Raw genomic sequence first — 56,179 nt, forward strand, 5'->3', positions numbered from 1 at the left:
TCGCCCAGTCGCGCCACTGCTTGCCATAGACGGGCCCCAGATCGCCCGCCTCGTCGGCCCATTCGTCCCAGATGCTGACCTTACGCTCCTGCAACCAGCGGACATTGGTGTCCCCGCGCAGGAACCACAGCAGCTCGACGATGATCGAGCGCAGATGGAGCTTCTTGGTGGTCAGGACGGGAAAGCCCCTGGCCAGATCGAACCGCATCTGGTGTCCGAAAACCGAAAGGGTGCCCGTGCCGGTCCGGTCCATCTGCCGGACGCCCTGGGTCAGCACCCGGTCCATGAGGTCGAGATATTGCCGCATGGTCCCGGCCTAGCGCCACAGGGCCCCGCCGCCAAGCCGCACCGGATCGGAGCGGGACGAAGATGCCCGGACGCGCGCCGCGAGGCAGACCGACCCATGCCGCTCGTTCCCACCCGTCCGCGTCGAATTCAAACCCTTGAGGATGCGTTTCAACTGTTCGCCGGCCTGGCTGTCGGTCGGCAGGAGGCGATCGGAGTCGCCTTTTTATGTCCGCAACGAACCATATTGGGATTGCGTCATGCCTGGGGCCGGGAAGACCGGGTGACGATGCCTATCGCGAGGATCACGCGCGACGTCCTGTTGCTGGCGGCGCGGGCGGTGCTGATCGCGCACAACCATCCCGATGGCGATGCCCGCCCCAGCGCCGCCGACCTGGCGATGACCCGCCGTCTGTCCCAGGGGCTGGCCGCACTGGACGTGGCGCTGCTCGATCACCTGATCGTCACCCGCGCCGGGATCGTCAGCCTGCGCGAACAGGGACTGGTGTGACGCCGTCGCGCCAATGAGGACAATCCTCTTGCCCCTCTTCAAGGGAAGAGGGGGGACAAGGAACCGAATGGAACTTCGATCCGTCCTAAAAACCGAACCGTACCCGACCGACGATCCGATCGCCCGAATGCCGCGCATCGGCCAGGGGAAAGGCGGAAGCGGTCCGCTCCGACACGTCGGTGCCGACATAATCCAGGCCCAAGGTCACCGGCCCCGTCACATGCTCGACGCCCAGGCGCCAGTCGCTATAATCGCCACCGGGACGCAGCCGGGCGGCGCGGAAACCGTTGTCGGTGCTGCCCGAGGAATGCCCGACCCCCGCCAGCAGGGTCCAGGGCGTGCCGGGAATCCCCGCCTGCACACCGGCATGGAGATAGAGATTGTCGCCGCCGATCGCATCCTGTGACGGCGCATAGTCCGCGCCCGCCTCGACGTTCACCGGACCCAGCGTATAGGCCGCCGATCCACCCAGCTCGACATAATCGGCGTCGAAGCCCGCCCCGCCGAACAGATGACCGGTCACCCGCCCGCGTACCGTGACCAGGCCCAGCGTCGTACTGGCGCCCAGCATCAGGTCCCCGACCACGCCCGCGCCGCCATGCCGATCCGATTCGCGCAAAGACACGATCCGCCCGCTCGCCTCGAACGGGCCGCTGGTCGCGAAGATATCGGCGGAGGGCGAAACCCGCCCCCCGCTCCAACTCAGGCCGCGACGATTCTCGTCGCTGTTCAACTCCACCCCGATGCTGGGGCGTTGTTGCGCGATGGCGGGCGTTGCGGCCAGCATCGGAGCCACCGTGACGATGGCGGCCCATATGGTCTTCATGTCGATCGTCATCCAGCGCGCGTCTCGGCATGGAGGCGGTCCATCTCGGCGCGCAGCAAGCCATGGTCCTCCTGTGCGACCGCCTGAAGGTGATCGCGGACCGATTCCTGCCGCCTGGCCACTTCCTGCGCAATCGCGGTGCGGTTGGCGCTGCACCAGCCGGGACGGCTGCCCTCGATCACACCATCACGGCTCGCGCTGCGCATCAGGGTCGCGCCGCTATCCGCCCGCGCCTCGCGGTGGACGGTCACGTTCGCGCTCCACTGGCACCGCAGCGTCGAGGGACGCCCGCCGGTGGTCACCGCACCGATCTGCTTGTGGGTCACGCCGACATCGGCGCTGTAACGGACCGCGACCGGCCCCGAATGATGGTCGATCCGCACTCGGTGTTCGAGCGCGCCGTCGGACGCCGCCACCCCACCGAGTAGCAGTCCGGCGATCATAAGCGTGTTCATCATCATCTCCTTCTACGGAGCCCCGACCCATGCTGGCCGGTGGCCTATCGGCACCCTGCGGTTCCGATACCGGATCAATGCATGACAAAGCTGTCAGGTTGCAAATCCGTCACCCTGACGACGACGTTTTGACGGCGTCAGTCGCCCTGCATGCGACAGGGGCGGATCGCGCCGGGTTCCGGCCGGGGTCCGGTCGCCCGGAAGGTCGCCAGATAGCCGCCCGCCGAGGGCATGTTTTCGATCGAGACCTGGGTGAAGCCCACCGCCTCGAACTCGCATTTGAGCAGCGCGGGCGGAGTGCCATGCGCCTTGGTGCGGCGATTGGCATCGACGACCACCACCAGACCGTCGCGCTTCAGCGCCGGGAACAGCCGCCAGAGGAATTCATAGGGCTGTTCGATCTCGTGATACATATGGACCATCATCACGCGGTCGAAGCTGTTGGGCGGCAGCTTGGGATCGGCGGGTTCGCCCAGCCGGACGCTGACATTGTCCAGCCGTTCGCGCGACACGCGCTCGGCCAGCTGGTCGCGCCAGGCGGCGACGATGTCCTCGGCCAGCACGCGGCCGGTCTTGCCGACACGCTGTGCCAGGCGGACGGTGTAATAGCCCTCGCCCGCGCCGATATCGGCCACCGTCATGCCGGGGCGGATCTTCGCCCGGTCCATGACCTGATCCGCCTCGCGCAAGCGATCGCGGGCGTCCTCGCTCGACCAGCGCGACGACACGACATCGGCGACCGGGCGATCCGCCGCCGGGAAGGGGCCGGGCCGTTCCTCCTCGTCCTTGTGCGGAATGAGCGGCTTGGAGCCGTCACACGCCGTCACCGCGCCCCCCAGCGCGATGAGCAGCGCCGCCGCCAGCATGGACCCCCGCTTCGACATCTTACTCGACGTCTTCCACGGCGACGGCTTCACCAGTCACCCGCTGCGACAGCGCCGCCGCCATGAAGGAATCGAGATCGCCGTCGAGCACATCGCCCGGCGCGGTCGAGGTGACCCCTGTCCGAAGATCCTTCACCAGCTGATAGGGCTGAAGCACGTAGGACCGGATCTGGTGGCCCCAGCCGATATCGGTCTTGGTCGCGTTCTGCGCATTGGCCACCGCCTCGCGCTCGGCCAATTCGCGTTCGTACAGGCGGGCGCGAAGCTGGTTATAGGCCTCGGCCTTGTTCTTGTGCTGCGAGCGCTGGTTCTGGCACTGCACGACGATGCCGGTCGGCAAGTGGGTGATGCGCACCGCCGAGTCGGTGGTGTTGATGTGCTGCCCACCCGCACCCGACGCGCGGTAGGTGTCGATGCGCAACTCGCTCTCGTTGATCTCGACCTCGATATTGTCGTCGATCACCGGATAGACCCATACGCTCGAAAAGCTGGTGTGGCGGCGCGCGGCGGAGTCATAGGGGCTGATCCGCACCAGCCGGTGCACGCCCGACTCGGTCTTGGCATAGCCATAGGCGTTCTCGCCCTTGACCAGCAGCGTCGCCGACTTGATCCCGGCCTGTTCACCCGCATGGAAGTCGATCAGTTCGACCTTCATGCCGTGCCGCTCGGCCCAGCGGGTATACATGCGCTGGAGCATCCCGGCCCAGTCCTGGCTCTCGGTGCCGCCCGCGCCCGCGTTGATCTCGATATAGCTGTCATTGGCGTCGGCTTCACCGGCCAGCAGCGCCTTTACCTTGTCGGCCTCGGCCCGCTTGGCGAGTTCGCCCAGGCTGGTGACGGCTTCCGTCTCCAGTTCCTCGTCACCCTCCATCTCCGCCAGTTCGATCAGCTCGACCGTGCCCGAAAGTTCGTTCTCGATGGCGCGGGTGGCGGTGATGGCTTCGTCCAGGCGACGACGCTCGCGCATCACCGCCTGCGCCTGTTTGGGGTCGTTCCACAGCGCCTGGTCCTCGACGCGCGCGTTCAACTCGTCCAGGCGGCGCAGCGCGCGGTCCCAGTCGAGGAAGCGGCGCAGCAGCGCCAGAGCGTCATTGATCGTATCGACATGAGCCTGCGCTTCAGCGCGCATGAATATTCTCCGAATCGGTCGCCTCTCCTGCGCCCAGGGGAACGGGAAAAGGCGAATATGGGAAGCGGGCTAGTAGATTCCGCCTTCCCTTTGCAAGAAATCGCTGTCGCGCGGCGGCGCGGGCGTCGCCGGACCGGTCGGCGTCGCGGGGGCCTGGCTCGCCGCCTCGGCATTCCGGCGGGCGCGGCGGCGCGGCTCGCTCTCGGGCTTGAACGCCTCCCAGATCACGGCGGGCTTGGGATCGTCGCCGGTCGGGAAGGTGCCATAGACCGGCCGCCCGCTCGCCCGGTCGATGCGGACCATGCGAATGCCCGGCGACGCGCGGAAGGGCAGCTTCTCCAACCCCTCATAGGCCTTTTCGGCGAACTGGCGGAAGATCGGCACCGCGATCGTGCCACCCTGGGCATAGCCGCCCAACGAGCGCGGATGGTCATAGCCGATATAGAGCCCGCCGACGAACTGCGGGGTGCCGCCGACGAACCACACATCGGTCGGGCCGTTGTTGGTGCCGGTCTTGCCGAACATCGGGCGGTTCAGGTCGCGCAAGGCCGTCGCGGTGCCGCGCTGGATCACGCCCTCGGTGATATGCACCATCTGATAGGCGGTCATCGCGTCGAGCACCTGGCGCTGGCGCGAGATCGGGCGCGGCATCGGCTTGCCGTCATAGTCCGCCGCGTTGCACCGGTCGCAGGCGCGCCAATTCTCCGGCAGGATCACCTTGCCGTGCCGGTCCTGCACGAAGTCGATCAGCGTGGGATCGCCGCCGCGCCCGTTATTGGCGAGGATGGCATAGGCGTTGACCATCTGCGCCACCGTCGTCTCGCCCGCGCCCAGCGCATAGGCGAGATAGGGCGGAAAATCGCCGATCCCCATCTGCTTGATCGTCGCCACGACATTCTTCATGCCGACGGTCGACGCCGTCCGCACGGTCATCAGGTTGCGCGACTGCTCGATGCCCCAGCGCATGGTGTGCGGCCCGGCGCCCGCCGAATTGCCGAAGTTGCGGAAGCATTTGGTGCCCAGCCCCGCCCCCTGGTCGACGCAGAACGGCCCATCGACGATGATCGAGGCGGGGGTCATGCCATGGTCGAGCGCGGCGGAATAGACGATCGGCTTGATCGTCGAGCCCGGCTGGCGCTGGGCCTGGGTGGCGCGGTTGAACGCCTGGAGCCGCGCGTCGAACCCGCCCTGCATCGCCAGCACGCGGCCGGTCGCCGGTTCCTCGACCACGAACCCGCCAGAGATGCGCGGCACCGAACGCAGGCCGAAGCCGCTGCCTTCCGGCGCGACCGCGACGATATCGCCGACCTTGAGCGCGCTGAACGCGGTCGCGGCGCTGCCCCGGCGCGGCATCTGCGCGCCCGAGCGCGGAAGCGTGCCGGTGCGGCCATTGGCGAAGCCGATCATGGCCTCACCCGAATCCTTGGCGGTGACGATCCCCGCCCGCCAGTCGCGATAGTCGAGCGCGATATTGGTATTGAGCAGCGCCTGCTGCCAATTGTCGCCGCCGATATCCTCGTGCCGGATCGGCCCGGACCAGCCACGCCCGCCCTCGAACCGGACCAGCCCGTCGCGCAACGCCTCGGTCGCCAGATCCTGGAGCCGCGTGTCGAGCGATGTCCGCACCCACAGGCCGCCGTCATAGACGCTATGCGGCCCGCTCTCCGCCTTTTCGCCGTAGAGTTTGATCAACTGGCGGCGGACTTCTTCCACGAAATAGCCGCCGACCTGCGCATATTTGGGGGTGCGGCGCAGCACCGTGCCCAGGGGCTCGACCATGGCCGCCTGATATTGCGCGCGGGTGATGAAATTGTTGCGCAGCATCTCGCGCAGGACATAGGCGCGCCGTTCCAGCGCCCGGTCGGGATGGCGGACCGGATCGTAATTGGACGGCCCCTTGGGCAGCACCGCCAGATAGGCCATCTGACCCAAGGTCAGATCATTCAATTCCTTGTCGAAATAGGCATGCGCCGCCGCCTCTACCCCAAAGGCGTTCCGCCCGAGCGCGATCTGGTTGAGATAGAGTTCGAGGATCTGCGGCTTGGTCAGCGTATCCTCAATCTTATAGGCCAGGATCGCCTCGCGCACCTTGCGCGTCGGGGAATAGGCATTGCCGATCAACAGGTTCTTGGCGACCTGCTGCGTGATGGTCGACCCGCCCCGCGCCCGCCGCCCGGTGCCCCATTTCCTGGCATAGTCGATGACCGCGCCCGCCAGCCCCGGATAATCGACGCCGCCATGCTCGAAGAAACTCTTGTCCTCCGCCGCCAGGAAAGCGCGGATCAGCAGCGGCGGATATTCGTTGAACGACAATTCCACCCGGCGTTCGCGGGCATAGGACTGGATCGGCGCACCATCGATCCCCCGGACATGGGTGGGCAGCGGCGGCTCATAGGCCTTGAGCGCATCGACCGAGGGAAGGTCGCGCATGAACACGAACCAGAACACGCCCGCCCCGATCGCGACCAGCAGCGCCAGCGCGGCGAGCGCCTTCACCCACCAACGGCTCAACAGGCGTCGACGCGGACCTTCGGACGGATCGGTGGGGGGGGAGGAGTCGACGGCCATGGCTTTGCGCGGGCTCGTGTAGCAGGTTCGGCCACGCTTGCCACCCGCTTGCCGTCAGGGGCGGAGCGGTTCGTCGCCCGGCGCGCCCGGCGGGTCATAACGCGCGCCGACATGCGCGACCCCGCGCGCCGCCGCCAGCGCCTCCTGCCGGTGCCGCTCGGCATAGGCGGCCAGCCGCTCCGCATCGCGTGTGCCGTGGCAGGCGGGGCAACTCACCCCCTCGACATAGAGCGGCGAGGCCATGTCCTCGGGCCCGACCGGCATCCGGCAGCCATGGCACAGCCCGTGACTGCCCTGCGCCAGCCCATGCCCGACCGCGACGCGCGCATCGAAGACGAAGCACTCGCCCTGCCAGCGGCTCTCCGCCTCGGGCATCGTCTCCAGATATTTCAATATGCCGCCGTCGAGGTGGAAGACATCCTCCACCCCCTCGGCCTTCAGGAACGCGGTCGCCTTTTCGCAGCGTATGCCGCCGGTGCAGAACATCGCGACCTTCGACTTGGCCGCCATCAGTTCGTCGCGGTTCTCGCGGAACCAGGCGGGGAAGTCGCGGAAACTCTTCGTCCCCGGATCGACCGCACCGTCGAACGTGCCGATCGCCACCTCATAATCGTTGCGCGTGTCGATCAACAGCGTATCCGGGTCGGCGATCAGAGCGTTCCATTCCTCGCCCGAGACATAGGTGCCGACCTCGCGGGTCGGATCGATGCCCTCCACGCCCATCGACACGATCTCGCGCTTCACCCGCACCTTCATCCGGTGGAACGGCATCGCCTCGGCGGTCGAGTCCTTATAGTCGAGATCGGCGCAACCGGGCAGCGTGCGAATATGGTCCAGTACCGCCTCGATCCCGTCATGGCTCCCCGCGATCGTCCCGTTGATCCCCTCGCCCGCGAGAAGGAGCGTCCCACGAATGCCGTTCGCCTCGGCGACGGTGAGAAGCGGTTCGCGGAGCGCGACCGGGTCGGGGAAAGGCGCGAAACGGTAAAGGGCACAGACGCGGATCATCGACATGCCTTTACGCCGATCGGGCGAAGGGGACCAGATGCGTTGCCCTTCCGGCACTCCATGATACTGGGCCGGTCCCAAGAGGATGGTAAAGCAGGAAATGGTCAGATTGTCGCTGCCGTTCGCCCCTTTGCCACCCAGTCGCGTCGAACTGCGATACCGGACGCAAGCCAGAGCGCACCAGCAGCCATAAACCCGGCCACCTCACCGCCTGTAGGGGCTCCCACGAAGAAGCCCATAATCGCTGCAACAACCAGCGCCGTCCCAAGAACATAGAACGGGCGAAAGCCAGCAGCGAAAGCGATTGGCAGACAATGCAGGCCGACGACTAGCGCCATCGATGGCAACAGAAGATCAGGCCGATCTAGGTTCATGACGATGTTGGCGGCAAGGAAAAGGCCGACGCCTTCGCCGATGCTACTCCACATGATGGCTCGTTCTTCCTTTGGCGACGGCTTGATGCCCTCGCCGGGGGTACGGATCACATAGCTTGCGGCGAAACCGATCAGGATGAACACCAAGAAGGGCAGCGCCAGAGCGACCCCGGACAAGTGCCACTGCCAATATAGCGTCAACGAAGCGAAAACCGCTCCGAAGAAGCTCATAATCAACGCGCCCCATGCCCCCACAGACGGCCCCCTTCTCTCTAATAGTCGGCTCACAGTACGTCTGCCGTTTGGAATGGTCGAGAGAGATTAGATCAGGCGCTACACCGCCGCTTGTTCCGGATTGGAAAGGTTCAGTGGAAGGATTGAACTTTGCAGGTCACTCCGCAAGCCGATCGCAGCGCGACTTTCCCGAAATCCGTTCCCGATTGCACCTTCTCGCCCCCCAATGGAGACGCAGAAACGGGAGAGGTCGCCCCCACCCTACCGCGCCGCCATCCGCCGCGCGAAGTGCACCTCCACCGCCTGCAACACCGCCTTGGCGATCCGGTCCTGTCCGTCCTTGCTGTCGAGGAACGCCGCGTCCTGCATGTTGGAGATATAGCCCGTCTCGAACAGGATCGACGGCATGTCTGGGGCCTTCAGCACCATGAGCGAGGCCATGCGGTGGAAGGTCGGCTTGACCGGGATCAGCGGCTGCGCCTCGCGGCCCAGCAGGCGGGCGAAGCTCGCCGAGGCGTTCATCGTCTCGCGCTGGGTCAGGTCGATCAGGATCGAGGACACGTCGCTGTTGCCGCCCAGATCGACGCCCGCGATCACGTCCGCCTTGTTCTCGCGTGCCGCCAGTCGCGCGGCTTCCTTGTCGGAGGCGACGTCGGACAGGGTATAGGCGGTCGCCCCGCGTGCCTCGCCCGCGCCCGCGCTGTCGCAATGGATCGAGATGAACAGATCGGCATGAAGCCGCCGCGCGATGCCGTAACGCTCGCGGTGGAGAATATAGCGGTCGTCCTCGCGGGTCAGCGCGGCGCGGACCCGCCCGCTGGCGACCAGCGTGTCGCGAATCGCCTTGGCGATGGCGAGCGTCAGGTCCTTTTCGCGCAGGCCGGTCTGCGGGTTGATCGCGCCGGGATCGACCCCGCCATGCCCCGCATCGATCACCACCAGCGGGCGATTGTCCGCGCCCCGCACGCGCGGCAGGGGCAGGTTGCGCGACGGGCTCGGCACCGGGACGGTCAGGGTGTAGGCGGGCTTGCGCTGGAAATGGAACGGGAAGAAGTCGAGCCCGCCCGCGAAACTCGCCTGGGTGAAGCCCTTGTTCAGCGGCTTGAGCGTCAGCGACAATTGCCGTCCGTCATCGTCGAACCCGCCGTCGAAGATCACCGCATCCTGCGCCAGTTCGAAGGTCAGGCGGGTGATGCCGGGTGCGATTCGGCGCTGGCTCAGGCTGCGCACCGCGCCGTCGCGGATCGTCGCCGCGCCGGGCGTCGCGCCAGTCACGTCGATCGCCACGCGACGCTGCTCGCCCAGCATGACACTGCGCGCGCGCTTCACCGGCGAATCGAATCGGATGATCACCTGCGCGCCGCGCACGATGATCTTCTGAACCGTGGCGGCCCAGGCGCCGCCAGGCGCGAGGAGCCCGAACAGAAAAGCGAACAGCATCAACACGACCCGGCGTACATGCCGCGCCCGCCTGCCGCTGGTCCAGCGAAAAGCCATCACCTCAAACCCTTTTTGGCGATCCGGGGATCGACATGGCGGGTCTAGGCGACGGCCCCTGTCGAGGGCCTTTCAACTATTGGTTAACCGGCAATTCGGCATTTTTTTGCCGCCAAAATCGGCAGATTTCCGCCTGTTGCGCAAACGTTCCGATGATGCTAGCTATCCGGCGGACCCCGGCCTCGATCACCTCTCCCAAACGATCGGGACGGGGCCATCTCCCAAAGGCTCGGGACGGCGAGAGTTTTTCGCGCCCGGACCAACCAGGTTGACGCTCGCATGACGCATATGATCCACCCCGCAGACCGACCGGCCTTTGCCGGTGGGATCGCGGTGTCGTGGGTCCGCACCGGCCCCGTTGCCGGTGCTGCGGCTGTGGCCGACACGACATCCGTTCTTTCCAGCGGACCGGCGCCCCGCGCCGCCGCCCCTATTTACCGCGCGCGACGGCTGCCACAGGGCCCGACGCGCGCGTGGAGACTTCATAATGACCACGCGTATGCTGATCGACGCACGCCACCGGGAAGAAACCCGCGTGGCCGTCGTCAAGGGTAACCGGATCGAGGAATTCGACTTCGAATCGGCCGAGCGCAAGCAGCTCAAGGGCAATATCTACCTCGCCAAGGTGACCCGGGTCGAACCGTCGTTGCAGGCGGCGTTCGTCGATTACGGCGGCAACCGTCACGGCTTCCTGGCCTTTTCGGAAATCCACCCCGACTATTACCAGATCCCCAAGGAGGATCGCGAGGCCCTGCTCCGCGAAGAGGCCGAGCATGCCGCCGAAGAGGCCGCGCTGCGCGCCGAACTCGACGCCGAGGATGACGAGGATCATGACGGCGAAGGCTATGACGATCATGCCGACGATCATCATGACGACGAGGATGGTGACGCCGCCCCGCGCCCGAAGAAGTCGACCGTCAACGACGACCAGGTCGAGGCTCTGCGCCAGCGTCGCCAGAATCTGCGCCGTCGCTACAAGATCCAGGACGTCATCCATCGCCGCCAGGTGCTGCTGGTCCAGATCGTCAAGGAAGAGCGCGGCAACAAGGGCGCGGCGCTGACCACGTACCTGTCGCTGGCCGGCCGTTACTGCGTACTGATGCCCAACACGTCGCATGGCGGCGGGATCAGCCGGAAGATTTCCAACGCCGCCGATCGCAAGCGGTTGAAGTCGATCATGGCGGACATGGCCTTGCCCTCGACCATGGGCTGCATCGTCCGCACGGCGGGCCTTCAGCGCACCAAGACCGAGATCAAGCGCGACTTCGACTATCTGGCGCGCCTGTGGGACGGGATTCGCGAAAAGACGCTGCATTCGTCGGCGCCCGCGCTGATCTATGGCGACAGCGATCTGATCAAGCGCGCGATCCGCGACATCTATAATCGCGAGATCGAGGAAGTGATCGTCGAGGGCGAGGAAGGCTATCGCCAGGCGAAGGACTTCATGCGGCTGCTCATGCCCGCCCATGCCCGCCGGGTGAAGCAATATGCCGATGCGGTCCCGCTATTCCAGCGCGCGCATGTCGAGGACCAGCTTGCCGCGATGTACAATCCGGTCGTGCAGTTGAAGTCGGGCGGCTATCTGGTCATCAACCCGACCGAGGCTCTGGTGTCGATCGACATCAACTCAGGGAGGTCGACCCGCGAGCATAATATCGAGCAGACGGCGACCGCGACCAATCTGGAAGCCGCGCAGGAAATCGCGCGCCAGTTGCGTCTGCGCGACATGGCGGGTCTGGTCGTCATCGACTTCATCGACATGGACAACAACTCCAATGTCCGGAAGGTCGAGAAGGCAATGAAGGAGGCGCTGAAGAACGATCGCGCCCGCATCCAGGTCGGCCGTATCTCGTCCTTCGGGCTGATGGAAATGAGCCGCCAGCGGCTGCGCACCGGCGTGCTGGAGGCGAGCACCCGCCCCTGCCCGCATTGCGAGGGCACCGGCCTGGTCCGCACCGCCTCGTCGGCGGGCCTGTCGGCGCTGCGCCTGATCGAGGACGAGGCCGCGCGCGGTCGCGGCTCGATCCTGACGCTGCGCGCCAGCCAGGAAGCGGCCATCTATGTCCTCAACCGCAAGCGCGCCGATATCGCCGAGATCGAGGATCGCTATGGCGTGACGGTCGAAATCCTCCCGGACCGCGAGGAAGAGGGGGCGCGCATGACGGTCGAGGCCTCGGGCCCGCCGCCTGCCTATGCGCCCAAGATCGACACGCTCCTGCCCGTCGAGGAGGATGAGGACGATCTGATCGACGAGGTCGAGGAGGAAGAAGAGGAAGAGGTCGAGGAGGAATCGACCGAAGCCGCCGCGCCTCGCGAGCCGCGTGAAGAGAGCGAAGGCGGTGGCCGCAAGCGCCGTCGCCGTCGTCGTGGTCGTCGCAACCGTGGCGGGGCCGAGGACGCCGTGCATGGCGAAGAGGCCGAAAGCGCCGACGACGCCGAGCTCGACGAGACGGACGAAGGCGAGGAAGACGCCGTCGAGCCGGTCGAGGCGAACGAAGCCGAAACCGAGTCGGGCGAACCCCGCGAAGGTGGCCGCCGTCGCCGTGGCCGTCGCGGTCGTCGTGGCGGTCGCCGCCAGGACGGTGGCGCGGTGGAAGCCGGTGAGGCTTCGACCGAGGTGGATGGCGACGATGACGCCGTCGAAGCCCCGCTGTCCATCGAGGAGCCGATCGAGGCGGGCGATGCCGCGCCGGTGACGACGCCGCTGGTCGTGGCCGAGGTCGAGGCGAGCGAGGCTCCCAAGACCCGCCGCCGCCCGCGCGCTCGCAAGGCCGCACCGGTGGTGACCGAGACGGTCGAGACGCCGGTGGAAGCGCCCGTCGAAACGCCGGTGGCCGAGGACGCTGCGCCGGAAGCCCCTGCCAAGCCCAAGCGCGTGCGCAAGAAGGCCGCTCCCAAGGCAGCCGCCGAGCCGGTCGCCGAAGAAGCCGCACCCGTGGTCGAAGCCGAAGCGGAAGCCCCGGCCAAGCCCAAGCGCGTCCGCAAGAAGCCCGCGCCCAAGGCGGCCGCCGAGCCGGTGACCGAGGAAGCGCCCACGGTCGAGGCGGAACCCGCTCCGGCGGCCGAACCGGCGGAGGCAGAAGGCTCCACCAGCGAAGCCCCGCGCCGCGGCTGGTGGCAGCGCACCTTCGGCGCCTGATCGCTTCCCTGATCGACGCGAAACGCCCTCCTTCCCCAGCGGAAGGAGGGCGTTTTTCGTTAGGCCGGATCGACATTGAGATATGCCCTTTTTTCCCCTCGCCCCTCTTCGAGGGGAGAGGATTGCGCAGACTTGGTCTTTGCGAAAGCAAAGGCTTAGTCGGAGCTGGGTGAGGGGTGAGCGCTCTAAGAGCGCGCGAGCCTTTGGCTCGCTCGACCCCTCACCCAAGCTGCGCTAGCCAGCAGGCTGGCAAGCTCCGCTAACCCTCTCCCGTTTCCAGGGGCGAGGGAAGAAGAAATGGCAGGAATGTCGATTAGCTCTGGGATGGGCGGCGGTACTTTCCTTTGTTGAAGGAAAGTCCCGCCTTCGCCCCGCCACCCTTTCGTTCGCCGCGCGTTAAGCCAGCCAATGGCAAGGCCGGTCCATCGCATCCCAGGCTGCAAAGCCGGTTGTGTCCCGAAGCCGACCCGGCGATAGAGGAAGCATGAAGCGACTGATCGCCGCCTTCGCCGCCACGATCCTGCTCTGGGCGCAACCCGCCGCCGCGCAGTCGATCCTTCGCGATGCCGAGACCGAATCACTGTTCGCCGACATGTCCGCGCCGATGATAAAGGCCGCCGGCCTTTCTCCGCGCGATGTGAAGATCGTCCTGATCAACGACGATTCGATCAACGCCTTCGTGGCGGGCGGGCAGATCGTCTATGTCCATTCGGGGCTGCTTCAGGCGGCGGACAATGTGAACGAGGTGCAGGGCGTCGTCGCGCACGAGCTGGGCCATATCGCCGACGGCCATGTGATCCTGAGCGAACAGGCGATGAAGCCTGCGATGAAGATGCAGCTTCTGTCGATGGTGCTGGGCTTGGCCGCGGTCGCGATGGGCGGCGGCGCGGCAGGCATGGGCGTCATGGCGGCGGGGCAGCAGGCCGCGATGGGCCAGGTGCTGGCGTTCAGCCGCAACCAGGAATCGGCGGCGGACGCGGCGGGTGCGCGCTACCTCACCACATCGGGCGTGACCGGCAAGGGGATGCTCAGCTTCTTCAAGAAGTTGCAGAACCAGCAATATCGCTATGGTTACGTCAACATCGATCCCTTCGCGCAGACCCACCCTCTGTCGTCCACCCGTATCCAGGCGCTGACCGACGATCTGAAGGCCTCGCCCGCCTGGAACACGCCGGTCGATCCCAAATTGCAGGAACGCTTCCTGCGGGTGAAGGCCAAGCTGTTCGGCTATATCTCACCGCCCGAGACGACGCTCCAGAAATTCCCCGACACCGACCAGTCGGTCTATGCACATTATGCCCGCGCCTATGCCTATCATAAGGCCGCCTATCCCGACAAAGCCGAGGCGGAAGCCGATGCGCTGATCGCCAAGGATCCCCAAGACCCCTATTTCCAGGAAATCCAGGGGCAGATCCTGCTGGAATCGGGCAAGCCGCAAGAGGCCCTGGCCCCCTTGCGCGCCGCGACCATGGGGTCGGGCCAGAACGCGCTGATCGCCACCACCTTCGGCCATGCGCTGATCGCCACCGAGGACAAGCGCAACCTGCCCGAGGCGGTGAAGGTGCTGAAGGTCGCGGTCCAGCGCGACGAGGACAATCCCTTTGCCTGGGTCCAACTCGGCACCGCCTATGAGCAACTGGGCGACACCCCGCGCGCTGCGCTCGCCACCGCCGAGCGGGCGAGCATGATGGGCGACACCCGCACCGCCATCCAGAGCGCGCGCTATGCGCTCGCCAATCTCACCCCCAACACGTCCGAATGGATTCGGGCCCAGGATATCGCCATGACCTCTGCCGACGCCGCCGCCAGCACCAAGAAGAAGCGTCGCCGATGAGCGTGAAGACTTTGGCCGCCGTCGCGGTCCTGGGCGGCCTGGTCGGCGGCGGCACCGCACTGGCGCTCGCGCCGCTGATCGCGCCTGGCGGCGCATCGGGCGACAGCGTCCGCGCCTATCTGCTCGACCATCCCGAAGTGATCCCGGAGGCGATGCAGCGGCTTCAGGATCGCGAGCAAGGCAAGGCGGTGGCGGCGATCGGCGGTGACCTGACCAAGCCGTTCGGCAATGCCTATACCGGCAATCCGAAGGGCGATGTCACGCTGGTCGAATTTTACGACTATAATTGCGGCTATTGCCGGGCCAGCCTGCCTTTGCTCAAGCAACTGACCCAGGCCGACCCGAAGCTGCGTATCGTCTATCGCGAGTTGCCGATCCTCGCCCCGTCGAGCAAGGCGGCGGCGCGGATGAGCCTGCTCGCCGCATCGCAGGGCAAGTTCGCCGCCTTCCACGATGCCCTTTATGCGGGCGGGCCGGTCAGTGACGCGACCATCGCCGCCGCCGCCGCGAAGGCCGGGGTCGATGCGAGCCGGATGGCGGCGTTCCAGCCCCAGGCGGATGCCGAGATCGCGCGCAATCTGGAAGCCGCGGGGCGGCTGGGCCTGACCGGCACGCCGAGTTGGATCGTCGGCAATCGCATATTGTCGGGCGCGCTGCCGGTCGAAGAGTTGCAAAAGGCCATCGCCGCTGCACGAAACACTTGATAAGGCGGCGGTCTTCCAACGGGGAACTGCCGCATGACCGACCCGATCCTGTCCGTCGAGGGCGTGACCAAGACCTATAAGAGCGGCGTCACCGCGCTCCAGCCGGTCGACCTGACCATCCGGCGCGGCGAGATCTTCGCGCTGCTCGGCCCCAATGGGGCGGGCAAGACGACGCTCATCTCGATCGTCTGCGGGATCGTGACCCCGTCGGCGGGCGCGATCCGGGTCGATGGCCACGACGCTCTGCGCGACTATAAGGGCGCGCGGCGAAAGATCGGGCTGGTGCCGCAGGAACTCTCGGTCGACATGTTCGAGCGGGTCATCGACACCGTGAATTTCAGCCGGGGCCTGTTCGGCCGCGCGCCCAACCCCGCCTATGTCGAGCAGGTGCTGCGCGACCTGTCGTTATGGGACAAGCGCCATGCCAAGCTGATGGAATTGTCCGGCGGCATGAAGCGCCGGGTGCTGGTCGCCAAGGCGCTGTCCCACGAACCCGATTTGCTCTTCCTCGACGAACCGACGGCGGGCGTCGATGTCGAATTGCGCCGCGACATGTGGAAGCTGGTCCACCGCTTGCGGGAGCGCGGCGTCACCATCATCCTGACCACCCATTATATCGAGGAGGCCGAGGAAATGGCCGACCGGGTGGGCGTGATCGCCAAGGGCCAACTCCTCCTGGTCGAGGAGAAGGCGGAGATGATGAAGAAGCTGGGCAAGCGCGAAATGGTGCTGATCCTCGCCGAACCGATGGCGGTGATCCCGGCGGAACTGGCCGAATGGAACCTGGCGCTGGAGGATGAGGGCAAAAGGCTGCGCTACATCTTCGATGCCCGCGCCGAGCATACCGGTATCCCCTCGCTATTGCGCAAGCTGGGCGAGTTGGGGATCGGGTTCCACGATCTGGAAACCTATAAATCCTCGCTGGAGGATATCTTCGTCGATCTGGTCGAGGGGACGCGCGCATGAACCTGCATGGCATATGGGCGATCTATCGCTTCGAAATGGCGCGCTTCCGGCGGACCGTGTGGACCAGCCTGATGGTGCCGGTCATCACCACGACGCTCTATTTCGTGGTGTTCGGCACCGCGATCGGATCGGCGATGAACCAGGTGTCGGGCGTCCCTTACGGCGCGTTCATCGTGCCGGGCCTGATGCTGCTCTCCATTTTCTCGGAGAGCATCCTGAATGCGAGCCTCGGCATCTACATGCCCAAATTCACCGGGACCATGTACGAGATCCTGTCCGCGCCCTTGTCGCCGATCGAGACGGTACTCGGCTATGTCGGTGCGGCGGCGAGCAAGTCGATGGTGATCGGGCTGGTGATCCTGGCCACCGCCTATCTGTTCGTGGACCTCAGCATCCTGCACCCGGTCGCGATGCTCTTCTACCTGCTGCTGGTGGCGGCGACCTTCTCGCTGTTCGGCTTCGCCATCGGCATCTGGGCGCGCGGTTTCGAGCAGTTGCAGGTCATCCCGCTCCTGATCGTCACGCCGCTGACCTTTCTGGGCGGGGCGTTCTATTCGGTCAAAATCCTGCCCGAGCCGTGGCGGACGGTGACGCTGTTCAACCCGGTCGTGTATCTGATCAACGGCTTCCGCTGGACCTTTTTCGGGACATCGGACGTGGCTCCGGGGGTCAGCCTGGGGGTGACGGGGTTGTTCCTGCTGATGTGTCTGGCGTGGATCGGATGGATCTTCCGCACCGGGTGGCGGCTGAAGAACTGACGATCCTCCCCGGCACGGGGAGGTGGCAGGGCGAAGCACTGACGGAGGGGGGCTTCCACACGGGACTAGGCCAACGGCGATCCCCCTCCACCAGCCTGCGGCTGGTCCCCCTCCCCGTTAACGGGGAGGACTTTTGCCTAACGTCCCGCTCACCAACGGCGTCACCACCAGTCCGTTCAGGTCCACGAGCGCGTGAACCAGCATCACCACCCACAAGCTTCCGGTCATCAGGTACAGCCCGGTCATCACCGCCCCCAGCGCCGTCGTCGCGATGATCCCCGTCCAGCCCTGATAGCGGTGCATCGCCCCGAACAGCACCAGCGACGCGGCGAAACCGATCCAAACCTGCCCCGTCACGAGCGCGATCAGCAAGGGCAGATAGAGGCGAAAGAACGCCTCCTCGCTCACCCCCGCCATGACGCTGAGCGCCGCGGTATATTTCAACTCGCGCCGGTCGCGCGGCAACAGCGCGGAGACATCGCCCAGCGGCCGCCGCTTGCGCATCCGCGCCAGCACCGCACCCGCCACCAGCCCGCCGACCGCACCGCCGATCAGCATCGGGCGCATCGCATCGCCGTCGAAGATCGGCGGCATCGCCCCCGCCAGCCCCACGAATTCACCGGGCATCACCACCAACGCATCGATCCGTCCGAGCAGCGCCAGCCCGGCCGGCACCGGCACCAAAAAGGCCAGCGCCGCCCGCGCCAGCCACAACCGGAACCGCATCCGCCGCGAATGGCCGTCGTCGAGCGCCTTGAACCGCCGATATTCGCCCAGATCGCCTTTCTGGAACCACCACACCCCCGCCAGTGCCGCGAGCAGGAGGGCGGCGGCTAGAGCCCGGGACATGCGGCCGATCCACGAGCATTCGGCAGATGGCGGGGCCCCACCCCAACCCCTCCCCTGAAGGGGAGGGGCTCGGTCTGAGTCGAAATCACGGCACCATCCCCCGCCGTCACAAGCGGTGCTGCCCCTTTACCCAGCGGACCGTACCCGAAGAGGCGCGCATCACCACGCTTTCGGTCGTCATGATCCTGGCATGGCGCTTCACTCCCGCCAGCAGCGAGCCGTCGGTCACCCCGGTCGCCGCGAAGATGCAGTCGCCGCGCGCCAGTTCGGTCAGGTCATATTGCTTGTCGAGGTCGGTCACGCCCCATTTATAGGCCCGCGACCGCTCCGCGTCGTTGCGGAACAGCAGCCGCCCCTTGAACTGCCCGCCGACGCAACGCAGCGCGGCGCAGGCCAGCACGCCCTCGGGCGCGCCGCCCGATCCCATATAGACGTCGATCGTCGTCTCCGGATCGGTGGTCGCGATCACCCCCGCCACATCGCCGTCGCCGATCAGCACCACGCCGCAACCCAGCGACCGCAGCTCGGCGATCAGCCCCTCATGCCGGGGCCGGTCGAGCACGCACACCGTGACGTCGCCCGGCTTCACGCCCTTGGCCTCGGCGATGGCGCGGATATTGTCGCTGGGGCTGCGGTCGAGGTCGATCACGCCCGCCGGATAGCCGGGGCCGACCGCGATCTTGTCCATATAGACGTCGGGCGCGTTGAGCAGATGCCCCTTCTCCGCGATCGCCAGCACCGCCAGGCTGTTCGGCCCCGCCTTGGCGCAGATGGTCGTGCCCTCCAGCGGGTCGAGCGCGATGTCGATCTCCGGGCCCTGGCCGGTGCCGACCTTTTCGCCGATGAACAACATCGGCGCCTCGTCGCGCTCGCCCTCTCCGATGACCACGGTGCCGTCCATGTCGAGTTCGTTGAGCGCGGCACGCATTGCCTCGACCGCCGCCGCATCCGCCGCCTTCTCGTCCCCGCGCCCGACCAGCGTCGAGGCCGCGATCGCCGCCGCCTCGGTCACCCGCACCATTTCGAGGACGAGGACTCGGTCGAGGACATGGCTGGCGGTCTGCTGATCGATCTGGCTCATAACTCTCCTGACGCGGACTTGTGCGTTGAACATGTTTTACACGCCTTACCGCGCCGCGTGACGCAGGAATAGCCCGAAAGCGCCGACGCTTGCGGCGGAAAGGCCGACTGCGGCGTTTGACCGATTCATGTTGCATCCCCATGATCGCCCAGCATGCCCGACCCTATGATCGCGCTGGAGAATCTGTCCCGCCGCTATGGCACGGTCGCGGCGGTCGACGACGTATCGCTGACCATCGCGCGGGGATCGTTCGTCGCGCTGGTCGGCGCATCGGGCTCGGGCAAGTCGACGCTGCTCCGCACGATCAACCGGCTGGAGACGCCCGACAGCGGCCGGGTACGTGTCGAGGGTCGCGACGTAACCGCCGAGCCGCCGCACGAATGGCGTCGCCGGATCGGCTACGTCTTTCAACACCATGGCCTGTTCCCGCATATGACGGTGGCGGCCAATGTCGCGATCGGACTGCGGCTGGCCGGGCGCGCGGTCGGCGACCGGGTGGGGGAGGTGCTCGATCTGGTCGAACTGCCCCGCGATCTGGCCGATCGGATGCCCGACGCACTGTCCGGCGGCCAGCGCCAGCGGGTCGCCATCGCCCGCGCACTGGCGACCGAGCCGCCGATCCTGCTGCTCGACGAAGCGCTGGGCGCGCTCGATCCGGTGACGCGCGACGCGGTGGCGGGGCGGCTGGTGGCGCTTCACCAGCGATTGAAGCTGACGACCTTGCTGGTCACCCATGACATGGCGGAGGCATTGCTGACCGCCGACCGGGTGCTGGTGATGGAGCAGGGGCGGATCGTCACCGATACCAGCCCGGCGCAACTGGTCGCGGGGGAAGGCGGCGAGGCCGCGCAGGCGCTGATGGCGGTTCCCCGGCATCAGGCCGAACGGCTGGCGGCGCTGGCCCGATGAACGCCTTTTCCGACGCCCTCTCCCGCGTGCCGCCGCTGCTCGCCCAGCATGTGCTGGTCAGCATGGCGGCGCTGCTGCTGGGGATCCTGATCGCGGTGCCGCTGGCCTTCGCCTGCGCGCGGCGGCCCGGCCTGTCACGAATCGCGCTGGGGCTGGCAAGCCTGGTTCAGACCATTCCCGCGCTGGCGCTGCTCGCGCTCTTCTATCCGGTGCTGCTCAGCCTGTCGGGACTGGTCGGCGGGGGGATGCCGACGCTGGGCTTCCTGCCTTCGCTGCTGGCGCTGACCCTCTATGCGCTGCTGCCGATCCTGCGGAACGGGGTGACGGGGCTGCTCGGCCTGGACCCGGCGGTGTTGCAGGCGGCCGACGCGGTAGGGATGACGCGCGGGCAGAAGCTGCGGCTGGTCGAGGCTCCCCTGGTCGCCCCCATGCTGGCGGCGGGCATCCGTACCGCCGCCGTCTGGACGATCGGAGCCGCCACGCTGTCGACCACGGTGGGGCAACCGTCATTGGGGGATCTGATCTTCGCCGGGCTCCAGACCCAGGCCTGGGCGCTGGTGCTGGCCGGATGCATCGCGGCGGCCGCCCTGGCGCTGGCGGTCGATGCGCTGATCGGGCTGATCGAGCGCGGACTGGCGAGGCGGCAGAAAGCCCTGTGGATCGGTGGGCTGGTCGCGCTGGTGCTGGGCTGCGCGCTGGCGACCCAGCCGCTCTGGCCGCGCGGGGGCGAGCCGCGACGCGAGGTGGTGATCGGGGCCAAGAATTTTTCCGAGCAATATATCCTGGCGCGTCTGATCGGCGACCGGCTGACCCACGCGGGTTATGCGGTCAGCTATCGCGACGGTCTCGGCTCGGCGGTGGCGTTCGAGGCGACGGCGGCGGGCCGGGTCGATGTCTATATCGATTATGCGGGCACGCTGTGGACCACCGCGATGCACCGGCATGATTCGCCGCCGCGCGGGGCGATGCTGGACGCGCTGAAGGACTGGGCGGCGACGCGCGACGTGGCGATGCTGGGGCCGCTGGGATTCGAGAATGCCTATGCCTTTGCGATGAAGGCCCCATCGGCGCAGCGGCTGGGCGTACGGTCGCTGGCCGATCTGGCGAGGGTTGCACCGGGGCTGAAGCTGGGCAGCGACCTGGAGTTTCTCGACCGACCCGAATGGGCCGCGGTGCGCGATGCCTATGGCCTGCGGTTCGCGAGCATGACGCCGTATAGCCCGACCTTCATGTACCGCGCGCTGTCGAGCGGGCGGGCGGGGGTGATCTCGGCCTTTTCCTCGGACGGGCGGATCGCGGCGGATCGGCTAACGGTGCTGAGCGATCCGAAACGGGCCATTCCGGGCTATGACGCGGTGCTGCTGGTGGCGAAGGACCGGGCGGGGGATGCGGGGTTCGTGGCGGCGCTTCGCCCGATGCTGAACCGCATTCCCGTAGAGGCGATGCGTGAGGCGAACTACCGGGTCGATCGCGACGATGCGGCGAAGGAAAGCCCGGAGACGGCGGCGCGGTGGCTGGCCAAACGGGTGGGGTTGTAGTTTTGGTTCACGCGAAGCCGCGAAGTCGCGAAGCAGAAGAGATTTTTGTTCGCGCGGAGGCGCGGAGGACGCGGAGGGGTATCGCGTTTGGCAAACGTCCTATTTTTTCCATAGGCCGGGGGGCAGGATTACGGCTGCCGCCGGGTACGACACCTCTGCGTTCTCCGCGCCTCCGCGCGAACCTCATTCTTCTTCGCGACTTCGCGGCTTCGCGTGAACCTTAAGCCCCTCCCATAAACGGGAGGGGTTTGGGGAGGGCAGGGTGTCTCACCGAGCCTATCGCCCGTGGCTTGCCCTCCCCCATCCCAGTTTCAGGTAAACGATGCCCCGCATCGTTTAGGTCATGCCGGGGGCATGACCGACCTGAAACTCGCCTGCGGGAGGGGCGTGCCAAGGATCAATCCCGCAACAGGTCGTTGATGCTGGTCTTCGACCGGGTCTGCGCATCCACGCGCTTGACGATCACCGCGCAATACAGCCCAGGCTTGCCGTCCACCGACGGGGTCGTGCCGGGCACCACCACCGAATAGGGCGGCACATGGCCCCGGAAGACCTCGCCCGTCTCGCGGTCGATGATCTTGGTCGACGCGCCCAGATAGACACCCATGGACAGCACCGCGCCCTCGCCGACGCGCACGCCCTCGGCGACTTCGGCGCGTGCGCCGATGAACGCGCCGTCCTCGATGATGACGGGCCCCGCCTGCAACGGCTCCAGCACGCCGCCGATGCCCGCGCCGCCCGACAGGTGCACATTCCTGCCGATCTGCGCGCAACTGCCCACGGTCGCCCAGGTGTCGACCATCGTGCCTTCACCGACATAGGCACCGATGTTGACGAAGCTGGGCATCAGGATCGCGCCCTTCGCGACATGCGCGCCGCGCCGCACGACCGATCCGGGGACCGCGCGGAACCCGGCGGCGCGGAAGTCGGCCTCCGACCAGCCGCTGAACTTCGACGGCACCTTGTCGAACCAGTGGCCCGCGCCCGGACCATTGTCGATCAGCACATTGTCGTTCAGGCGGAAGGACAGCAGCACCGCCTTTTTCAGCCACTGGTTGACGGTCCAGCCGCCATTCCCGTCGGGCTCGGCCACGCGCGCCTCGCCCCGGTCGAGCAGCGCCAGCGCGCGATCGACGGCGATGCGCGCCTCGCCCTGCGTCGCGAAGTCCAGTTCGGCCCGGTTCTCCCAGGCGGCGTCGATGGTGGCGGCCAGGTCCTGGCTCATGGTCATTCCTCCAATATGCTGGTCAGCCACGGCGTCAGCGCGTGGACGGTGTAATCGATATGCTCGCGGGCGGCCTCGGGTCCCTGCTCAGACCCGTTGTCGACCCACACGGTCGTCATCCCGATCGCCTTGGCGGGGATCAGGTTGCGCGCCATATCCTCGAAGAAGATGGCGCGGGTGGGATCGATGTCGAACGCCGCGCACAGGCCCGCATAGGCCGAGGGCTGCGGCTTGGGGATCAGGCCCATGGCGTGAATGTCATGCACCGCCTCGAACTGCCCGCCCAGCCCCAGCCGGTCGAGCACCTTGAGCGCATAGGGCTTGTCGCCATTGGTGAAGACCAGCTTGCGCCCCGGCAGCCTGGCGATCGCGGCGGCGAGCGGGGCGTCCGCTTCCAGCACGTCCATCTCGATATCGTGGACATAGTCCAGAAAGGCGGCGGGATCGACGTCATGCTCGGCCATCAACCCGGCCAGCGTGGTGCCATGCGCGTGGAAATAGTCCTTCTGCACGCGAAACGCCTCGGCAGGCTCCAGCCCCAGCAGGTCGCCGACAAAGGCGGTCATCCGCCGGTCGATATGCTGGAACAGATTGGCGCTCGCCGGATAGAGCGTATTGTCCAGATCGAAGATCCAAGCGTCGATATGGGCAAGGGCTGGCAGCATCGGCCAGCGTTTAGGCGCGAGGCCGCGGGGTCGCAAGCCGTGGGTGGCGAACGGCCACGATCATTCTGCGATCGACACGCAAACTTCTCCTTCGCGCCTGGCGCAACCCGCTTTATGATAAGAAGAATAAGCCAAAGGCGCGAGGCCGAGGGGGATCATGTCGAGGATCGGTGCGGCGCGCGGCGTGGCGATAGGGGGCATGGCCTGCGCCATGGGGGCGATGCTGTCGGCGTGCGGCGGCGGCGGTGGCGTGCAATCGACCCCGCCGCCGCCGACCGTCACGTCCACACCGGCACCCACCACGACTCCGGCGCCCGCACCAACGCAGAATTACGACACGGCGGGCTATCGCGCGACCAATGGCGCGGTGTCGATGAACGCGCTGGCCGCCTATCAGCGCGGCGCGACCGGCGCGGGCGTGACGCTGGGCGTGATCGATTCGGGGCTGGATACGCGCACCGGACTGTTCGCGGGGCGTGTCGCCGCCGCCTCCACCGATCTGGCGGGGACGCGGGGGACCGGGGACGAGGACGGGCATGGCACCGCCGTCACCTTCACCGCCGCCGGGGGACGCGGCGGCGACCGGGCACAGGGCGTGGCGTTCGACTCCACCATCCTGGTCCTGCGCGCCGATGAACCGGGCAGTTGCGGGACGAGCACCGGCACCGATGGCGGGCTGGGCGGCAAATGCTCCTTCGCCTCCACCTCGATCGCGCGCGGGCTGGACGTCGCACGGACGGCGGGGGCGCGGGTGGTCAACATCTCGCTCGGCTCCAACGAGACGCCGCCCTCGGCCCTGCTCGAGGCGATCGGGCGGGCGACCGCCGCCGGGATGGTGATCGTCATCGCCGCCGGAAATGACGGCGAGTCCGACCCGACCCTGCTGGCACAGATCGCCAACAATGCGGCGGTGGCGCGCGGACAGATCATCATCGCCGGGTCGGTCGGACAGAGCGGCGCCATCTCCTCCTTCAGCAACCGGGCCGGGCAATCGGCGGCGCATTACCTGACCGCGCTGGGCGAGCGGGTGGAAGCCCCGGATGCCACCGGCACGCGGCTGCTCTGGTCGGGCACCTCCTTCGCCGCGCCGCAGATCACCGGGGCGGCGGCGCTGCTGGCGCAGGCCTTTCCCAACCTGACGGGCGCGCAGATCGCCGACCTGCTGCTCCGCACCGCGCGCGAGGCGGGGGGCAGCGGGACCGACACCAACTATGGTCGCGGCACGCTGGACCTGACCGCCGCCTTCCAGCCGGTCGGCGGAATGAGCGTGGCGGGCGGCACCGCCGCCGTGTCGATGAGCGTCAATGCGCGCCTGTCCCCCGCCATGGGCGATGCGCGGGTGCAGGGGCTGAACCTCGTCGCGCTGGACGGTTATGCCCGCGCCTATCGGGTCGATCTGTCCGCCACCGTCGCACAGGCCAGCCCCCGCGCGCTGCTCGCCCCCGCCCTGCTCGGCCGGATCGAGGGGGCGGCGGTCAGCGACGGCGCCCGGTCGATCGCCATGACCAGTGCGATCACGATGCCCGGCGAGGCCCGGTTGCGCGCCATCGTCCCCGCCGACGCGACCGGGCCGGTGCGCCGGATCGTCGCGGGCAGCGTGACTCAGGCGCTCGGCCCGCGCACCATGATCGGGTTCGGCCTCGCCAGCAGCGGCGAGGCGCTGGTTTCCGGCTGGGCGGGGCAGTCGGGTGCGGCCTTTCTGCTGACCGATCCCGGCTTCGGCATCGACCGGGCGCCGCGCGCGTCGGCGGCGCTGCATCATCGGCTGGGCGCATGGGGCATCAGCATAATGGCGGAGAATGGCCGCTTCGCCGCCCCCGCGCCCGCTATCGCCCTGCCCGGTTACGACCAGACGAGTCTCTCGATCGACCGCCCGGTCGGCCCGGTCGCGATGATGCTGGGCATGACCCGGCTGGCGGAGCGCTCGACCGTGCTGGGCGGCTGGTTCGGTGGCGCGCTGGGACAGGCACACGGGGTCAGTTGGTTCGCCGACGCCGCCGCGCGGTGGAGCGATGGTGACAGCTGGACGCTCGCCACCCGCTGGCGCAGCGGCTGGACCCGTGCCGAGGGCGGGCTAGGCGGCGGGATACTCGCCAGCCGGTCCTGGTCGGTCGAGGCGGGCAAGCGGGGACTGTTCGGCGGCGACCGGATCGATCTTCGGCTGTCCCAGCCCTTGCGGGTGATGGCGGGCGGGCTGGACCTGCGGCTGCCGTCGCATTGGGATTATGCCGGGGGGCAGGTCGACGGCTGGACCACCAACCGCCTGTCGCTGGCCCCGACGGGGCGCGAATTGCTGGTCGAGGCGCGGCATGCGGTGCCGCTGGGCGCGGGGCAAGTGTCGACGCATCTCTTCTGGCGACGCGATCCCGGCCATATCGCCGCGCTGCCGCCCGAGCGGGGGATGGCGATGAAGTATGGCTTGACCTTCTGATATGCGGACTTGGCTGGCGGCGAGGGTCCGCCATCCCCATCTTGCCCGAATGACACGTTATTCCTTGCTCGATCTGGTGCCCGTCGTCGAGGGCGGCACCGTGGCGCAGGCGCTGGCCAACGCCGCCGACCTCGCGGCCCATGCGGAGGCGGTCGGCTTCCACCGCTATTGGACCGCCGAGCATCACGGCATGGCGGGCATCGCCTCCGCCGCGACCGCCGTGGTGCTGGCGCATGTCGGCGCGGCGACGCGCAGGATCCGCATCGGCGCGGGTGGCATCATGCTGCCCAACCACGCGCCGCTGACCATCGCCGAGCAGTTCGGGACGCTGGACGCGCTGTTTCCGGGCCGGATCGACCTGGGGCTGGGCCGCGCGCCGGGATCGGATCAGCGCGTCGCCCGTGCGCTGCGCCGGACGCTCGACAGTGATCCCAACGCCTTCCCGCGCGACGTGATGGAGTTGCAAAGCTATTTCGCCGATGACGGCCAGACCGGCATCGTCGCGACGCCGGGCGCAGGCGCGAAGCCCCAGATGTGGATATTGGGGTCGAGCCTGTATGGCGCACAACTCGCCGCCGCGCTGGGCCTGCCCTATGCCTTCGCCTCGCACTTCGCGCCCGATGCGCTCGACGACGCGCTGGCCATCTATCGCCGCGACTTCCGCCCCTCGGCGGTGCTGGACAAGCCCTATGCGATGGCGGGCTTCAACGTCTTCGCCGCCGACACGGACGAAGAGGCGGAATTGCTGGCGAGTTCGCAGCAGCAGGCCTTCGTCGGCTTACGCACCGGCCGCCCCGGCAAGCTGCCCCCGCCCGTCCCCGGCTATCGCGAAAGCCTGGGCGTGCAGGGGGCCGCGATCCTCGGGTCCGTCCTGTCCTGCTCGGCGATCGGCTCGCCCGAGACGGTGGAGCGCCAAGTGGCCGCCTTTGTCGAGCGGACCAAGGTCGATGAGGTGATGGTGGTGAGTGCGATCTTCGACCACGAGGCGCGCAAGCGGTCGATCGGGATCGCGGCGCGGGCGATGGATGCGCTGGAGAGGGTGGTGGCCTGATCTTGGAATTTCGCGCGAAGCCGCGATGACGCGAAGAGAAGAGAAAAAGGATGGTTCGCGCGGAGGCGCGGAGAACGCGGAGGGGACGTGCCGAGCGGCACGCTCAATACTTCCTCACGAGCCGGTGAGGATGAAGGGGTGGCGGTGCCACCGGGCACGTCCCCTCCGCGTTCTCCGCGCCTCCGCGCGAACAAAATTTTCTTCGCGTCATCGCGGCTTCGCGTGAACCCAAAAGCCGGAAAACCCCTACCCCACCGCCGCCGGAAGCCGGAGCCGCACCAGGAGCCCGCCCAAATCCTCGCTCTCCTCCAGCGAGACTGTACCGCCGTAAATCTCCGCCACGTCGCGCACGATGGCGAGGCCCAGGCCCGTGCCCGGCTTGCCGGTGTCGAGCCGCACGCCGCGATCGAAGATGCGCACCCGTTCGCTCTCCGGGATGCCGGTGCCGTCGTCCTCGACCAGGATTTCGACGAACCCGGCCTGCGCGCCGACCGTCACGAAGACGCTGCCGCCGCCATATTTGGCCGCGTTCTCGACCAGATTGCCCAGCATCTCGTCCAGATCCTGCCGCTCGACATGGACCGCCAGGTCCTTGGGGCCGTCGATGTCGATGCGGACATGGCGATAGAGGCGGCCCACCGCGCGCTCGACCGATTCCAGGCTGGGCCAGACCTCCGCCCGGCTGTGCGCCGAGCCACGCCGCCCAACCGCACGGGCACGGGCGAGATGGTGGTCGACCTGCCGCCGCATCGTCCGCGCCTCGCGGATGACGGTTTCCGACAGGTCGTCGGCGCGCGCGGTCGCGGCGTTCATGATGACGGTCAGCGGCGTCTTCAGCGCATGGGCGAGGTTGCCCGCATGGCGCCGCGCTTCCTCGGCCTGTTTCTCGTTATGCTCGATGAGCGCGTTCAACTCCTCGACCATCGGTGCGACTTCGTTGGGCATGGCGTCGGAAATGCGGTTCGCCCGCCCGGCGCGCATCGCCGCAATCTCCTCGCGCACCCTGCGCAAGGGGTAGAGGCCGTAGAATGTCTGCATCGCCGCCATCAGGAGCAGGCCGACGCCGAGCAGCGCGAAGCTGCGGATCAGGATGCGGCGCAGCGCCCCGACCTGGGCGTCCAATTCGGTCGTCCGCTGTGCCACCTGGAAACGCCAGCGGACATCCGATCCGGGCAGCTTGACGTCGCGTTCGACGATGCGCAGCTTTTCTTCCGGAAACTGGGTGCTGGTATAGACGTGGATGTCGTCGTCGTTGCGCGCCGGGCCATAAGCGAGCCGCCGGTCCCAGAGCGACCGCGACGGGAAGGGATCATAGCCCTTGCCGGACACCTGCCAGTAGATACCGGAGCCGGGCTCCAGAAACCCCTGATCGGCGGGCTCCCGGTTGAACCAGACTTCGCCCTGCGAATCGATTCCGGCGGACACCAGCAGCGACTTCAGCACATAGGCCTGGCGGTCATCGAAATTCTGGGTGACCGCCGACACCAGCACCCGGTCGAGCGCGAAGCCGCCGCCCGCCAGCAGGACCATGATCCACCCCGCGGCGATCAGGATCATGCGGCGCGACAGCGACCCCGTGCGCAGGGTCGGGCGCATGGTCTGGCCGTCCTTCACGACGTTATCCGGATCAGGCCGCCGATCCCGCCGCCGCGCCGCCCGCCGCCGGATCGTCGAGGCTATAGCCCAGGCCCCGGATGGTGGTGATCACATCCTGGCCCAGCTTCTTGCGGATGCGCGTCACGAACACCTCGATCGTGTTCGAATCGCGGTCGAAATCCTGATCGTAGATATGCTCGATCAACTCGGTGCGGCTGACCACCTTCCCCTTGTGATGGAGCAGGTAGCTGAGCAGCTTATATTCCTGTGCGGTCAGCTTCACCGGCTCCCCGGCGCGCGTGACCTTGCCCGAACGGGTGTCGAGCCGCACGTCACCGGCGGTCAGTTCGGACGAGGCGTTGCCGCTGGCGCGCCGGATCAGCGCGCGCAGGCGGGCGATCAGTTCCTCGGTCTGGAACGGCTTGGCGACATAGTCGTCCGCGCCCGCATCGAGCCCCGCCACCTTGTCCGACCAGCTGTCGCGCGCGGTCAGGACCAGGACGGGCGTGGTCTTGCCCTCCTTGCGCCAGCGGTCGAGCACGGTCAGACCGTCGATCTCGGGCAGGCCGAGGTCGAGGACGATCGCGTCATAGCTTTCGGTCGAGCCCAGGAAATGCCCCTCCTCGCCATCGGTGGCCAGGTCGATGGCATAGCCCGCACCCTCCAGCGTGGCCTTCAACTGCTGGCCGAGATTGGGCTCGTCCTCGACGATCAGAACGCGCATCGCAAAACTCCTATTCCCCTTCGACGAAAGCGGCGGCGTTCAGCCATCGGTCCGCCCGATGATCTTGCCGGTGCGGCCATCCACTTCCACCCAGATGACCGTCCCATTGCGCAGGAACTTCAGCGTGTAAATCTGTGCCCCCGCATCATAGTCGAAACCGATATATTGCGAATCGCGCATGGTCGGCACGACGCGCTGTTCGATTTCCCGCAGCGACAGATTGCCTTCCTTGCGCGCCTGGAACGCACGCATCTGGTCGCCGCGGCGCTGATCGGGGGCCATTCCCATCGGGGGCTCGATCATCGGCGGCGAACCCATCGGTGCGGCAAGCAGAGCCAGAAGGACGGTCATCGACATGAAATTGGCATAGCGGTCAACCGTTGAACAGCCTCTGAATGGATCATGCAGGCCCCGGACAGCGCATGGACCGCTTGCCGGGTTCCCCATCCGCCCCTAACTGCCATATCATCATGGCAGCACCCGTTCTTTCCTATGAAGACCTGGGCCTCGTACAAGGCTCGGGCTGGCTCTTCCGGCATCTCGACATCCATATCGGTCCGCGCGACCGGCTGGCGCTGATCGGGCGCAACGGGGCGGGCAAGTCGACCCTGCTCAAGCTGATCGCCGGGATCATCGATTCCGACGAGGGGCGACGGATGATCGTGCCGGGCACGCATGTCGTCTATCTGGAGCAGGACCCCGACCTGACCGGCTGTGCCACCCTGATGGACTATGTCCTGTCGGGCGAGGGCGCGCCGGAAAGTTACGAGGCCGAAGCCATCGCCGGACAGTTGGGCATCGACCTGACCCGCGACGCCTCGACCGCCAGCGGCGGCGAGAAAAGGCGCGCCGCGATCGTCCGCGCCCTCGCCATGAACCCCGACGTGCTGCTGCTCGACGAGCCGACCAACCATCTCGACCTCGCCGCCATCGAGTGGCTGGAGGACTGGTTGAAGCGCTTCACCGGCGCGTTCGTCGTCATCAGCCATGACCGGACCTTCCTGACGCGGCTGACCAAATCGACCTTGTGGCTGGACCGCGGACAGATGCGGCGCAACGAGGTCGGGTTCGGCGGCTTCGACGCCTGGACCGAGCAGGTCTATGCCGAGGAACAGCGCGCCGCCGAAAAGCTCGACGCGAAGCTCAAGATCGAGGAGCATTGGCTCCACCGGGGCGTCACCGCGCGGCGCAAGCGCAACCAGGGTCGCCTGGAAAAGCTGCACCAGATGCGCGCCAGCCGCGCCGCGATGATCGGTCCGCAGGGGGCCGCCAAACTCGGCATCGCCTCGGACGATGTGAAGACCAAGGAGGTCATCAAGGCCGAGCATGTCACCAAGCGTTACGGCGACCGGACGATCATCAAGGACCTGAGCCTGAAGGTCACGCGCGGCGACCGGATCGGACTGGTCGGTGCGAACGGGGCGGGCAAGACGACGTTGCTCAAGCTGCTGACCGGCGAGATCCAGCCCGACGAGGGCAGCGTCTTCCTCGCCAAGACGCTGGACGGCGTCATCATCGACCAGCAGCGCAAATTGATGGCCCCCGAAAAGCGGGTGCGCGAGGTGCTGGCGGATGGCGGCGACTGGATCGACGTGCGGGGCACGCGCAAGCATATCCATGGCTATCTCAAGGAGTTCCTGTTCGACCCCTCGCTGGCCGAGGCGAAGATCGGGACATTGTCGGGCGGCGAGCGCTCTCGCCTGCTGCTCGCCCGCGAGTTTGCGCGCGAATCCAACCTGCTGGTCCTCGACGAGCCGACCAACGACCTCGACCTTGAGACGCTGGACCTGTTGCAGGAGGTGATCGGCGATTATGACGGCACCGTGCTGATCGTCAGCCACGACCGCGACTTCCTCGACCGCACGGTAACGGTGACTTTGGGGCTCGACGGGTCGGGCACGGTGGATGTGGTGGCGGGTGGCTATGCCGACTGGGTCGCCAAGCGCAAACAGCCGGTCGAGGCGAAGAAGGCCCCGGCCAGGACCGCCCCGACGCCCCCCGCCCCCGCACAGGCCAGGACCAAGCTCAGCTACAAGGATCAGCGCGACTACGACCTGCTGCCCCAACGGATCGAGGAACTGGAGGCTGCGATCACCCGCGACGAGGCCAAGCTGGCCGATCCCGATCTCTATGCCAAGGACCCGGCGGGCTTCGACCGGCTGATGAAGGCGATCGAAAAGGCGCGGGAAGAAAAGGACGCGGCCGAGATGCGCTGGCTGGAACTGGCCGAACAGGTGGAGGCGCTGGCGGGCTGATCCCCCGCGCGCCTCACTTGGTGATGCGCGCGGTCGCCACGGCGTTCTGGAACAGCGCATCGAGCGCGCCGTAAATATCCTGGTCGGTCGTGACCTTGGTGTAGAGGCCCGACGAGGCGCAAGCCTTGAGGGCGGGTTCGACCTTGTACAAGCGCGGCTTCACATTGTCCTGCGACCACCTGTCCCCGTCCATGGAGTCCGGCAGATATTCGGTATAGAGGATTGCGATCCGTACATTGCGATTCTTGATCATGTCGCATTTGGCGGTATCGAAAGCGACCTCGGGAGCGCCCCCGGGTCGCTGTTCGTCCCGCATTCCATCGGTGATGATGAACAGCACGGCCTGAGGCGCGTCCTTTCCGATGCCGTTGCCCGGATCATCGATGGTCGCATTCATCCGATCCATCGCATCGCTGCTGCCCGTATCCTGGTCGTTGAAACCGACTTCGGTCGATTGGCAGGCCTGTGTCGGACAAAGGTTGCTGTAGAAAAGCGATGGCATGAGATTGGCCGTCTTGGTCGCGGCCAGTTTCATATTCCCGGTCTTGGGCTGTAGGATCGAATATCCGCCGCGCCCCCGGAAGGATGCGATCGTGATGCGATAGTTGGCGCCGTTCTTGCTGGACGTGTTGGTCGCATTCGTCGTCAGCTTGGAAACAGCCGTTCCTTCGTCGTCGATGCGCAGCGACAATCCATAGGATTTGGCGACGCCATACAGGTCGGTCATCTTCCCATTGGCATCGATGCCGGTCAGGTCATTGGTCGAATGGCAGGCGAACTTGCAGCCCCTGCCGTTGCTTGCCGCGACCTTCGCCAGACCGGCGCTCGTCGTCGGCAGCGCCATCGAGCCCGACACGTCGAGCAGCATGTAGAAATCGATATCGGGCGCAACGGCGTTGGTCGTCGCCGACTTGCCCGTAAGGGTCAGGCCGTCGATACCCAATATGCGGGCGAAGACGTTGTTCGACACCCCGCTATAGCTGACCGTCGCGGTACGGCGTCCATTGGCGTCGGTCGGGGCCTGGATCGTCACATTGGACAGGGTGATGCCGCTCGACTTTATCAGGTCAGCGGCTTGCAGGTTGAAGAAATTGCGGGCGATATTGGCGGCATAGCTGTCATCCGCCCGCATCGCACTGTTGCTGACGGCCAGAAGCGCAGCGGCGTCGGCGATGGCGTTGAGCTTGGTCTGCGCCTTCATCGCACGGGCATAATCGACGCCCATGCCGATCGAGCATGTCAGGATCGGCAAGGCCAGCGCGAACATCATCATGACGTTGCCACCCCGATGGCGCAGCAGCGCCCGGCGCGAGCGGAGATGGGTGAGCGTCACTGACAATCCGTGCAGTCGATCTGGTCGGTGTTGCGCGGGATCATGTAGAGCGAATCCTTCAGTGTCAGCGGCCCGATCGCCCCGAAGGAACTGGGCGGGGTGTAGGCATAGGTGACTTCGGCGAAGAGCAGATAGGATGAGGAATAAGCGAGCATTTCGTTCGGCACGGTGATCCGGCTGCCGGGATTGTAGCGGGTGGTGTTGAGCCCCCTGCTCCATTTCACCGTCGCCTGGCCGTTGGCGATGGCGATCTCCGTCACGCGGATCGTCGCCGCGCTGGCGGCATAGGGCAGCAGCACCTGGGTCGCCAGTTGCAGATCGTCGTCCACTTCGCTCGCCGAGATCGTGCCGGTGGTGTTCTGCGAGATCAGGTCGCCCGCCGCACGGGTGGCGATCGTCACCTTGCGGTTGCAGGCGATGCCGTCCTGAAGCTGAACCCCGCCGAGATAGAGGATCAGCATCACCGGCAGGGTCAGCGCGAATTCGATCATCGCGACCCCCTGCCGGTCACCCAGCGCGGCAACGCATCGCACCCCCCGGCGGATCACGTATAGGCCTCCGACTTGGAGACCGATGTCGCCATCAGCACCGTCTGGCCGGTTCCGCGCGCCTTCAGGTCGGCGGTCGGGGCAATCTGCATCGGCCAGAGATAGATGAAGCGGATCATCACCAGCGACCCTTGCGCGCCCAAATCATAGGAAAAGCTGTTGATCGGCTTTCCCTTGGCATCGAAGGTCAGGGTCATGGCATTGCTACCCAGCCCGGCGCCGGTCGTTGCGCTCTTCACATCGACGTACAGCCGCGAGCACGACATGAACGAAGGCAGCGCGGCGCATCCGTTCTTGCGGAAACGCTCGGCAAGCTGCGCCTTGGTCATGCCCGTGCCGCTGCCCTGGATATCGCTGGCCTGGGTCTGGCCGGTGACGACACCGCGCGCCGCCACCTCGACCGCGCTTTCCAGCGTTTCCTGCGCCAGATAGGCCAGGCTGGTCTGGAGGATCGCCAGCAACAGCGCGATGAACGGGGTCGCGACCAGCGCGAATTCGACGACAGCCGCCCCCCGTCGATCGGTCAGGATCGGCGGCCGGCGGCCCGAATGGCGGCGCGGTAAGGGCGGAACAGGCATGGCCGGGCGGGTCTCTTTCCTGCCCAATATGACCAGGATTCGTTAAACTTCGGCAAACACCTTAGCCTGCGTCAAGAATGCGGCGGGCCGCCGAGCAATGGCCCAACCCTATCGCAGCGCGCGGGCGTACAAGGCCAATGTCCAGTTCATCGCCTGAAGGAACAGCGCGGGATCGTATCGTGGTCCCTCGTCGCGCAGGAATGCGTGCTGGCCCGCCACTTCATGCCATTCATAGGAGGCGCCGACCTCTTCCAGCCGCACGCGAATCGTCTCGCGTCCGGCATAGGGGACATGCGGATCCTGCCGTCCCCAGACGAACATTGTCTCCGCCTTCAACTCGTCCATCCGGGCCAGGCTGTCGTCGTGACGTCCCTCGCCCAGCGTGCCCGAATGGATGTCGGTGGCGTAGAAGCACGCCGCCGCCGATACTCGCGGGTCGAGCGCGGCGCGATAGGCGAGATGCCCGCCCAGGCACACGCCGAACGTCCCCAACCGCCCGTTGCACGCCGGATGCGCCGCCAGCGCGCCCAGCCCCGCCGCCGCATCCGCGTCATAGGCCGCCACCGGCTTGGTGAATTTCAGGTCGTTGCCCCGGTCCGTCCCCGGCTTGTCATAGGCGAGCACCGTTCCCGCCGGTTCATATTCATGATAGACCTCGGGCACCGCGACGACATAACCCTGCCCCGCCAACATCGCCGCCAGCCGCCGGATCGGGGCCGTCACCTGATAGATTTCGGAAAACAGCATGATGCCCGGAAAGCGGCCCTCGATCGCGGGGCGGAACAGGTGCATGCGCATCGTGCCCGATCCGGGCACTTCGACATCCTGACACTCGTCGCTGCGTATGATCATGGCGGGCCTTCCTCTGCTGCGCGCCGTCCTTCGCATTCCGGCGCGGCGGCGGCAATCGGCTTGCGAGGGGGCGGGCCGTCGTTATCCTGGCGGCATGGAGCGGGGGACGAGACGACTGGCGCTGTTGAGCGCGATCTGGATGGCCGGACTGGTCGTATCGGGCCTGCGCCCCTTCGACCGGGCGACCTGGTGGATTGAGGTCGCGCCGGTGCTGATCCTGCTGCCGTTGCTATGGGCAGCGCGGCGGCGCTTTCCGCTGACCGGACTGGCGCTGTCGCTGATCGGGGCGCACGGGCTGATCCTGATGCTGGGCGGAGCATATAGCTATGCGCGCGTGCCCGCCGGATATTGGGTGCAGGACTGGCTGCATCTGGCGCGCAACCCCTACGACCGGCTGGGCCATTTCGCGCAAGGCTTCGTACCCGCCATCGTGTTTCGCGAAGCGCTGGTCCGGCGCGGAGGACTGGTCCGGGGCGGCTTGCTGACCGCCCTGGTCGTCGCCTGCTGCCTGGCGGTCAGCGCGACCTATGAACTGATCGAGTTCGGCGCGGCCATGGCGCTGGGCCAGGGCGCGGACGAGTTTCTGGGGACGCAGAGCGATCCCTGGGACACGCAATGGGACATGCTGATGTGCCTGATCGGGGCGGTGACGGCGGTGGCGACCCTGTCGCGGGTGCATGACCGGCAGATGGCGGGGATGGCGGCAAGGTAATTTCGGGCGGAGACGCGGAGACGCGGAGGTGTCTGGACGTGCCGCGCCGTCCCCCATCCTCTCGATCGGAAGACAAAGCCGATCTGTTGTGAATGGAGGCAGCCTGCGGCTGGGCAAGACACCTCCGCGTCTCCGCGCCTCCGCGCGAACAAAAGGGGTGATCGAAGGGCCGACCGATGTTAAAAGCCCCAAACCCAAAATCGGGAGTTTTCGAGATGATCCAGCGGCACCGCTAAGGCGGCACAGGTTTCAACGAGGCGGCAAGACCCGCCCCCCTGCCCTTCATTTCGAGAGAATTCATGCCACGCTTGCCAAACAAGACGTGCGTCGTCACCGGCGCCGCGCGCGGTATCGGCCACGCCATCGCCCGGCGCTTTCATCAGGAAGGCGCGACCGTCATCCTGACCGACCGCGATCGACAAGCCGGACAGGCCGCCGCCGATACGCTCGGCTGCCGCTTCGAGCCGCTCGATGTCGCGGAGGAAGCCGACTGGGCACGGCTGGCCGAGGCCGTGCCCACCGCCGATGTGGTGGTCAACAATGCCGGGATCACCGGGTTCGAGCATGGCTTCGTTCCCCACGACCCCGAACATGCCAGCCTGGCGGACTGGCGCGCGGTGCACCGGGTCAACCTCGACGGCACCTTCCTGGGCTGTCGCTATGCCATCGGCGCGATGAAGGCGGCGGGCGCGGGCTCGATCATCAACATCTCGTCGCGCGCGGGGCTGGTCGGCATTCCGGGCGCCGCGGCCTATGCCTCGTCCAAGGCGGCGATCCGCAACCACAGCAAGACGGTGGCGCTCTATTGCGCGCAACAGGGGTGGAAGATCCGTTGCAACTCGATCCACCCGGCGGCCATCCTGACCCCGATCTGGGAACCGATGCTGGGCGATGGCCCCGACCGGGCGGCGAAGATGGCGGCGCTGGTCGCCGACACACCGCTCAAGCGCTTCGGCGAACCGGACGAGGTCGCGGCCATCGCGGTCATGCTGGCCTCGGACGAGGCGACCTACATCACCGGCTCGGAGTTCACCATCGACGGCGGGCTGCTCGCCGGGTCGGCGGCGACACCGGGCTAAGCGTCTGGCGTCGGGCGGTTTCGGTCGATAGGCTGGGGTGATGAATTGCAACCTGACCGAAGACCGCCCGACCTTCGTCACCCATCTGGAATGCTCGCTGACCGGCGAACGGTACGAGGCGGACCGACTCCACGGCCTGTCCCGCGCGGGGCGGCCGCTGCTGGTCCGCTACGACCTGGAGGCGCTGGGCCAGGCGGTGTCGCGCGAGGCCATCGCCGCGCGTGAGACGGACCTGTGGCGCTGGCGCGAACTCCTGCCCGTGCGGCACACGACAAGTATCGTGTCGCTGGGCGAGATCGAGACGCCGCTGATCCCGATTCCGCGGTCCGGCGGCGGATCGGTGATGGTCAAGGACGAGGGGCGGCTGCCCACGGGCTCGTTCAAGGCGCGCGGTCTGGTCATGGCGGTGGCGATGGCGCGCGAACTGGGCGTCACCCGGATCGCGATGCCGACCAACGGCAATGCGGGCGCGGCGCTGGCCGCCTATGCCGCGCGGTGCGGAATCGAGACGGTGATCCTCTGCCCGGAAGAAACCCCGGAAGTGAATGTCCGCGAGATCGCCGCGCAGGGCGCGCGCGTCTGGCGGGTCAACGGCCAGATCGACGAATGCGGTGCCATCGTCGGGCGCGGTGCGGCCGAGGGGCGCTGGTTCGACTTCTCGACGCTGAAGGAGCCCTATCGGGTCGAGGGGAAGAAGACGATGGGCCTCGAACTGGCCGCGCAACTGGGATGGGAACTGCCCGATGCGATCTTCTACCCGACGGGCGGCGGCACCGGCCTGATCGGCATGTGGAAGGCGTTCGACGAGATGGAGCGGCTCGGCTGGATCGGTCCCAAGCGCCCGCGCATGTATGCGGTGCAGGCGAGCGGCTGCGCGCCCATCGTCCGCGCCTATGAGGCGGGCGAGGAGCATGCCGAACGCTGGGAGGATGCCGCGACCGTGGCGGCGGGGATTCGGGTGCCGAAAGCGGTCGGCGACTTCCTGATCCTGCGCGCGGTGCGGGAGTCGGGAGGCGCCGCGCTCGCGGTGGGCGACCCCGCGATCCTGAAGGCGGTGGACGATTGCGCCCAGCGCGACGGGTTGCTGCTCTGTCCCGAGGGCGGGGCGACGCTGGCGGCGTATAACCAGGCGGTGCGCGACAATCTGGTCGATGAGGATGAGCGGGTGGTGCTGTTCAACTGCGCCACCGGGCTGAAATATCCGATGCCGGAAGCGGGGCAGTGGCTGGACAAGGACGGGGCGATCGATCTGGCGGCGCTGTAATGCCCCACCGCCGTTCAACCTGAGCGAAGTCGAAGGCCAAGGGGAAAGCGTCCCGCGTGCACTTCGACGTCGCTCAGTGCGAACGGAGGTTGGGATTCACCCGATCGCCAACCGCATCCCCAGCGCCGCCAGCAACGCCAGCGGCATCGCCACCGCCCCCACCTTCAGGAAGGCGAGGAAGCTCACATCCTCCCCCTCGCGCCGGATCGCCTGGAGCCACAATATCGTCGCCAGCGACCCCGTCACCGACAGGTTGGGGCCCAGGTCCACCCCGATCAACAGCGCATCGGTGACGATCTGCGGCGGTTGGGCCTGCGCAATCGCGCTGCTGGCGATCAGCCCGGCGGGCAGGTTGTTCATCGCGTTGCTAACAAAGGCCAGCACCGTCCCCGACACCGCCGCCGCGCGCGTCGGATCGATCAGCATGTCCCGCAGCCCGCGCGCCACCCAGGCGATCACGCCGGTCCGGTCGAGCGCCTCGACCAGCACGAACAGCCCCGCGACCAGCGGCAACACCCCCCAGGACACATGCCGCGCCAGCCCCAGCGGCGACCGTCCCGCCAGCAGCGATACGATCACCGCCGTCGCGATCCCCGCCAGCGCGGTCGGCAGGCCCAGCTCGGCGTCGAGCGCCGACACGACGAGGAGCAGCAACGCGGTCAGAACGATCCCCGCGATCGCCAGCCTGCCGCCGGTGGTCAGCGTGTCGCGGACCACATCGGCGTCGCACGTCCCCGCGATCCGCTCACGCTGGGTGAAACGCAGCACCGCATAGGTCACGACGATCGACGCGATCGAGGGCAGCGCGAACGCCTTCATCCACACCCCCAATGGCGGCATATGCCCGCCGTACAGGACCAGGTTCGCCGGGTTGGAAATGGGCAGCACGAAGCTCGCCGCATTGGCGATCAGGGCACAGGCGAAGAGCAGGGGCAGCGGATCGGCCTTGGCCTTCTTCGCCGCGACGAACACGGCGGGGGTCAGCACCACGGCGGTCGCGTCGTTGGACATGAAGGCCGTGACGATCACGCCGGTCGCATAGACCAGCGCGAACAGCCGGGCCCGCGACCGCCGCGCCATGTTGACGGCAGTGGCGGCGATCCAGTCGAACGCGCCATGTTCGCGCGCCGTCTCGCTCAGCAGCATCATGCCGATCAGGAAGAGATAGACGTCGAGCCCCTTGCCGACCGCCTGCCCCGCCTCTTGCCAGGGCATCAGGCCGAGGACGATCAGCACCACCGCCCCCGCCACCGCCCAGATCCATTCGGGCCAGCGCATCGGCCGCGCGATGACGCCCGCGGTGGACAGCCCCGCAATCGCCCAGGTCGTGCCCGTTGCCAGCGTCACCATCGGCTAATCATTCCCCTGCGGGCCGCACCGGCCCCGTCGTCCGTCGCCCGATAGGCGAGAGGCGCAAGCCGTGGCAATGGCCGCTCCCATCCTGCCCCAACCGGCCCCGGCTTTCGCAGGGGTGGGGCATGAAGGGGGCGTGAAAGGCCGACTTTCGCGACGCCCCCACAGGGGAGGACTTCACCTCATCAGAACGCCTTGGACAGGCCGACGAAAAAGCCGCGACGCGGCCCGAATTGCGGCGCGCCGACGCCCACGCCGGTTCCGTCGCGGATTTCGTACTTATGGTCGAGCACGTTGATCACGTCGAAGCGGATGTCGAGATTCGGCCCCGCCAGATGCTGGCTCGCGGTCAGGTTGAATTGCGCATAGGGCGACAGCTTCGCGCCGTTCGGGATGCCGTTCACATCGTCGTCCCGCCGCAGGCCCGAGCCATAGATCATGCTGCCGCCCAGCTTGGTGCCCTGTCCAAAGGCATAGGACGCACCCGCCGATCCGGTGAATGTCTGGTCGTGATCCAAATAGATGTACCGGCCCGCGATATAGGCGAGGTCGTCGGGCGAGAAGCTGAACTGGCTGGAGACGATGTTGCGTCCCTTGGCCTTGGCCGCCGCGAAATTGGCATAGGCGAGCAGGCCGCCGCGCGCATAGCTCATATTCGCCTCGATCCCGCCGACGCGGCCCTGGCTGTAATTGAACGGGGTCAGGATGATCGGCGCACCGAACTGCCCCTCGTCGATCAGGTTCTTCGAGATGCGATAATAGGCGTCGATGCCATAGGTGAAGTAACGGCTGAGCTTCGCCTGGAACCCGGCGTCGAAATAATCCTGCCGCTCGGCGAAAGGCACGGTGTTGTCGGTGACGGCCGGATAGGCGCTGGTGCCGACGAACTTGGCGATGCTGGTGCTGCCGACCAGTTCGAAGGGCGGCGGCACGAAATAGCGCGAATAGCCCGCATGCAGCGTATAGGTATCGCCGGGCTGCCATACGAGATTGACGCGCGGCGAAACCTGCCCCTCGCGACGATAGCCGTTATACAGATCGTAGCGCGCGCCATAGTTGAGCGTCAGCCGGGGCAGCAGCTTCCATTCGTCCTGCAGATAGGCGCTGAAGCTGGTCGCGGTCTTGCCGCCATTGTCGACGATCGCGATCGGCTCGCCCGCCTGGTTGCCGTTCGCATCGACGGGCAAGACGCTGGTCGTGGTATCGCTGGTCGAACGGTCCCGCGTCACCAGCAAGCCGCCGCGCAGCGTATGGGCGGCGCCGACATGATAGACCGCATCGACCTGTCCGCCGATCGCGAAGTCCTGCTTATACGCCTGTTGCGCCTGCCCGTTATAGAGCAGTTCGCCCAGCACGTCGGGGCGGTAGCGTAGCGAGGAATAGCGCGCGAACAGCGACGCCTGCACGGTCAGCGGCTCGGCATCGTGGAGGAAGGCGAGTTGGCCGAAGCCCGTCTTCTCCAACTGCGTCTCGTTCAGCGTCTCGCTGGGAAAGGCGCTCTGCCCGCCGACGGTCCAGGTGCCGCTGGGCTGCTGGCCGACCGGGTTGGGGATCTGGAACCACTGGTTGGAATAACCGCCGACGAACGACACCCGGTTCTGATCGTCCAGGATATGGTCGATATAGGTGAAGGCCTGATACTGGTCGGTATCGTCATGCACCGGGTTGGAGCGGCCATCGACGCTCTCGATGCCCAGCCCGCTATGCCGGTAATCGCCCGACACGAAGTAATTGGTGCTGCCCGTCGAGCCGCCATAGGTCAGGCTGGGCTGGATGGTGTCGTGGCTGCCGCCATAGATGGACGCGGTGCCGCCATTGTCGAACAGCCCGCTCTTGGTGGTGATATCGATCACCCCCGCCGTGCGAAGGCCATATTGGGCGGGAAGCGCGCCGGTCAACAGGTTGACCTTGCCGACCAGACGCGGCGACAGGGTCTGCCCGAACACCGCCAGCCCTTCGGGCAGGATGGTGCCGTTGATGCGATATTGCAGGCCGTTATGGTCGTCGCGGACATGGAACTGGCCGAAGCCGTCCTGCACCACGCCGGGCGCTTGCAGCAGGATCTGGTTGAACTGCTGGTTCTCGCCGCCGGGCAGCGCCTTGATGGTGTCGCTGGTGATCTCGTAATTCGACGCGCCCAGGCTGGGCTGGATATGCGCGCGGGCGGTGTCGAGCCGCTTGGCGGTGACGACGATATCGCTGGTGTCACCGCTCGCCTGCGTCTGGTCGGTATCGGGCGTGGGGACGCCGCGCGTCTGGGCGAGCGCCGGAACGGCTATTGCGGACGAGGCGACACAGCAGAGCAGGGCATAAAGACGCATGGACATACTCGCATGATATATAGTCTCCCGGTGGCGTCCTGCTTCGCTGCACCGCGATACGAAGGCAAGCGGAGTCGCACCGCATGACGCATTTGTAAGCGAGTCATCATGCGCCGCTCAGGCCTCCATGGGTCATGGTAAGCGGGGCGGCATCGGCCTATATCAGCGACATGGCCGAACGTTTTGAAAGACACCGCCAGCCCTGGCGGACCGACGAAATTCAGAAACTCCATACACTTGCCAAGAAGGGCATGGCGCTGAAGGCGATCGCCAAGGCGCTGACCCGCAGCGAGGAGTCGGTAAAGGCGCGCGCGAAGGAAGACGGGCTGTCGATCGCCAAGCTGCACTGAAGGCCCGTTTGCGAGCGCGCTGCGGGCGCGTGTCCGAACGGCCTCCCGGCGGCGTCAGCGGATGATGCGGCCGATCCGCACCAGCACCCCGCTGGGATCGCTCACCGCGAATTCATAGGTGCCCCAGGGTTTGGCGTGCGGGGCACCCCGCTCGATGATGCGGTCGCGCACCCGGTCGGCGACCGCATCGACATCCTCGACATAGAGATAGAGGCCGAAGGGGTTGTCCTCCACCCGTGGCGGCCAGCCCGGCATGTGGTTCAGATGCAGGTGCCAGCCCTGCCCGTCCTCCAGGATGCGATAGCCGCCGAAATCGGCCGCCACCTCGAAACCCAGCAGCCGGTAAAAGGCGGTGCTGGCATCCAGATCGTCGGCGGGGACGATGGCGACGACATGGTGGTTCATCGGGGCGCTCCCTGGAGGCATGACCGGGATCAGGCGATGGCGATCCGCCGCCCCTCCCGCGCGGAGCGGTAGATCGCCTCGATCACCTTCATGTCCGCCAACCCTTCCTCGCCCGCCACCAGGGGCTTGGTGTCGTTCAGGATGCACTCGGCCAGGTGATCGAGCTGCCCGGCATGTTGCCCCTTGCCCGCCGGGACCTGTCGCTCCTCGGTACGACCGTCGCGACGAATCCACATCTTCTGCCCCTCGTAGGAGGTGGCGGGCTCCAGTTCGATCCAGCCCTCGGTCCCGGTCACGCGGTACATATTATGGTTGGAGCTGTAGCTCGACACGCAGGTCGTCTCGATCCCCGACGGGAAGCGCAGCAGGAAGCTGATCCGGTCCTCGACGGTGCGGAAGCGCGGGTCGTTGCGGTCGGTCGCCTCGATCGCGCTGACCTCGACCGGTTCCTCTCCGGTCAGATAGCGGACGGCGTTGAGGCTGTAGATGCCAATATCCATCAGCGACCCGCCACCCGACAGCGCCCGGTCGAGCCGCCACTGGTTGGGTCGCGCGTTGAAGCCATGGTCGGCGGTGATGATCCGCGTCGGCCCGACGAAACCCTTCTGCGCCAGATCGATCGCCAGGCGGTTGTGCGGCTCGAACCGCGAGCGATAGCCGATCATCAGCTTGCGCCCCGCCTTGCGGCACGCCTCGATCATCGTGCGGCACTCGGCCACCGACACCGCCATCGGCTTTTCGCACATCACATGCTTGCCCGCCCGCGCCGCACGCACCGTATATTCGGCATGCAGGGAGTTGGGCAGGATCACATAGACGACGTCGATATCCGGATTGTCGCGGATGCGGTCGAACGTCTGATAGCTGTAGCGATGGCTTTCGGGGATGCCGTATTTCTCGCCGAAGCGCTTCAGCTTCTCGGGCGTCCCGCTGACCAGCGCGACCAGCCGCGACTGATCGCATTCCGCGAATTTGGACATGATCAGTTCGGCATAGCTGCCCAGCCCGACGACCGCATAACCGATCTTGCGCCCGCGCGGCGCGGCACAGGCATTGCCCGCCGCCAAAGCGAGCCCCGCTCCCAACCCCGCGATGATGGTCCGACGATCGGCGTTGCGCATGGTCTTCTCCCTTGATCCGGCCAGGCGATGTCGTCCCGCCATTTCATGAAGTTATCATGCGCCGCCACGGGGCACCACCATCATAGACCAAAGTCGATACGATCCTCCCCAACACAGGGCAGGGGCAGGGTGTAGCCCTGCCGGAGGGGTTTCCTCATAAGATGTCCCTAGCGGCGCGCGCCCTCCCCCACCGCTTCGCGGCGGTCCCCCTCCCCGTGCCGGGGAGGATCGTATCGGCCTACACGGTGACCGCAGACGCGTGGCGCCCTTCCTGCCCGAATATCCGCAGATAGCGTTCGATCTCGTCCGGCCGGCCGGTCGCCTTGGCGGGGTTGTCGGACAGTTTGACCGCCGGTCGCCCGTCCGCGCTGATGACCTTGGCGACCAGCGAGATCGGCTCCAGCCCCGCCTCCCCCGCCGGATCGCATCCCCGGAAGTCGTTGGTCAGGTTGGTGCCCCAGCCGAAGCTCATCCGCACCCGGCCATGGAAATGGCGATAGGTCGCCTCGATGCTGTCCACATCCATGCCGTCGGAAAAGATCAGCAGCTTGGTCTTCGGGTCGCGGCCATGCTGCTTCCACCAGGCGATGATCTGCTCGCCCCCTTCGATCGGCGGCATCGAATCGGGGCGGAAGCCGGTCCAGTCCGCCAGCCAGTCGGGGGCGTTGCGCAGGAAGGCGCTGGTCCCGAACGCATCGGGCAGGGCGATGCGCAGATTGCCGTCATACAGCGCCTGCCACTCCTCCAGCACGCGGTAAGGCGCCGCCGCCACCCCGGCATCGTCGGGGGCCAGCGCGGCCATCACCATGGGCAGTTCATGCGCGTTGGTGCCGATCGCCTCCAGGTCGTTGTCCATCGCCAGCAGCACGTTGGACGAGCCGATGAAGCGATCGCCCAGCCCTTCCTTCAGTGCCTCGACGCACCAGCGCTGCCACAAGAAACCGTGCCGCCGCCGCGTCCCGAAGTCGGAGAGGACGAGGTCGGGCAATTCGCGCAACCGTTCCACCTTGTCCCACAGCTTGGCCTTGGCGCGGGCATAGAGGATGTCGAGCTCGAACCGCCCCTTGCCCTTCAGCGCGGCGCGCGAGCGGAGCTCGTTGACGATGGCGAGCGCGGGAATTTCCCACATCGTCGTCTGCGCCCATGGTCCGTCGAAATGCAGCTCGAACTGGCCGTCGACCGTGCGCAGCTCGTAATCGGGCAGTTGGAAGCGGGCCAGCCAGTCGATGAACTCGGGTTTGAACATCCGCTGCTTGCCGTAAAAGCTGTTGCCCGCCAGCCAGATCAGCTCCTTCTTGGTGAAACGCAGCGTGCGGGCGTGGTCCAGTTGCTCGCGCAATTCGCGCTCGTCGATCACCTCGGCCAGCCGGACCGAATGGCTGCGGTTGATCAGCGAGAAGGTCGCCTGCACCTCCGGATGAAGCTGCCGGATCATCTGAAGCATCAGCAGCTTGTAGAAATCGGTGTCGAGCAGGCTGCGCACGACCGGGTCCAGCCGCCAGCCGTGATTATAGACGCGGGTGGCGATATCGGTGACGGGCATCGGGACTCCTCATGGTCGGTCGCTCTGCGGCAATGCGTCCGTCGATGCACGTTCCGCCGCGACCGGGCAAGCACCGGCCCCGGCTTGAACCGGGCGAAGCTTCTGTCACTATGCCGCCCGGGGCCGATGACGGGATTGGGGGGGATGACGGTGCGGATGATGGCGATGGCGCTGGTGTCGATGCTGGCGGTCGGAACGGCGCAAGGACAGGCCGACCGGGTCCGGCGCGGGCCCCTGCCCGCCTGGGCCACCCGGTCCGAACCCCTGGCCGTCCCTGCGGATGCCGGCGGCCCGGTCTTCATCCGCCGCCAGGATGTCGAGGCGCATCTCGACGACAAGGGGCAGGCCCAATATCTGGGCTACCGCGTCAAGATCCTGCAATCCAATGCGCTTCAGATCGGCAATGTCTCGCTGGCCTGGGATCCGGCCGCCGGGCCGCCGATCGTCCATGGCATCACCGTCATCCGCGACGGCCAGACCATCGACGTGCTCAAGACCGCCGCGTTCGAAATCCTGCGCCGCGAGGACAAGCTGGAGGAAGCCAAGCTCGACGGCATGCTGACCGCCGTGCTGCGCGTCCCCGACCTGCGCGTCGGCGACGAGCTGGAGATCGAATGGACCAGCTTTTCCAAGGACCCGGTGATGGGCAACAAGGCCTCCGGGCTGCTGGCGCTGGCCGCCAGCCCGGCACCGGGCCGCTATCATGTCGGCCTGAGCTGGGACGCCGGGCACAAGCCCAACGTCAGGATGACGCCCGACCTGGCATCGGCGGCCCAATGGAGCGACACGGCCCTCGACCTCCGCTTCGACAATCCGCCCACCCTGACCCCGCCCAAGGACGCACCGCCGCGCTACCAGTGGCAACGGATCGCGGAATATAGCGACTTCGCCGACTGGGAGTCGGTCTCGCGCCATTTCGCGCCGCTCTACGTCAAGGCATCGACCTTGGCCGCCGCCTCCCCGCTCAAGGCCGAGGTCGCCCGTATCGCAGCCGCAAATCCCAAGCCGCTCGACCGGGCGGCGGCCGCGCTGAAGCTGGTCCAGCAGAATGTTCGCTACATCTATGTCGGGCTGAACGGCGGCAACCTGACCCCGGCCAGCGCCGACGAGACGTGGCAGCGCCGCTATGGCGACTGCAAGGGCAAGACGGCGCTGCTGCTCGCCCTGCTCCGCGACATGGGGATCGAGGCGGAGCCGGTGATCGTCAATTCCAGCGGCGGCGACGACGGCTTCGACCAGCATCTGCCCAATCCCGGCCTGTTCGACCATGTGCTGGTCCGTGCGCATATCGACGGCCAGAGCTATTGGCTGGACGGCACCTTGCCCGCCGTGGCGACGCCCGCCGCGCGGCCGGTCTTTCCGGTGCAATGGGTGCTGCCGCTGACGGCCACGGGCCATGGCCTGGAGAAGCTGGACCGGCATATGGCCAAGGTGCCTGACGAGATCACGCTGACCGAGATCGACGCGCGCGCCGGGTTCGACAAGCCCGCCACGCTGACCTCCACCACCATCACGCGCGGGGTGGAGGGATTGCAGCAGCAGATGCAATTCTCCGCCATCACCCCGGCGCAACTGCTCGACGCGCTGCGCCAGAACGCGGTCGGCGAATTCTGGCAGGCGATCGACAGCGTCACATGGCGCTACGACCAGAAGGCCCAGGCGAGCATCCTCACCATCAAGGGCACCGGCAACGTCGATTGGGAAAATGGCACGGACGGGACCAGATCGCTGGCACTGCCCGGCGGCGGCTTCAGCCCGCCCGACCGGCGCAGTCGGGGCGCCGATGCGCGCAAGGACGTACCCTTCTACACCAAGCCCAGCTATGACTGCTACGCCACCAGCATCCGCCTGCCCGGCGGGACGGAGGCCCGGCAATGGTCGGCGACGGCCAGCTTCGACCAGCGGCTGTTCGGCCATGATTATTACCGCGCCTGGGAGATGCGCGACGGCACGATCCGCATGATCCGCGGCTCGCGCACCGAACAAACGGAAATCGACGTCGCCACCGCCGAACGCGACAATGCCCGCATCGCCGCCTTCGACAACAGCAAGGGCTATATCACCTACACCCCGACCGGAAGAAAAGCGGACATCGGCAAGGGCGAGAAAGTTCCCACGCCCGACGAAATCGACTGGACCGCCGACAATGTGCCGTGCACGGCGCCGCGAGCCACGGGGGTGTGAAGGCCAGCGGGCGGCGCTTGCCGGGCTTTGGCGATGTCCAGGAAGGCCGCCGCGGAGGCGGGATGCCGGTGACTACTTTTGCAGCACGGCAATGGCGGAGACGGAGGGATTCGAACCCTCGGTACGGTTTCCCGTACGACGCTTTAGCAAAGCGTTGGTTTCAGCCACTCACCCACGTCTCCGGTTGCGGCGAGGTGCGGCTATAGCGGGGCCGGGGGAGGCAATCAACCGGGTCTGGAGGGGATTTTATCAGGAAAATCGACTAGAGGCCTTTCCGTCATTCATTGCACTGCAAGGCGCGGGCTGGTTAACCTGGCTCATCGGTTCGCCGGGGGAGTTTGAAGTCATGCGTTTCGTCTGTCTGGGTCTGTCGGTGCTGGGCGGCCTATCCATGGTCACCGCCGCGCCCGTCGCCGCACAGGTCCGCACCATCGACCCGAATCAGGGCATCGACAGCGACCTCGGCACCCAGCCCTCGCGCCCCGCCCCGCGCAGTACGCCCACGCAGGACGACGCGCCCGCCCCGTCCGCTCCACCGGTGCAGCAGCAGCCCCCCGTCACCGCCACGCCGCCCGCGACCACGCCGGAAACCCGCGCGACGCAGACGACCCAGGCCGCCGACACGTTCGAGCGCGACGATCTGCTCGCGGCGGGTGAAGGCGTGTTCGGCAAGGGTGCGGAAGGGCTCGCCGGGATGATCGAGCGGATCCTGCGCGAACAGGGTCGCCCCAACGCCTATATCGCCGGGCGCGAGGCGTCGGGCGCGTTCGTGGTCGGGCTGCGCTACGGCTCGGGGATCATGACCCACAAGGTCGAAGGGCAGATGCCGGTCTATTGGACCGGACCGTCCCTGGGTTTCGACATCGGCGGCGATGCGAACAAGGTGTTCGTGCTGGTCTATAATCTCTACGACACCGAGGAACTGTTCCACCGCTTTCCGGCGGCCGAGGGGCGGCTCTATTTCGTCGGCGGGTTCGCCGCGACCTATTTGCGGCGCGGCAATGTCGTACTGATCCCGGTGCGACTGGGCGTCGGCTGGCGCGCGGGGGTGAATGTGGGGTATATGAACTTCACCCATAAGGCGCGGTGGTTGCCGTTCTGATTTCGGCCTAGGGGTGAGGGTTTCCCTTGGCCTTCGACTTCGCTCAGGCTGAACGGGGGTGGGGTTGCGTCCTGGACTTTTCCCACAGCCGTTCAGGCTGAGCGAAGTCGAAGCCCACGCCCTGCCCTATCCCCGTACCAACAACCGATAAGGCTCACCCACCGCGATCACCGGCACGTCCCAGGGATGCGCCGCGAGCAGCCGGTCCGCCAAGGCATCCACATCCGCCGCCGCATCGTACATCGCGGTCAGGATCACCGTGGGCGACCAACTCGCCTCGCCCACCGCCCCAAGTGCAGGCACCGCGCCCTCGCCCGGTCGGAAGCCCTCATAGCCGAGCGCCAGTTCCACCACCTCGCGATATCGCCCGAAATCGCCGAGCGGCGGCGTGCGCAGGATCGTCAGCAGCGCGGCGGCGGTTTCGTCCCGCTCGATCGCCGCGGGATCGCCCGCCATCAGCGCGGACAGCGTGGCGGGCGCGACCGGGCAATAGATCCGGATATCCCGCACCCACCGCAGGGCCGTCATCCGAAGTCGACCGCCTCGAAGCGGATCGGCTGACCGGTCGGCGCGTCGGCCAACTGGTCTTCCCACATCGCCACCTGGCCTCGCACGATGGTGCCGATCGGCTTGCCGGTCAGTTCCATGCCGGTGAAGGGCGACCAGCCGCACTTCGACTGGAGCCACTGGTCCTCGATCGTCCAGCGCTTCTTCAGGTCGACGATGGTGAAGTCGGCGTCATAGCCCGCCGCGATCCGCCCCTTGCCGACGATACCGAAGATGCGCTGCGCCCCCGCGCTGGTCAGTTCGATCACCCGCTGGAGCGACAGGCGGCCATGGGCGGCATGGTCGAGCAGCAGCGGCAGCAGGGTCTGCACGCCCGGCATGCCGCTGGGGCTGCCCGGATAGGCCTTGGCCTTTTCCTCCAGCGTGTGCGGCGCGTGATCCGAGCCGATCACGTCGGGTACGCCCTGGTTGAGCCAATGCCACAGCCCGTCGCGATGCGCGCCCGATCGGATCGGCGGGTTCATCTGAGCCAGCGTGCCGAGACGCGGATAGGCCTCCTCGCCCGCCATGGTCAGATGCTGCGGCGTCACCTCGCAGGTCGCGATGTCCTTATGCTGCGCGATATATTCCAGTTCGGCCGGGGTGGTGACGTGCAGGATGTGGATGCGGCGCTTGGCCTCGCGCGCCAGGCGCAGGATGCGGCGGGTGGCGAGCAGCGCACTCTCATCGTCTCGCCAGACCGGGTGCGAGGAGGGATCGCCCTCCACCCGCTCGCCCGTGCGCGCGTTCATCCGGTCCTCGTCCTCGGCATGGATCGCGACACGGCGATGGCCCGAGGCGAGCACCTCGGCCAGCCGCGCATCCTCCGACACCAGGAGGTCGCCGGTCGACGCGCCCATGAAGATCTTCACCCCCGCCGTGCCGGGCATCCGCTCCAGTTCGGCCAGGTCGCGGGCATTGTGGTTGGTCGCGCCGACATAAAAGGCATGGTCGCAATACATGGTCCTGGCGCGGGTCAGCTTGTCGGTGATCGCGTCGGCCGAGTCCGTGTTCGGCTTGGTATTGGGCATTTCGAAGACGGCGGTGACGCCACCCATCACCGCCGCGCGGCTGCCGCTGGCCAGGTCTTCCTTGTGCATCAGGCCGGGTTCGCGGAAGTGAACCTGGCTGTCGATCACGCCGGGCAGGATGTCGAGCCCGGTACAGTCGATCACGCGGCCCGCATCGCCTTTCGCCCCGATCTCCACGATCCGCCCGTCCCGCACGCCGATATCGGCGCGAACCGGGCCGCCGGGGGTATGAACGGTGCCGCCGGAGAGAAGCAGGTCGAAGGTCATGACAAACGGGCCTTTCGCGAATGGTCGTGCCCTCCTACCTTGCCCGCATGAGCGATACCACCCCGACGACCGCCTCCGGAAGCACGCCCGGCACGACCCTGGCCGACCGCCGCCTGATCCGCGTAGGCGGCGAGGATGTGCGTGGATTTCTGCAAGGGCTGCTGACCCAGGATGTGCTGGGGCTGGAGCCGGATGCTCCCCGTTGGGCCGGACTGCTGACGCCGCAGGGCAAGGCGTTGTTCGACTTCTTCCTCTGGGCCGATGGCGAGGCGGTACTGATTGATGCGGAAGCGGATCAGGCCGACGCCCTCGCCCGGCGGCTGACCATCTATCGGTTGCGACGGGCGATCACCATCACGCCGGTGGACGATCTGGCGGTGCATTGGAGCCTGGATGCCCCCGACCGCCCCGACGACCCCCGGCTGGCGGCGCTGGGCAAGCGCTGGCTGGCCCCGGCGGGCGAGGCGGCGAACGGGTGGACCGCGCATCGCCTGTCGCTGGGCGTGACGGAAGGCGTGGGCGAACTGGGCTCGGGCGAGACGCTATGGCTGGAGTGCAATGCGCGCGAGCTGAACGGCGTCAGCTTCACCAAGGGCTGCTATGTCGGGCAGGAGAATACGGCGCGGATGCACCATCGGTCGAAGGTCAATCGGCGGCTGGTCGTCGCGCCACTGGGAGAAAGTGGAGACCGGACCCGCGCCACCTATCCCGCGCTGGGGTTGATGGTCGAGCATCGCCGGGTCGAGTCGCTGGGTGACGCCTTGCGCCCCGATTGGCTGGTCGCCGCGCTCGCGGAACCGGATCAGGGCTGAACCCGGGGGTCAGCGGGGAAGATTCGCTGCGTCGGCCAGCGCCTGCTGAATCCGGGCACTGGGCGCGGCGAGCATATGCCCGACCTGGACCGCAATCGTCGCGGCGGCGGCCAGACCGAACAGGCAGAGCGCGCCGAATTGCAGCGCGCTGGATATGGAGCGGCTTCGCTCCATACGGCGCGCGGCGTCGATTTCGCTGACCATGCGATGCGGTGCGTCGCGACGATCGCCGCCGGACGCGAGCGCGGCGGGCTTGCCCTCCAGACGCGGTTCGTTGACCAGCGCGTCGGCGCTGATCCTATCCTGGGTCCGGATGCCGGAGAAGCGGTCCCGCCGCCAGATGACGCGGCCGATCACGACCTGACGGCCGCGACGGATGTCGACATATTCGCCCGCCTGCAAGGGGTCGTCGCTCGCCAGCATCATGCCGCGCGACGAGACATTGTGAATGCACGCATCGCCCCAGCCCCGCACGGACTTGATGCGGCAGGGGATCAGAACCTGTCGGCGCGCCTCCCGGCTTTTATAATCCGGGCCCGCCCGCGCCATGAGATTCCTTTCACATCCAATCCCTGTCCATAGTGGACAGATACCAAGAAAGTGTGAATCCGTCGCTATTGAGCGGCTATTGGCGTCAGGGCGGCGGGGATAACGGCTCGTTGCGGCGGGCGAACGATCTTGCGGAAGGTTTGCGCAGGACCGACCTCGCCGAATTCGACATGGGTTCCTGCAACGCTATCGAAACCGATCAAGCATGCGGGCGTAGCGCCGCATGACGGGTGACCACCACATATGGCCCCAAAGAAAAAGGAGGCCGGCTTTCGCCGACCTCCCTCTTTCGTCATCAGCCTTGGCTGAGCGTGGCTTATTGGCCAGCGCCCGGACCGTAGGTGATTTCGACGCGACGGTTCTGGACCTCGCGGACGCCGTCCGCGGTCTGAACGCGCAGCTTGTCGCGCTGCTCGCCGAACGCCTCGGTCGTGATCGTGCCGTCCGGGATCGAACGCGACGTCATGTACGCCTTCACCGCGTCGGCGCGACGCTGCGACAGACCCTGGTTGTAGCGCGGCGTACCCGACGTGTCGGTGTAGCCCGCAACCATCACGCGGGCATTGCCGCAGCTCTGGTACTGGGTGATCGCGTTGTCGAGGATCGACGCTGCTTCCGGGGTGACGTCCGATTTGTCCCATTCGAAGAACACGATGAACGGACCCGGCGAGCACTGCACAGGCTCCGGAGCCGGCGGCGGGGGCGGCGGAGCTGCCGGTTCGCCGAAATTGTACGCCACGCCACCCAGGATCGAGTGCGAACGGAAACGGCCGTCGAACGTGTTGTTCGCGACGTCGACCAGCTTGACGTTCTCGGCGTTGAAGAAGCGATACTTCAGCGTCGCGTCGATGTGGTCGGTCAGCGGCGCACGGATGCCCGCCAGAGCCTGCCACGCGAACACGGTGTCCGAGTCGTTCAGGAAGTCGGCGCGGTTGTTCAGGGCGTAGTTCGCCTTGACGCGCGCGACGCCGACGCCGCCGCCGACGAAGCCCTGGATGCCGTCATCGGCACCGAAGTCCAGCAAGCCGTTCAGCATGAAGCTGAGCGCCGAGGTGGAACCACCGGCATAGTCGTAGGTAGCGCCCGGAACGGTGCCTGCACCAATACCAGTGTTGATCGCCGTGTTTGAGGTCAAGCTGTCGACGGTCGCGCGGCGATAGCCGACTTCGGTTTCCAGACGGAAACCACCGAAGTCGTAACCCATCACGGCGTCAACGTCATAACCATAGTCATGGTCGACGGTGGCCACGCCGGTGCGCGTGCCGGTGACATCATAATCGATGTCCTCGACGATCATCCCGCCGCCTTCGATGCCAACGTACCACGACTTGTCGCGGGCGAGGGCAGGCGAAGCCAGAGCGGTGGAGGCGAGTGCCAGAACAATGGCAAGCTTCCGCATCATAGTCCCCTTTCTTGGTTGTCACTACGGACAGCGCAAACCCACTATCGACGTGTTGGTTTCCACGCAAGCAAACAAAAGCCCGGCACTGTGGCATTAAAGGCACAGGAATTTCGTCAGTCCGAGGCGATCAATCCATGGCTCCGCAGCGCCGAGATGACCGCGTTCAGCGCATAACGCGCCTCTATATCAATGACTTGCCCTCCATCCGGTTGGACGATGGCGGATTGTTGCGCGCCCAAAACTTTTTTACCGTTCACGGTCAATTCGCGCGCGACGACGCGCCCCGTCCGCCATGCCGTCCCGTCCCAATCGGATCGGCATTGTTCGGCCTTGTTCCACACCGAAAGCCCCTGGCGCGGCGGGAGAAATCGCCAGCCGCCCTCGGTCCATCCGGCCAGCATCGCGGCACGGTCCTTCCACGCCGCCACCGGCTGGTCGCCGACCACCCAGGCCTGGCCCGGCACGGGCGCGTCAGGCGGGGTGTCGAGGCCCACCGCCTCGACACAGGGTTGCACCACCATGTCCAGCAGGGTCAGCGCCTCGTTATGGGTGATCTCCTTCTGCGCCTGTCCCGCGGTCAGCAGCGGCAGCGTCCAGCGCGGCGTTTCTCCCGTCATCTCAATTCTCTCCCACGAATCCGGCCAGCGGCGCCGACGCGCCCCAGGTCCCCAATTGCCGCACCGTCACCCGCTCCCCCATGCTGGCCATGCCGGTCCAGCCGGGGGCGGTGACGATCGCCTCCCGGTCGCCCAGGGTCACGCGATAGCGCTCCGCCTCCTCGCCCAGCGGCGCATCGACCCGGTCGAGCCAGCGCCATCCGAGCCGACTTCGCCGGGTCCAGCCCAGGGTGACGTGGCCGTCCGCATCCCGGCGGCTCCATAATCCGATGGGGGCGGGCGGCAGGATCGAACGACCGGTGACCTCCGCCACCGCCTGCACCCCCTCGGTGCCGTCCGCCACGCCATGGGCCAGGAAGCGGACACGACCGCCCAGCGCGGTCATCGGCACGTCGATGGTCCGTACCGCCTCCGCCGCGATCAGCGCGAAGGGCATTCCCGCCACCGCCTGCCCGATCATCGCCTCGGTCCCGCGCAGGCCACGCCGCAACTCGCGCAATCGCCAGCGCCGGTCGCCCAGCGGCTCGGCCCGCGCGAACTGGATCAGCTCGCCGCCGATCCAGGCGAGATTGGCCCCCGCCTCGATCGCCGCCGCATCGGCATCGGCCAGATCCTCCGCCACCGTGACCACGAACGCCCCGCGCCGGTCGATCAACGATGTGGTGCCACCGCCCGGCGTTACCGCCGTCACGCTTCCGATCACGCCCGGCAGCGCGGTGGTGCCGATCGCGGTCCAGCTTGCCCCGTCGTCCAGGCTATAGGCGAGGTTCGCCTGCCGCCATCCCGGCCCGCCCGCCGCGATGACGGTCAGGCGCGGGGCGGACAGCAGGTCGTCGGTCAGCGGCGGCGCCTCGAAGGCGATCAGCCGCGTCGCCCCGATGGTCAGGTCCGCCGCCCGCGCGATCCGCCCCGGCGACGCCGCCAGCATCGGCCCGACATGCCCGACCGGCACGCAGGTCAGCCGCACTGCCATGGCCTCCCACGCCGCCTCGACCACGCGCCAGCGTCCCGCCTCACCCGCGATCGTGACCAGGCCGCCGGGCGCGATGGCCAGCGCATCGGGGCCGAGCGTGACGGTCCGCCGCACCCGCTCGGCCCGTTTGCGTGCCAGCCGGTCCTCGGCCAGCGTCCGCGCCGTGGCGGCATCGAGCGCGGCGGCCAGGTCCAGCCGCTCGTCCCGCACCCCGTCGGCGCGTCGCGCGCGCTGCATCCCGATCTGATAGTCGCGCGCCGGATCGTAATGGGCGACGGTGACGCTGGCCGGGAGGATCGCCTCCGCCGCGACCTCGCGCTGACCGCGCCGTCCGGGGCCCTGTGCGCCCATCCCCTCATCCCGGATGACGGTCGGGGCGGCGGCGGGGCCGGGCACGGCGAGGCGGAGGCCGCTGCCCTCCGCCACCCATTGCCCGCCGCTCATATCGGCGAGCATCGCCAGCACCGCGCGCACGCTCCCCCCGCTCGCGGCGAAGCCGCCGACCATCGTGCCGCCATCGCCCGACCGCACCCATGGCGAGAGGCTTTGCGCGATCGCGCCGCAGGACAAGGGCGCCGAATCCGCCTCCACCTCGAAGGTGAGTTGGGGAATCCGGTTGCCGAACTCGGCCAGCGCCAGCCCCTCGAACACCGCATAGGCGAGCCCCCGAAAGGCCGAGGCGCGCTCCCCCTCGACCGAGGCGATCAGCGGATCGACCGGCTGGTCCTCGGTACCCGTGTGGAGGCGAAAGCCGGTCGCGACCTTGAAGTCGCCCGCTTCCCCGCGCAGCAGGCGGCCATCGGCCCAGATGCGCCCGACGCGCCGGATCGTCCGCCCCGACAAAGCGACCGCGAAATTGGCGGAATAGCTGTAGCTTTCCGTGCTCGGCCGCCCCTTGCCCCCACCGGAGATGCCGCGCGACTCGACCAGATCGGTCGCCCAGATGACGGGGCCCGCCACGCGCATCGTGCCGAAGATGGCGGGCACCTGCGTGCCATAGCTGGAGGTCTGAACCGACAGCTCGGCCAGGCGCGGCCCCTGTCGCCGGGGCGAGCCCAGCACGGCATGATCCACCCGGTTGCCGATCAGCGCGCCGATCGCGCCGCCCACCGGCCCCAGCAGCGCACGGCCCACCGTGCCCAACACCAAGGTCGCCATTACCCCTCCCCCTTCCAATATCCCAGCACCGGCCAGGGCGGCGCGCCCGGCCGCCAGGCGACGCGGCGCAACCCCGCATCGGCATGGACGATCCCGTCGCTCACCCGGATCGCCAAGTGCAGTTGTCCCGGCCCGGCACGCAGCAGCATCACCGCGCCCGGCGCGTCCTCTCCCCGCGGGAACTGCGCATCGAGCAGCGCCGACACCGGCCCCGCGTCACCGCTCCGCCAGCCATAGCCGGTCGGCGCATCCCGCCCGGTCGCCGCCGCGACCAGCCCGACACAGTCGAGGCCATGCACCGGATCGCGCCCGTGCAGCCGGAACCGCACACCGACCAGCGCCCGCGCCGCCGCCTCCACGCCCCTCATGCGCCGGGATAGCGGGTGAGCAGGTCGATGCCGGGCAGGAACGGCTCGCCCCGGAAATTCACGGCATTGGCGAAGCGCGACAGACAGGTCTCCAGCCGCTTGTCGCATCCCTCGACCAGTTCGATCAGCGGCGTGCCCTCGATGGCGAAGGCGGGCGTGGCGGAGAGCCTCAGCCGGTTCCCCTCCGACCGCGCGACCGCGCTCTCCAGCCCGGT

51 protein-coding genes and 1 tRNA gene (2 of these 52 running past the window's edge) are annotated in these 56,179 nt (G+C 67.2%); 18 read left to right on the forward strand and 34 right to left on the reverse strand.

The window, feature by feature from the left end; all coding sequences use genetic code 11:
- On the reverse strand, positions 1–307 hold the 5' end (the start) of the coding sequence (locus SM191_RS01385) for a thymidylate synthase (RefSeq protein WP_341504639.1). 488 nt of this gene lie to the left of the window's left edge; 307 of the gene's 795 nt are visible here — the first part of the coding sequence; its start codon is at positions 305–307; its stop codon lies beyond the left edge, outside the window.
- A 96-nt stretch (positions 308–403) separates the two neighbouring features.
- Between SM191_RS01385 and SM191_RS01390 the strand changes: the two genes are divergently transcribed.
- Positions 404–796 carry a JAB domain-containing protein gene (locus SM191_RS01390; protein ID WP_341504640.1) on the forward strand — a complete coding sequence of 131 codons (393 nt, stop codon included), beginning with the start codon at positions 404–406 and terminating at the stop codon, positions 794–796.
- An 85-nt stretch (positions 797–881) separates the two neighbouring features.
- Here the strand turns inward: SM191_RS01390 and SM191_RS01395 are convergent, their stop codons facing one another.
- From SM191_RS01395 to SM191_RS01430, 8 genes are all read right to left on the reverse strand, one after another.
- On the reverse strand, positions 882–1,622 hold the full coding sequence (locus SM191_RS01395) for a TorF family putative porin (protein ID WP_341504641.1): 741 nt from the start codon (positions 1,620–1,622) through the stop codon (positions 882–884).
- A gap of 8 nt (positions 1,623–1,630) precedes the next feature.
- On the reverse strand, positions 1,631–2,077 hold the full coding sequence (locus SM191_RS01400) for a hypothetical protein (RefSeq protein ID WP_306998098.1): 447 nt from the start codon (positions 2,075–2,077) through the stop codon (positions 1,631–1,633).
- Positions 2,078–2,214: 137 nt separating this feature from the next.
- A complete protein-coding gene (locus SM191_RS01405; RefSeq protein WP_341504642.1) occupies positions 2,215–2,961 on the reverse strand; it encodes a class I SAM-dependent methyltransferase in 747 nt (248 codons plus the stop codon).
- A 1-nt stretch (position 2,962) separates the two neighbouring features.
- A complete protein-coding gene (gene prfB, locus SM191_RS01410) occupies positions 2,963–4,090 on the reverse strand; it encodes a peptide chain release factor 2 (RefSeq protein WP_306998094.1) in 1,128 nt (375 codons plus the stop codon).
- Between the two features lie 69 nt (positions 4,091–4,159).
- Positions 4,160–6,658: a penicillin-binding protein 1A gene (locus tag SM191_RS01415; RefSeq protein WP_341504644.1), complete on the reverse strand. Its 2,499-nt coding sequence runs from the start codon at positions 6,656–6,658 to the stop codon at positions 4,160–4,162.
- A 54-nt stretch (positions 6,659–6,712) separates the two neighbouring features.
- A complete protein-coding gene (gene trhO / locus SM191_RS01420) occupies positions 6,713–7,666 on the reverse strand; it encodes an oxygen-dependent tRNA uridine(34) hydroxylase TrhO (RefSeq protein ID WP_341504789.1) in 954 nt (317 codons plus the stop codon).
- Positions 7,667–7,770: 104 nt separating this feature from the next.
- On the reverse strand, positions 7,771–8,271 hold the full coding sequence (locus SM191_RS01425; RefSeq protein ID WP_341504645.1) for a hypothetical protein: 501 nt from the start codon (positions 8,269–8,271) through the stop codon (positions 7,771–7,773).
- Positions 8,272–8,535: 264 nt separating this feature from the next.
- Complete coding sequence (locus SM191_RS01430) at positions 8,536–9,771, reverse strand: N-acetylmuramoyl-L-alanine amidase (protein ID WP_341504646.1); 1,236 nt, start codon at positions 9,769–9,771, stop codon at positions 8,536–8,538.
- Positions 9,772–10,258: 487 nt separating this feature from the next.
- Here SM191_RS01430 and SM191_RS01435 point away from each other — a divergent pair, with 487 nt between their 5' ends.
- From SM191_RS01435 to SM191_RS01455, 5 genes are all read left to right on the forward strand, one after another.
- Positions 10,259–12,910 carry an Rne/Rng family ribonuclease gene (locus tag SM191_RS01435; protein WP_341504647.1) on the forward strand — a complete coding sequence of 884 codons (2,652 nt, stop codon included), beginning with the start codon at positions 10,259–10,261 and terminating at the stop codon, positions 12,908–12,910.
- A 484-nt stretch (positions 12,911–13,394) separates the two neighbouring features.
- Entirely contained in the window at positions 13,395–14,744 is a 1,350-nt protein-coding gene (locus SM191_RS01440) for a M48 family metalloprotease (RefSeq protein ID WP_341504648.1), read from the forward strand.
- Positions 14,741–15,448 carry a DsbA family protein gene (locus SM191_RS01445; protein WP_341504649.1) on the forward strand — a complete coding sequence of 236 codons (708 nt, stop codon included), beginning with the start codon at positions 14,741–14,743 and terminating at the stop codon, positions 15,446–15,448. Before SM191_RS01440 ends, SM191_RS01445 begins: the two co-directional genes overlap by 4 nt.
- A gap of 33 nt (positions 15,449–15,481) precedes the next feature.
- Entirely contained in the window at positions 15,482–16,414 is a 933-nt protein-coding gene (locus SM191_RS01450; protein ID WP_341504650.1) for an ABC transporter ATP-binding protein, read from the forward strand.
- Entirely contained in the window at positions 16,411–17,172 is a 762-nt protein-coding gene (locus SM191_RS01455; protein ID WP_341504651.1) for an ABC transporter permease, read from the forward strand. The genes SM191_RS01450 and SM191_RS01455 overlap by 4 nt, the downstream gene beginning before the upstream one ends.
- 117 nt (positions 17,173–17,289) lie before the next feature.
- On the opposite strand, the gene SM191_RS01460 is transcribed toward SM191_RS01455, so the two are convergent.
- The gene (locus tag SM191_RS01460; RefSeq protein WP_341504652.1) at positions 17,290–18,021 is read right to left on the reverse strand and encodes a CPBP family intramembrane glutamic endopeptidase; all 732 of its coding nucleotides are present in this window, start codon (positions 18,019–18,021) and stop codon (positions 17,290–17,292) included.
- 106 nt (positions 18,022–18,127) lie between these two features.
- Positions 18,128–19,102 carry a class II fructose-bisphosphatase gene (gene glpX, locus SM191_RS01465; protein ID WP_341504653.1) on the reverse strand — a complete coding sequence of 325 codons (975 nt, stop codon included), beginning with the start codon at positions 19,100–19,102 and terminating at the stop codon, positions 18,128–18,130.
- 153 nt (positions 19,103–19,255) lie between these two features.
- On the opposite strand from glpX, the gene SM191_RS01470 reads away from it, so the two are divergent.
- Both SM191_RS01470 and SM191_RS01475 read left to right on the forward strand, forming a co-directional pair.
- Positions 19,256–20,011: an ABC transporter ATP-binding protein gene (locus SM191_RS01470; protein ID WP_341504654.1), complete on the forward strand. Its 756-nt coding sequence runs from the start codon at positions 19,256–19,258 to the stop codon at positions 20,009–20,011.
- A complete protein-coding gene (locus SM191_RS01475; protein ID WP_341504655.1) occupies positions 20,008–21,549 on the forward strand; it encodes a glycine betaine ABC transporter substrate-binding protein in 1,542 nt (513 codons plus the stop codon). Before SM191_RS01470 ends, SM191_RS01475 begins: the two co-directional genes overlap by 4 nt.
- A 397-nt stretch (positions 21,550–21,946) precedes the next feature.
- Here the strand turns inward: SM191_RS01475 and dapD are convergent, their stop codons facing one another.
- Together dapD and SM191_RS01485 are read right to left on the reverse strand one after the other, a co-directional pair.
- Entirely contained in the window at positions 21,947–22,774 is an 828-nt protein-coding gene (dapD, locus tag SM191_RS01480) for a 2,3,4,5-tetrahydropyridine-2,6-dicarboxylate N-succinyltransferase (RefSeq protein WP_341504656.1), read from the reverse strand.
- Positions 22,775–22,776: 2 nt separating this feature from the next.
- Complete coding sequence (locus SM191_RS01485; RefSeq protein WP_341504657.1) at positions 22,777–23,439, reverse strand: pyrimidine 5'-nucleotidase; 663 nt, start codon at positions 23,437–23,439, stop codon at positions 22,777–22,779.
- A 157-nt stretch (positions 23,440–23,596) separates the two neighbouring features.
- Here SM191_RS01485 and SM191_RS01490 point away from each other — a divergent pair, with 157 nt between their 5' ends.
- Both SM191_RS01490 and SM191_RS01495 read left to right on the forward strand, forming a co-directional pair.
- The gene (locus SM191_RS01490; RefSeq protein WP_341504658.1) at positions 23,597–25,870 is read left to right on the forward strand and encodes a S8 family peptidase; all 2,274 of its coding nucleotides are present in this window, start codon (positions 23,597–23,599) and stop codon (positions 25,868–25,870) included.
- 49 nt (positions 25,871–25,919) lie between these two features.
- Positions 25,920–26,921, forward strand: coding sequence for an LLM class flavin-dependent oxidoreductase (locus SM191_RS01495; RefSeq protein WP_341504659.1), 1,002 nt, complete (start codon positions 25,920–25,922; stop codon positions 26,919–26,921).
- Between the two features lie 246 nt (positions 26,922–27,167).
- Here SM191_RS01495 and SM191_RS01500 read toward each other — a convergent pair whose 3' ends face one another.
- The 3 genes from SM191_RS01500 to SM191_RS01510 all read right to left on the reverse strand — a co-directional run bounded on the left by SM191_RS01500 (position 27,168) and on the right by SM191_RS01510 (position 29,598).
- Positions 27,168–28,478 (reverse strand): sensor histidine kinase, encoded by a 1,311-nt coding sequence (locus tag SM191_RS01500; RefSeq protein WP_267433838.1) that lies wholly within the window; start codon positions 28,476–28,478, stop codon positions 27,168–27,170.
- Positions 28,479–28,548: 70 nt separating this feature from the next.
- Positions 28,549–29,241, reverse strand: coding sequence for a response regulator transcription factor (locus SM191_RS01505; protein WP_341504661.1), 693 nt, complete (start codon positions 29,239–29,241; stop codon positions 28,549–28,551).
- 39 nt (positions 29,242–29,280) lie between these two features.
- A complete protein-coding gene (locus SM191_RS01510) occupies positions 29,281–29,598 on the reverse strand; it encodes a hypothetical protein (RefSeq protein WP_267433747.1) in 318 nt (105 codons plus the stop codon).
- A 113-nt stretch (positions 29,599–29,711) separates the two neighbouring features.
- Between SM191_RS01510 and SM191_RS01515 the strand changes: the two genes are divergently transcribed.
- Positions 29,712–31,496 (forward strand): ABC-F family ATP-binding cassette domain-containing protein, encoded by a 1,785-nt coding sequence (locus SM191_RS01515; protein WP_341504663.1) that lies wholly within the window; start codon positions 29,712–29,714, stop codon positions 31,494–31,496.
- Between the two features lie 13 nt (positions 31,497–31,509).
- Here SM191_RS01515 and SM191_RS01520 read toward each other — a convergent pair whose 3' ends face one another.
- The 4 genes from SM191_RS01520 to SM191_RS01535 all read right to left on the reverse strand — a co-directional run bounded on the left by SM191_RS01520 (position 31,510) and on the right by SM191_RS01535 (position 34,807).
- On the reverse strand, positions 31,510–32,829 hold the full coding sequence (locus tag SM191_RS01520; protein WP_341504664.1) for a TadE/TadG family type IV pilus assembly protein: 1,320 nt from the start codon (positions 32,827–32,829) through the stop codon (positions 31,510–31,512).
- On the reverse strand, positions 32,826–33,320 hold the full coding sequence (locus tag SM191_RS01525; RefSeq protein ID WP_341504665.1) for a TadE/TadG family type IV pilus assembly protein: 495 nt from the start codon (positions 33,318–33,320) through the stop codon (positions 32,826–32,828). Before SM191_RS01525 ends, SM191_RS01520 begins: the two co-directional genes overlap by 4 nt.
- Positions 33,321–33,373: 53 nt before the next feature.
- Positions 33,374–33,955, reverse strand: coding sequence for a TadE/TadG family type IV pilus assembly protein (locus SM191_RS01530; RefSeq protein WP_341504666.1), 582 nt, complete (start codon positions 33,953–33,955; stop codon positions 33,374–33,376).
- A 108-nt stretch (positions 33,956–34,063) separates the two neighbouring features.
- On the reverse strand, positions 34,064–34,807 hold the full coding sequence (locus SM191_RS01535; RefSeq protein ID WP_341504668.1) for a dienelactone hydrolase family protein: 744 nt from the start codon (positions 34,805–34,807) through the stop codon (positions 34,064–34,066).
- On the opposite strand from SM191_RS01535, the gene SM191_RS01540 reads away from it, so the two are divergent.
- The 3 genes from SM191_RS01540 to SM191_RS01550 all read left to right on the forward strand — a co-directional run bounded on the left by SM191_RS01540 (position 34,806) and on the right by SM191_RS01550 (position 37,862).
- Positions 34,806–35,519 carry a DUF2238 domain-containing protein gene (locus SM191_RS01540; protein WP_341504669.1) on the forward strand — a complete coding sequence of 238 codons (714 nt, stop codon included), beginning with the start codon at positions 34,806–34,808 and terminating at the stop codon, positions 35,517–35,519. The two genes, SM191_RS01535 and SM191_RS01540, sit on opposite strands and share 2 nt — an antisense overlap.
- Positions 35,520–35,818: 299 nt before the next feature.
- The gene (locus tag SM191_RS01545; protein ID WP_341504670.1) at positions 35,819–36,598 is read left to right on the forward strand and encodes an SDR family oxidoreductase; all 780 of its coding nucleotides are present in this window, start codon (positions 35,819–35,821) and stop codon (positions 36,596–36,598) included.
- A 40-nt stretch (positions 36,599–36,638) separates the two neighbouring features.
- Positions 36,639–37,862 (forward strand): threonine synthase, encoded by a 1,224-nt coding sequence (locus SM191_RS01550; protein WP_341504671.1) that lies wholly within the window; start codon positions 36,639–36,641, stop codon positions 37,860–37,862.
- Between the two features lie 96 nt (positions 37,863–37,958).
- Here SM191_RS01550 and SM191_RS01555 read toward each other — a convergent pair whose 3' ends face one another.
- Both SM191_RS01555 and SM191_RS01560 read right to left on the reverse strand, forming a co-directional pair.
- Positions 37,959–39,209, reverse strand: a complete 1,251-nt coding sequence (locus tag SM191_RS01555) for an arsenic transporter (RefSeq protein WP_341504790.1) — start codon at positions 39,207–39,209, stop codon at positions 37,959–37,961.
- A 191-nt stretch (positions 39,210–39,400) separates the two neighbouring features.
- Positions 39,401–41,536: a TonB-dependent receptor gene (locus SM191_RS01560; protein WP_341504672.1), complete on the reverse strand. Its 2,136-nt coding sequence runs from the start codon at positions 41,534–41,536 to the stop codon at positions 39,401–39,403.
- A gap of 170 nt (positions 41,537–41,706) precedes the next feature.
- Between SM191_RS01560 and SM191_RS01565 the strand changes: the two genes are divergently transcribed.
- Positions 41,707–41,886, forward strand: coding sequence for a hypothetical protein (locus SM191_RS01565; protein WP_267433756.1), 180 nt, complete (start codon positions 41,707–41,709; stop codon positions 41,884–41,886).
- Between the two features lie 54 nt (positions 41,887–41,940).
- Here SM191_RS01565 and SM191_RS01570 read toward each other — a convergent pair whose 3' ends face one another.
- The 3 genes from SM191_RS01570 to pncB all read right to left on the reverse strand — a co-directional run bounded on the left by SM191_RS01570 (position 41,941) and on the right by pncB (position 44,955).
- Positions 41,941–42,291 (reverse strand): VOC family protein, encoded by a 351-nt coding sequence (locus tag SM191_RS01570; RefSeq protein ID WP_341504673.1) that lies wholly within the window; start codon positions 42,289–42,291, stop codon positions 41,941–41,943.
- Between the two features lie 29 nt (positions 42,292–42,320).
- Complete coding sequence (locus SM191_RS01575; RefSeq protein ID WP_341504674.1) at positions 42,321–43,412, reverse strand: Gfo/Idh/MocA family protein; 1,092 nt, start codon at positions 43,410–43,412, stop codon at positions 42,321–42,323.
- A gap of 238 nt (positions 43,413–43,650) precedes the next feature.
- On the reverse strand, positions 43,651–44,955 hold the full coding sequence (pncB, locus tag SM191_RS01580; RefSeq protein WP_341504675.1) for a nicotinate phosphoribosyltransferase: 1,305 nt from the start codon (positions 44,953–44,955) through the stop codon (positions 43,651–43,653).
- Between the two features lie 144 nt (positions 44,956–45,099).
- On the opposite strand from pncB, the gene SM191_RS01585 reads away from it, so the two are divergent.
- Positions 45,100–47,139, forward strand: coding sequence for a DUF3857 domain-containing transglutaminase family protein (locus tag SM191_RS01585; RefSeq protein WP_341504676.1), 2,040 nt, complete (start codon positions 45,100–45,102; stop codon positions 47,137–47,139).
- A 92-nt stretch (positions 47,140–47,231) separates the two neighbouring features.
- Here the strand turns inward: SM191_RS01585 and SM191_RS01590 are convergent.
- Positions 47,232–47,321, reverse strand: a tRNA-Ser gene (locus tag SM191_RS01590).
- Positions 47,322–47,485: 164 nt separating this feature from the next.
- On the opposite strand from SM191_RS01590, the gene SM191_RS01595 reads away from it, so the two are divergent.
- Positions 47,486–48,241 carry an EipA family protein gene (locus SM191_RS01595; RefSeq protein ID WP_306997995.1) on the forward strand — a complete coding sequence of 252 codons (756 nt, stop codon included), beginning with the start codon at positions 47,486–47,488 and terminating at the stop codon, positions 48,239–48,241.
- Positions 48,242–48,367: 126 nt separating this feature from the next.
- Here the strand turns inward: SM191_RS01595 and SM191_RS01600 are convergent, their stop codons facing one another.
- Positions 48,368–48,769 carry a hypothetical protein gene (locus tag SM191_RS01600; RefSeq protein WP_341504677.1) on the reverse strand — a complete coding sequence of 134 codons (402 nt, stop codon included), beginning with the start codon at positions 48,767–48,769 and terminating at the stop codon, positions 48,368–48,370.
- Positions 48,766–50,085: a dihydroorotase gene (locus SM191_RS01605; RefSeq protein ID WP_341504678.1), complete on the reverse strand. Its 1,320-nt coding sequence runs from the start codon at positions 50,083–50,085 to the stop codon at positions 48,766–48,768. The genes SM191_RS01600 and SM191_RS01605 overlap by 4 nt, the downstream gene beginning before the upstream one ends.
- A gap of 47 nt (positions 50,086–50,132) precedes the next feature.
- On the opposite strand from SM191_RS01605, the gene ygfZ reads away from it, so the two are divergent.
- Positions 50,133–50,897: a CAF17-like 4Fe-4S cluster assembly/insertion protein YgfZ gene (ygfZ, locus tag SM191_RS01610; RefSeq protein WP_341504791.1), complete on the forward strand. Its 765-nt coding sequence runs from the start codon at positions 50,133–50,135 to the stop codon at positions 50,895–50,897.
- A gap of 9 nt (positions 50,898–50,906) precedes the next feature.
- On the opposite strand, the gene SM191_RS01615 is transcribed toward ygfZ, so the two are convergent.
- The 6 genes from SM191_RS01615 to SM191_RS01640 form a co-directional block, all read right to left on the reverse strand.
- Entirely contained in the window at positions 50,907–51,446 is a 540-nt protein-coding gene (locus SM191_RS01615) for a PilZ domain-containing protein (RefSeq protein WP_341504679.1), read from the reverse strand.
- 316 nt (positions 51,447–51,762) lie between these two features.
- Positions 51,763–52,845, reverse strand: coding sequence for an OmpA family protein (locus SM191_RS01620; protein ID WP_341504680.1), 1,083 nt, complete (start codon positions 52,843–52,845; stop codon positions 51,763–51,765).
- Between the two features lie 116 nt (positions 52,846–52,961).
- Positions 52,962–53,465, reverse strand: coding sequence for a DUF2793 domain-containing protein (locus tag SM191_RS01625; protein WP_306997984.1), 504 nt, complete (start codon positions 53,463–53,465; stop codon positions 52,962–52,964).
- 1 nt (position 53,466) lies between these two features.
- Positions 53,467–55,596, reverse strand: a complete 2,130-nt coding sequence (locus SM191_RS01630; protein WP_341504681.1) for a phage tail protein — start codon at positions 55,594–55,596, stop codon at positions 53,467–53,469.
- Positions 55,596–55,964 carry a peptidoglycan endopeptidase gene (locus SM191_RS01635; protein ID WP_341504682.1) on the reverse strand — a complete coding sequence of 123 codons (369 nt, stop codon included), beginning with the start codon at positions 55,962–55,964 and terminating at the stop codon, positions 55,596–55,598. Before SM191_RS01635 ends, SM191_RS01630 begins: the two co-directional genes overlap by 1 nt.
- Positions 55,961–56,179, reverse strand: partial view of a DUF2163 domain-containing protein gene (locus tag SM191_RS01640; protein ID WP_341504683.1) — the 3' portion only. 588 nt of this gene lie beyond the right edge of the window; only the last 219 of its 807 coding nucleotides appear in the window; its start codon lies beyond the right edge, outside the window; its stop codon occupies positions 55,961–55,963. Before SM191_RS01640 ends, SM191_RS01635 begins: the two co-directional genes overlap by 4 nt.

Origin of the sequence: Sphingomonas sp. 2378 (assembly GCF_038084995.1) — a bacterium.
Classification (GTDB): Bacteria; Pseudomonadota; Alphaproteobacteria; order Sphingomonadales; family Sphingomonadaceae; genus Sphingomonas.

Coding starts and splice junctions, on each gene's coding strand:
- SM191_RS01450 (WP_341504650.1), top strand. CDS start 15,482: ATGACCGACCCGATCCTGTCCGTCGAGGGCGTGACCAAGACCTATAAG.
- SM191_RS01620 (WP_341504680.1), bottom strand. CDS start 52,845: ATGCGGAAGCTTGCCATTGTTCTGGCACTCGCCTCCACCGCTCTGGCT.
- SM191_RS01510 (WP_267433747.1), bottom strand. CDS start 29,598: ATGTCGATGACCGTCCTTCTGGCTCTGCTTGCCGCACCGATGGGTTCG.
- SM191_RS01585 (WP_341504676.1), top strand. CDS start 45,100: ATGACGGTGCGGATGATGGCGATGGCGCTGGTGTCGATGCTGGCGGTC.
- pncB (WP_341504675.1), bottom strand. CDS start 44,955: ATGCCCGTCACCGATATCGCCACCCGCGTCTATAATCACGGCTGGCGG.
- SM191_RS01490 (WP_341504658.1), top strand. CDS start 23,597: ATGTCGAGGATCGGTGCGGCGCGCGGCGTGGCGATAGGGGGCATGGCC.
- SM191_RS01485 (WP_341504657.1), bottom strand. CDS start 23,439: ATGCTGCCAGCCCTTGCCCATATCGACGCTTGGATCTTCGATCTGGAC.
- glpX (WP_341504653.1), bottom strand. CDS start 19,102: ATGAGCCAGATCGATCAGCAGACCGCCAGCCATGTCCTCGACCGAGTC.
- SM191_RS01400 (WP_306998098.1), bottom strand. CDS start 2,077: ATGAACACGCTTATGATCGCCGGACTGCTACTCGGTGGGGTGGCGGCG.
- SM191_RS01495 (WP_341504659.1), top strand. CDS start 25,920: ATGACACGTTATTCCTTGCTCGATCTGGTGCCCGTCGTCGAGGGCGGC.
- SM191_RS01545 (WP_341504670.1), top strand. CDS start 35,819: ATGCCACGCTTGCCAAACAAGACGTGCGTCGTCACCGGCGCCGCGCGC.
- SM191_RS01635 (WP_341504682.1), bottom strand. CDS start 55,964: ATGAGGGGCGTGGAGGCGGCGGCGCGGGCGCTGGTCGGTGTGCGGTTC.
- SM191_RS01530 (WP_341504666.1), bottom strand. CDS start 33,955: ATGCCTGTTCCGCCCTTACCGCGCCGCCATTCGGGCCGCCGGCCGCCG.
- SM191_RS01455 (WP_341504651.1), top strand. CDS start 16,411: ATGAACCTGCATGGCATATGGGCGATCTATCGCTTCGAAATGGCGCGC.
- SM191_RS01595 (WP_306997995.1), top strand. CDS start 47,486: ATGCGTTTCGTCTGTCTGGGTCTGTCGGTGCTGGGCGGCCTATCCATG.
- SM191_RS01570 (WP_341504673.1), bottom strand. CDS start 42,291: ATGAACCACCATGTCGTCGCCATCGTCCCCGCCGACGATCTGGATGCC.
- SM191_RS01525 (WP_341504665.1), bottom strand. CDS start 33,320: ATGATCGAATTCGCGCTGACCCTGCCGGTGATGCTGATCCTCTATCTC.
- SM191_RS01535 (WP_341504668.1), bottom strand. CDS start 34,807: ATGATCATACGCAGCGACGAGTGTCAGGATGTCGAAGTGCCCGGATCG.
- SM191_RS01390 (WP_341504640.1), top strand. CDS start 404: ATGCCGCTCGTTCCCACCCGTCCGCGTCGAATTCAAACCCTTGAGGAT.
- SM191_RS01445 (WP_341504649.1), top strand. CDS start 14,741: ATGAGCGTGAAGACTTTGGCCGCCGTCGCGGTCCTGGGCGGCCTGGTC.
- SM191_RS01630 (WP_341504681.1), bottom strand. CDS start 55,596: ATGGCGACCTTGGTGTTGGGCACGGTGGGCCGTGCGCTGCTGGGGCCG.
- SM191_RS01605 (WP_341504678.1), bottom strand. CDS start 50,085: ATGACCTTCGACCTGCTTCTCTCCGGCGGCACCGTTCATACCCCCGGC.
- SM191_RS01475 (WP_341504655.1), top strand. CDS start 20,008: ATGAACGCCTTTTCCGACGCCCTCTCCCGCGTGCCGCCGCTGCTCGCC.
- SM191_RS01625 (WP_306997984.1), bottom strand. CDS start 53,465: ATGACGGGAGAAACGCCGCGCTGGACGCTGCCGCTGCTGACCGCGGGA.
- ygfZ (WP_341504791.1), top strand. CDS start 50,133: ATGAGCGATACCACCCCGACGACCGCCTCCGGAAGCACGCCCGGCACG.
- SM191_RS01395 (WP_341504641.1), bottom strand. CDS start 1,622: ATGAAGACCATATGGGCCGCCATCGTCACGGTGGCTCCGATGCTGGCC.
- SM191_RS01405 (WP_341504642.1), bottom strand. CDS start 2,961: ATGTCGAAGCGGGGGTCCATGCTGGCGGCGGCGCTGCTCATCGCGCTG.
- SM191_RS01460 (WP_341504652.1), bottom strand. CDS start 18,021: ATGTCCCGGGCTCTAGCCGCCGCCCTCCTGCTCGCGGCACTGGCGGGG.
- SM191_RS01565 (WP_267433756.1), top strand. CDS start 41,707: ATGGCCGAACGTTTTGAAAGACACCGCCAGCCCTGGCGGACCGACGAA.
- SM191_RS01550 (WP_341504671.1), top strand. CDS start 36,639: ATGAATTGCAACCTGACCGAAGACCGCCCGACCTTCGTCACCCATCTG.
- SM191_RS01515 (WP_341504663.1), top strand. CDS start 29,712: ATGGCAGCACCCGTTCTTTCCTATGAAGACCTGGGCCTCGTACAAGGC.
- SM191_RS01500 (WP_267433838.1), bottom strand. CDS start 28,478: ATGATCCTGATCGCCGCGGGGTGGATCATGGTCCTGCTGGCGGGCGGC.
- SM191_RS01415 (WP_341504644.1), bottom strand. CDS start 6,658: ATGGCCGTCGACTCCTCCCCCCCCACCGATCCGTCCGAAGGTCCGCGT.
- SM191_RS01505 (WP_341504661.1), bottom strand. CDS start 29,241: ATGCGCGTTCTGATCGTCGAGGACGAGCCCAATCTCGGCCAGCAGTTG.
- SM191_RS01470 (WP_341504654.1), top strand. CDS start 19,256: ATGCCCGACCCTATGATCGCGCTGGAGAATCTGTCCCGCCGCTATGGC.
- SM191_RS01435 (WP_341504647.1), top strand. CDS start 10,259: ATGACCACGCGTATGCTGATCGACGCACGCCACCGGGAAGAAACCCGC.
- SM191_RS01615 (WP_341504679.1), bottom strand. CDS start 51,446: ATGGCGCGGGCGGGCCCGGATTATAAAAGCCGGGAGGCGCGCCGACAG.
- SM191_RS01425 (WP_341504645.1), bottom strand. CDS start 8,271: ATGAGCTTCTTCGGAGCGGTTTTCGCTTCGTTGACGCTATATTGGCAG.
- trhO (WP_341504789.1), bottom strand. CDS start 7,666: ATGATCCGCGTCTGTGCCCTTTACCGTTTCGCGCCTTTCCCCGACCCG.
- SM191_RS01575 (WP_341504674.1), bottom strand. CDS start 43,412: ATGCGCAACGCCGATCGTCGGACCATCATCGCGGGGTTGGGAGCGGGG.
- dapD (WP_341504656.1), bottom strand. CDS start 22,774: ATGAGCCAGGACCTGGCCGCCACCATCGACGCCGCCTGGGAGAACCGG.
- SM191_RS01600 (WP_341504677.1), bottom strand. CDS start 48,769: ATGACGGCCCTGCGGTGGGTGCGGGATATCCGGATCTATTGCCCGGTC.
- SM191_RS01430 (WP_341504646.1), bottom strand. CDS start 9,771: ATGGCTTTTCGCTGGACCAGCGGCAGGCGGGCGCGGCATGTACGCCGG.
- SM191_RS01440 (WP_341504648.1), top strand. CDS start 13,395: ATGAAGCGACTGATCGCCGCCTTCGCCGCCACGATCCTGCTCTGGGCG.
- SM191_RS01540 (WP_341504669.1), top strand. CDS start 34,806: ATGGCGGGCCTTCCTCTGCTGCGCGCCGTCCTTCGCATTCCGGCGCGG.
- SM191_RS01560 (WP_341504672.1), bottom strand. CDS start 41,536: ATGCGTCTTTATGCCCTGCTCTGCTGTGTCGCCTCGTCCGCAATAGCC.
- prfB (WP_306998094.1), bottom strand. CDS start 4,090: ATGCGCGCTGAAGCGCAGGCTCATGTCGATACGATCAATGACGCTCTG.